The sequence below is a fragment of the Streptomyces sp. NPDC094032 genome (genome assembly GCF_040303965.1).
Taxonomy (GTDB): Bacteria; Actinomycetota; Actinomycetes; order Streptomycetales; family Streptomycetaceae; genus Streptomyces.
On record NZ_JBEOUE010000023.1, the window covers coordinates 1 to 57,671 of the forward strand.

The following is a 57,671-nucleotide window of genomic DNA, read 5'->3' on the forward strand; positions in this document are numbered from 1 at the left end:
CCCTCCACGATCCCGCGCAGCGACGGCTTGTCCGCGTCCCGCTTGGGAGGAGCGGGCGACAGGCGTCGGCACAGCGCCACCGACAGTTCACCGGCTCGAACTCGCCGGGCCGCCAGCTCCCGTCGAACCACGGCTCCAGCGGCCCGTACAGCCGCAGGATCGCGAACCAGGCCTTGCCCGGCACGGTCCGGATCCAGTTGCCCTCCCGCCCGGCGGGCGGTGTCGGGCCGAAGAAGAGCTCCGTACCGCCGTCGTCCTCGGCCCGCACCGTGCCCGGCAGGCTGGAGAGGGCCGGGTACGGGTTGTCCGTCCGGAGGAGGGAGCGGGTCTGGGTGTCGTAGAGGTCGACGGCCCAGAAGTTCTTCGCCGGGACGTCGGCGGGCAGCCGCAGCCGGTAGGTGCGCGACCCGTCGAGCCAGGCGCCCTGGGCGTCCTCTGCGGTGTACGCGTACTGGGACCCGGTCCCGACCGTCTTCGCGGCCATCGCCGGGGTGATGACGGTGGCGAAGTAGTGGAAGAGGGTACGGGCGTCCAGCAGCCGGGTGCCGTCGCGCAGGAACGCGTGGCTGCCGCCGACGAACGGCGTCTTCCAGGAGGACTCGCCCGGGTAGAGGTACACGGCCGGGTCGCGCGGCCGGTAGACCAGCGAGCGGGCGATGGCCGCCGCGATCGGCGCGGCCTTGGCGAGCAGGGACCGCAGCCGGTCGTCGGGGGAGAAGGGGCGGCCCTTGACGATGCCGAGGGCGGCGAGCTGCCCGGCCCGCTCGGCGTCGAGCGCCTCGACCGGCTCCTCCTGGACGAGGGTGTCGATCTCCTCGTAGTAGGTGTAGTCGTTGGCGTGGACGGTGTTGTGGGGGGTGTCGGCGATGTTCAGGAAGCGCATCGGCGGCGGGTCCTCGGCCCGCGCCAGCGGATAGACACGGGTCTTCTTCAGCGCCGGGACGCCGCCGAGGGCGCGGACGACGAGCCAGTTGGTGTACGTGGGGGAGCGGTACGTGAAGTACCCGTCGGGCACCTCGCCGTCATACCCCGGCGGCAGGAAGAGGTACTTCCCGCCGGCGCCCTTGTCCGGTCCGGCGAGCCCGAGGTCGGCGACGTACCGGAACCAGAAGTCGTCCACGACGCAGAGCGATTCGGGCGGGTTCTCCACCACGGTCGGCCCGTCGGCGCGCAGGTCGAGGAAGGTCGTGCCGTAGGTCGTCTCGGTGTTGGGGGTGAGGTAGAAGCTGCCGGAGTTCGCCCGGGGATCGGTGTAGGCGAGGGTCCGCGCGCTGTCGACGCCGACCGAGCGCAGTCCGGCGCGCAGGGCGACGAGCGAGGCGCCGGGGATGGTGTTGAGGTAGACGTCGACGCCGCGGATCAGGTCGAGCAGGTCGTAGGAGGAGGCGACCGTCGAGGCGTCGGGCAGGCCGTCGAAGAAGCGCAGGTCGCCGAGTGGGGTGGCGACGTGGTCGGGCATCGAGATCGAGCGCAGGGCGTCCTCGGGTACGGGTACGTCGGTCATGGGTCACGGCCTCTCTGTACGGGGTTCGATCTCGCCGGGCCGCCAGCTCTTGTCGAAGAAGGAGGGCAGCGGGCTGTAGAAGCGGAGGATGGCGAACCAGTTGCGGTCCGGCAGGGTCTGCACCCAGTTCCCCTCCGCCGCCTCGGCCGGGCGTTCGGGCGCGAACCAGAGCACGGTCGAGCCGTCGGCCCCGGTCGTGGCGGCGGGGGTCGGGTACCTCTGCGAACCGGCGCGCGGGAAGCGCTGCGCGGTGGCGACCATGGAGCGGCTCTGGTTGTCGTACAGGGTGATCGACCAGAACTTCTCGGCGGGGATCCCCGGCGGCAGCACCAGCCGGTACGTCCGCCCGCCCTTCAGCGCGTCGCCGTTCGCGTCCATGGTGGCGCCCACGTACTGGGAGCCGATGCGCGGCAGGTTCATGCACATCGCCGGTGTGATGCCGGTGGCGAGGTAGAAGAAGGACGCGCGGGCGTCGAGCAGCTTCGCGCCGTGGTCGGGGAACGGCCGCACGCCCTCGCGGGTGACGAGCGCCGGCGGGGTCTGGAAGGTGAATCCCCCGGTGAACAGGGGCGAGGTCCAGTTCGACCCGGTCCCGGGGTAGTAGTGGAAGCCCTCCTCGGGGCGCGGGCGCAGGGCGACCGCGCGGGCGTACGCGTTGGCGGTGGCCACGGCGTCCGCGAGGAGCTCGCTCCGGCGCGCGTCCGGCGCGAAGGGCCGGTCCTTGACGATGCCGATCGCCGCGATCGGGGCGGCGACCTCCGGATCGAGCGCGGCGGCGGCCTCGGCCTGCACGGCCTCGTCGAGGAGCGTGAAGTACGAGGCGTCCACCGGCGGGACCGTGTTGATCACGAGCCCGCTGCCCTCGACGAACCGTGGCGTCCGCGGCTCGGCGAGCGGCGCGAGGGGGGCCTCGCCGAGCAGGAAGGAGCCGATCGACGTGCCGTACCCGCCGGGCACGTACGGCGTGATCCTCAGCTGCTCCCGGATCCGCCGGACGGCGGGCGCGGGGTCGTCGTCCTCCAGGAAGCAGCGCCCCAGCAGCCACACCCGGCTCGTCCGCACCCGGTGCGTGAACATCCCGCCCTCGGGCAGCGGCCCGTCGTACCCGGGCCCGGCGAACAGATACCGCCCGCCGGCCCCCCGGTCCGGCCCCGGCACACCGAGGTCGGTGACCCACCGGAACCACATGTCGTCGGCGACCACGAGGCACTCCTCGGGGATGTCGACGACGACGGGCCCGTCCGACAGGTCGAGGAAGGTGAAGAAGTAGACGGTGTCGGCGTTGGCGGTGAGGAACAGCGAGTTCGCGTCCATCAGCTCGGAGAACAGCAGCACGTCCCCGTCGGCGACCCCGGCGGCCAGCATCGCCCGCCGCATCGCCCACAAGGACACGGCGGGCAGCCCCGCCAGATGCGCCTCGATCCCGCGCATCCGGTCCAGCTGCCCGTACACGGTCTCGACCGTCTCCACCGTCGGCATCCCGTCCTCGAAGAGGAAGGTCCCGGCCGAGGTCTTCACCGTGTCGGGTGTGAGGAGGGAGGCGGGAACGGCACGTTCGTCGGGCATGGGTGACCCCTCTCGCTACGGGCGCGGTTCGTCCGAGGCTATGCGGAACGGATAAATGGCGCATATCGGCCGGATGGTGAGTGGTCGTCTTGCCTCTGACGCGCACGGCAGGGTTTACGGTCACGCCGATCCGCCCGCCACGACTCTCTCCCTCCCCCCTTTTTTCTCTCTGGAGCGCCCATGTCCACCCATCGCGAGATCCGGCTGCGCACCCGCCCCGAGCACGGCCTCCCGGCACCCGAACACTTCGAACTCGTCACCACGGCCCGGCCCGTCCCCGGCCCCGGGGACGTCCTCGTCAGGAACCGCTGGTTCGCGGTCCCCGCCGCGCTGCGGACCCTCATCGGGGGCGGAGTGAAGGGGGCTCCCTTCCCGCCCGTCGAACCAGGCGACCCCCTGATCGGCCCGGCCGTCGGCGAGGTCGTGTCCGCCCCGGACGGCGCGGGCCCGCGCCCCGGGGAGCTCGTCGCCCACTGGCAGGGCTGGCGCGACTACGCCGCGGTGCCCGTGGCGGCCTGCACCCCGCTGGGCGACGAGCTGCCCGACCCGGTCGCCCACCTGTCCCAGGGCTGGACCGCGTACGCGGCCCTCACCCGGGGCGCGGAGATACGCGCGGGGGACACGGTCCTGGTCACCGGCGGGGCCGGCGCCGTGGGGACGATGGCCGGACAGATCGCCCGGCTCCTGGGCGCGGGCCGGGTGATCGGCAGCACGGGGTCACCGGCCAAGGCCGAGCGGCTCGTCACCGAACTCGGCTACGACGCGGCCCTCGTCCGAGGCGGCCCCACCCCCTTCGCCGCCCAGCTCGCCGAGGCCGCGCCCGAGGGCATCGACGTGCTCGTGGACCTGGTCGGCGGCGACCAGCTGAGCGCCGCGCTCGCCGCCGCCCGCCCGGGAGCGCGAGCCGTCCTCGTCGGCGCGCTCTCCGGCCAGCTCGACCCGGAGGGCGCGGGGAACGAGGCGCGCGTGGAGCTCGACTCGCTCGCCCTGATCCTCGACCGCGTCACCCTGCGCGGCTTCAGCCCGCTGGACCACCCGGAGACGGAGCCGGAGTGGCGGACCCGCTTCGGCGACTGGCTGCGCGCGGGGACCATCACGTTCCCGCACGTACGGCTGGCGGGCATGGACCGGGCCGCCGAGGCGTTGCGGGAGGTGATGGAAGGACGTCATCTCGGCGCGGTGGTGGTCGAGTTGGGGTGACGGTTTCGCATGACGGTTGCGGTCGCGGCGAGGGTCGCGACGAGGCCGCGGCGAGGGTCGCGACGAGGGGCGGTAGGGATGCGGATCGGCGACGCGGCGGCAGCGGCGGGGACGACGCCCCGGGCCCTGCGCTTCTACGAGGAACGCGGCCTCCTCCCGCCACCGGACCGCACCCCGTCCGGTCAACGCCGCTACACCCCGGACGACATCGCCCGAGTCCGGGTCGTACGGGCCCTCCTCGCCCTCGGCCTGACGATCGAGGACGTCCACGCCTGCGTGGCCGGCCTCCCCTTCCTGGACGCCGACGCGATCACCTCCCGCCGAATGCCCGAGGCCGTCTGCATGCGCGCGTCCCCGGTGGTGAGCCGCCGCATCGCAGCCCTAGACGCGGAGATCACCCGCCTCACCCGCCACCGCGACGAACTGATCGCCCGCTCGACGCCGGGGGCGGAGGGCGGCGCCGCGTCGGACCGGGGAACGGTGCCCGCGAGCGGCACACCCCGGGCGAGGGACCGGATCAGGGTGGACGGTGGCCGTGGGGACTTTCGCTGTTCCGTCCCACTGGCCCGGCGAGTTGACTAGCGTGATGCGGCGTGTACGACAACCAAGAGGCCGTACCCGTCAATCTTCCCGATGACGGTCTGGCGCGTCGAGCCAAGGCGCTGGCCTGCACTGCTCCCCTACGGGCGCTGGATGACAACAAGGCGAGTCTCCGATGGGGGGACGCGAGTGTCTACCAACTGGCCGAGATTGCGCTGCACACCATCGACCAGGTCACCATCTCGATGGACTTCGACTCCGGAGCCTGCCGGGATCGGGTGCTCGATCAGGTGAGGCAGTTCGTCGCGCTCCAGGCACCGAGCCGTGCGCCCGAGGAACACCGGAGGGTGGCCCGGCACGTACTCGAGCGTCTGATCAACGTCGGCACCGTGGACCGTGGCTTCAATGAGACCTATGGGTCGGTTGACGGGGACGGCGTCTACCGGCGCTTTACGTTCGAGTTCAATCTGCTGGTCGAGCGGGCCGGCCCGGACGGAGAGGTGTACCTCCGAGCCACCGACGAGGCGATCAACGTTCTGGTCGGTGCGCTCGACACGGATGTGGAGTCGGCGCAGATCGCCGCAGAGGTGAAGCTCGACAGTCTGATCAAGCGAGGCAGGCTGGCCGAAGCCAAACTCGCTGCCGAGCAGGCCCGCTACCGCACGGTTCAGTACGGGGAGATGCTCCGCCAACTGCTGGACGCCACCGCGAGGGACGTCCGTGCGGTGGACTGGGAGCAGGAGGTGCCGGACCTGCTCGCGAACGCGCTGGAGCACATCGAGGAGCGCTACGAGTTCGAGCATCGCATCCTGCGCAACATCAGCGAGGCGCGCGACAAGGCGGACAATCCCCTTCGGAAGCAGAGGGCCGCGGAACTGGTCAGCATCGTCCGCGACTGCATCCGCCGCCACATGAAGCTGCAGAGCAGACTGCTCACGGCTCGCTCCCTGTTCCGCGAGGAGCAGGACCGGCAGCAGTTCGCCGAGCTCCCCAAGCGCGCTGTACTGGATCTCCATGGCCAGGTCCTGACTCCGGTCCTGGGACTCACCCTCGCCGACGCGCTCACGGTTGGCGAAGGGTTCTTCCGGGGTGCAGTCGGTCCAGAAGCTCCGGCTCTCCTCGGCTTGCCGTCCCTGGTCACCAGGCTTCTCAAACCCGCCCCGGAGCGTGAGCGGTTCGGCGAGGAGATCCCGGATCCTGTGCTGGAGGAGACTCCGGAGCGGCCTGCATTCACCCTGGAGGACTGGTCCGTCACCGATGCGCTCCTGGATCTGCGCGACGCACCCCGGACTCTGAGCGACCTGCTCACCGAGGCCGAGTCGAGGGCCTCCAGTGCAGCCGAGTTGCTGTTGCACCGGGCCGTCAACGCGTTCCAGCCGGCGGTCGGCGAACACATCGCGCGCAATGCGGCTCACGTTCTCGTCGGCGTGGGCACCGGAGAACGGTTTGACCTTCCCCGTTTCGGCGGTGACGACCTGCTGCTCCGCTCCGTCCCGATCACCCTGCACGCCGCAGGCGTCGAGCCGGAGCGAGACACCGATTCTCCCGAGGACGCGTTCTGATGAGTGACACTTTCCCGATCTCCGACGCGGAGGATGCCGCTCAGCTGGTGGCCTTCGGCATGCGCCCACGCCTGCGTCCCTCCCAGGACCGGGAGTACGACGGCCTCATCCGCCGCTTCCGCGAGGAAGACATGTTCCGCTTCCTGACCGAGAGGATCGCGTTCAGCCTGGGCCTTCACGTGATCAAGGTCGGCCCCACCACGGGCGTCGTCCTGGCGGCTGTCGCGGGGTCCGTCTTCGAGACGAAGATCGAGGACTACGCCCGCGTGTCACGCCACCGCGGAGAGGGCGAGAAGGCACTGCACGGAATCATCCACCTTGCGGTGGCCGCCCTCGCATTTCCCCGCCCGGCGGATCTGGATGACGATGGCTACATCGGCAGGGTCAGAGCGAGCCTGGTCGACGAAACAGTCCGGGAGATCTGCCGGAAGCTGCGCCGGCAGGCGGCAGAGTCGGAGAGCATGGAGGACGCTCCCAGCGGTACCTCGGAGCTGGAGCGGGCCTGGCGGGCCTATGCACGCAGGCCGGAGACATCCCAGACCAAGGACGGGCGTGCCGCCCTGAACTCGACCAGGGCGATGACGTCTCGCGCACTGCGGTTCCTCACGGAGCAGGGGCTCCTGACGATGGTCGAGGACGATGACGCGGAGGAGAGCGTGTTCCGCACGACCCCCCGCTACCAGGTGCAGGTGCGCGAGCTTGCCTCGACGACCGCCTTCACGGAACTCCTCTCCCTCGGTGTCGTCCCTGAGATCACCGACCCGGCAGGGACCCTGCGGGTCGATCTTCCAGGCGCGCGCACCTCCCAGTCGAACGCCGATCCGAAGGCTGCCACAGATGTATGAGCTGTCCCGAGTGGCGCTCCAGTCCGTCGGTCCAGGTGGAGCCCGCTACCAGAACGTCCTCCTCGACTTCAGCGCAGTCGGCACACCGGTATCCGACCGCCAGATGTCACTGTTCGGCGCTGGTGCACCGGTACGCCGCCCCTCACCGGCCACCGTGCTGTTCCTGGAGAACGGCGGCGGCAAGTCCGTCCTGATCAAGCTGATCTTCTCGGTGGTTCTCCCTGGACTGCGCCAGGTCGTCGGTACGACCGGCGGTGGAGTTCTCGAGCGATTCGTCCTGCCCAAGGACACGGCCCATGTGGCCCTGGAGTGGACGCATGCCGGCAGCGGGAGACGGCTGATCACCGGCAAGGTGATGGAGTGGAAGGACCGACGGGAGTCCTCCGATCCTCGGAACCTGATCCAGCGTTGGTACCACTTCCGCCCCACAGCGACCCTGGGTCTGGACACCCTTCCCTTCTCGTCGAGCAATCGCTACCGAACGCAAGGCGACTACCTGACCGAGCTGCAGAAGGCCAACGCCGCCCATCCCGTCATGGAGTACGGAGAGTTCGATCGACAGAGGGAGTGGACGGAACGGCTGGCCGATCTGAATCTGGATCCAGAGCTGTTCAAGTACCAGCGGAGCATGAACGCCGACGAGGGGGAGGCAGCGGAGGCGTTCTCCTTCAACAGCGACGTGGCCTTCGTGAACTTCCTCCTCGGCGCGGTCCTGCCCGCCGACCCGGCCAGGGAGCTCGCGGACCTGCTGGACACATATGCGGGCCGCCTGCACCGACGGGGTGAACTCCTGCTGGAGAGGGACTTCGCGCAGGGATCGCTGGACATTCTGCAATCTCTCGCCGTGGCACGGGAGAACGCTGACGTGGCGCGTGACCAGCGCGCGAGCGCGGCACGAAGAATGGCTGGACTACTGAGCCGGCTACGGGTCCGAGCCGAAGCCGAGGCCTCCGCGGTCAAGCGGATTCAGGAGGAGGCCGCGCAACTCTCGGCCGAGCAAGAGAAGCAGAACGCCGAGCACGTCCGGCTCACGGCCGTAACCGTGGAGCTGGAGCGCCAGGTCGCTCGACTCAAATGGGAGGACGCGGCGTCGCAGTCCGAAGACGCGGATGCGGACGCGCAGCGTGCCGAAAGCATCGCAGCGGCGTGGAAGGTCACCCCCACCATTCTTCGACAGCTCACCGCACAGCGGCGACTGGGCAGCCTCCGAGCCGTGGTGGAAGCCACCGAGGAGGCCGCGCGACCCGCATTGGTCGCCCGGGACCGGGCGGCCGGGCTGCTGGTCGGTGCCCTCCGCAGCGGGATCGAGGAGCTGCGCGCCGCCGCCGAGCAGGACGACACCGCAGCCCGAGCCGCCGTCGAGCAGGCCGAGGATGATCAGAAGGCCCACAACGAGGCACTCGCGCGAGCGATCAGTCACGTGAAGGAGAGCGAATCCGCCGAGCAGCGCGTGCGAGAAGTGCGGGAGCTGGTCGAGAAGGCCGTACGTGAGGGCCTGCTCCGGCCCGACCATCCCGCGTCGACTCAGCTGGAAGAGGCCAGGCGTGCCGCGGCGGACAACGCGAGTCGGGTCGAGCTACTGGAGGACGAGGCCAAACGGCTCGAAGCCGAGCAGCAGTCGGCCAGCAAGGCGGTCCGGGCATCGGAGCAACACCTGGCGGTCCTGCACCAGGCTCTGGAGAGCGTCCGGAGGGAGTGCAAGGCAGTGGCGGACCGCGAGGCCGCTCTCTCTATGGATCCCGCGTTCGTGGCCCTGCTCGGCCACCGGCCCGAGCACTTGGAGACCTCCGCCGAGCCGCTGCGGAGCCAGTTGGTCGAGATCCAGGAGAAGGCGGCCACCGAGATCACGAACCTACGTGTCGCGGAGGCACGGGACGAGCGATCCCGTATGGCCCTGGAGAGCACCGAGTTGCTCCCCGCCTCTCCCGAGGCCGCACAGGTCAAGGAGATCCTCGCGGCAGGCGGCATCACCGCCTGGACCGGCTGGGAGTACCTTGCGGCGTTCCCCGATGTGGAGCGTCGCCGTGCCCTCGTCCAACGGATGCCACAGCTGGCGAGTGGTGTCCTGCTGAACGACCCCGGCCAGATCCACGCGGCGCGAGAGCTCGTCCGTGAACAGGTGCCGAACCCGAGCGTGTTCCTCGCGGTGAGCACAACGGAAGCCGCAGAAGGCACGGAGTCCGTGGAATCCGCGGACCAGGAACTCCTGCCGATCGCCGGTGTGGACTTCGTCGTACCGCCGCACCCGGCGCTGTACGACGAGCGGGCCGCCGACGCGGAACGCCGCTTGCTGAGGCAGCGCCACGAACGACGAGTGGAGCGCCTTGCCGAGCTCGACGAACGGCGGGCTGCCGCGGCCGCTCTGACCGCCCGGCTCCAGGAATGGCGCAGGGAATGCCCGCCCGGCCGGCTCGACCAGCTGAAGAGCGAGTCGGAAGAGCGGAGCGGGCTCGTGGACGAGGGGGAACGCAAGGTCGAGGAAGTGCGCACTGTCCACGACACGCTGGCGGAGCACCGTGCCGCGGCTCTGGAGGAGGCGCATCCGGTCCGGTCCTCGCAGCGTGGACTGGATGAGCGCGTTCATCGACTGGAGAGCCTCGCGGACCAGGAGATGCGCGTCCCGGGATGGGAGAGTACGGCAGCGCTGCACAGAGCAGCGGGCGCGCGTGAGAAGAAGGCCGCCGACAACGCCATGGACGAGGCCCGTCGGAGCCGTGAACAAGCCGCCATGCAGCAGCGCAGGGCGGACGGCCTGCGTGCCTCCGCGAGCAGACTCTCGGAAGAACTGGTGGCCCTGCCCACGGATACGGACACGGAGGCCGTGGGGCCGGCGGAACGGACGAGCGCGCCCCTGGAGGTACTCCGACGCGACTACGCACATGCCGTCGATACGCATGTGCGGGCATCGGTCGGAGATCAACTGATGGCCGATCTGCGCCGTGCGGAGAGTGACGTCTCCTTGATCGCGAAGGAACTCGAAGAGCACGCGCCCGCCGTGGTCGAGCTGGCCCGAACCTTCTTGGAGGGTCCCCACGGCGCTGACACCGCTTCCCGTGAACTCGCCCGCAGATTCGCCGACCAGGAGGCCCCGGAAGCGCGCCGCCGAGCGGCCGAACTGAGTGCGCGGGCGGCGATCCGTAAGGACGAATACAGCGCGTTCGAAACCCCTCTCACCGAAGTGGACCTGACACCGTTCGAGAGGCCGCGCCACGTCGGACATGGCCTGGGTCTCGTGGAAGAGGCGAGGAGGGCACGGAACGAGGCACAGTGGGTGGTAGAGGATCTGGAGCGACATCGCCGGCAGTTGAAGGCCTCGTGGGAACAAGCAGAGTCTTCCCGTTCGGGCTTCGAACAACTACTTTTCGAGTGGTCTGAGTTCGAGGAGTTCGCGCCTGTCGATCCAGATCCGGCACCGTTCGAGGGAGATCTCACGGTCGCCAGAGCGGAACATCAGGCGACGCGTAGAGCCCATGAGGAGGCTCGCAGGCAGAAGGCGGATGCGGAGGGCGAAGAGCGCCACCACTCCGACAGATTGGTCCGCCACGCGAGCCAGGAGAAATTCCTGTCCCTGGAGACGAGCAGCCGCCAGATCGTTGTCAAGGCGGAGCGAGTCGCCCTCCCCGCGCGGGCCGCCGAGTGGGCCGGCGCCATGCGTGGACGCCTCCGGTCGCTCACCGACGATCTGGAGACCATCGAGCGGCATCGAAAAGCGATCGTTCAGCAATTGTCCCAGCAGGTCGCCGACGCTCTGGAGACGCTGCGGCGCGCCGAGCGGTTCTCCAGGTTGCCGAAGGGGCTCGGCGACTGGTCCGGACAGAAGTTCTTGCGGATCCGGTTCAAGGCCATTTCCGAAGAGGCCTTGCTCGATCGCATGGGCCTCCTGGTGGACGACGTGTCCAAGAACACGATGACGGCTCTGTCCGCGGGTCGGGAGCCCAGGCGTGACGGAATCTCTCTCATTCTCAAGGGCGTCGCCGCTGGAGTGCCGGGCGGGTTCAAGGTGAAGATCCTCAAACCCGATTCCGTACTGCGCACTCAGCAAGTGCCTGTGTCCGACATTCGCGCCGTCTTCTCCGGCGGTCAGCTCCTCACTACGGCGATCATTCTGTACTGCACCATGGCCGCGCTGCGCGCCAACGACCGTGGGCGGGTGGGCAAGCAGCACTCAGGGGTGTTGTTCCTCGACAACCCGATCGGCCGGGCCTCATCGACCTATCTTCTCAGACTCCAGCAGTCCGTCGCCCGAACGCTTGGCGTGCAACTCGTCTACACGACTGGCGTGTTCGAGACCGAGGCGCTGAACACTTTCCCCCTGGTGATCAGGCTGCGAAACGACGCGGATCTCCGGGCCCGGCGCAAGTATCTCTCCGTGGAGGGAGTGTTCGGGCATTATCTGGACGAATCCCTGTCTGCGGCGGGGGGACCTCAGATCTCGGCGTCCCGCTACTTCAGCAAGGAAGAAGGAGCCGATGGCGACGAGTGAAGGCGGTCTCTCCAGCAAACCTCCGAGCGAGGCGGCGCTCGAACTCCTCTCCAGGGTCCATCAGAAGGAATTCGACTGCGGGTGGAAGGGCACGACGAATCGGGATGTGGGGATCGCCGATGTGCAGGAGATCTACCTCCGTATGCCACCGCCCGCCGGGCGGGGGAAGGAACTCCCCAACCGGATCCTCTCGGACTACCTCAGGCAATTGGCAGATGCGGGACATCTGAAGCTCTCGGAAAAGACGGACGGCGAACGGCGCTGGGCGTTGTCGCTGAGCATCAAACTGATGCCCGTTCGATCCGTGGCCAGGACCATTCCGCCGATGCCTCTGTGGCAGAGCAGACTGGCGAGGGCTGAGAAGCACTGGGGCTTGCCTGGGACGAGCGGCAGGATCCGGGCCGTCTATGAGGCGCTGAACACCTGGCTGCATCGCGGACGCCCGGGGATGCGTCTTCCTCTGCGTGAGCGGGCACTGCAGATCTTCGGGCAGCATCCGTTCTTCCAGCAGCCGGGGCACCCGGCGGAGAAGATCTTCGATACTCTGAAGGCGGGGCCGATCTTCTCCGACAGGGAGGAGGTGTTGAAGCTGCTCAATGCCTTCGACGTCGATCCGCCCCTGCTCAGCAAGGACTTCAGTTCGTCACGACTGGATGAGGAGAGCGGCGGCCACCACAGACTGGGCAAGGGCCGTGGACTGCTCGTCGTCGAGAATTCCACGACCTACTGGTCGATCTCCCACATGCTGGGGCACATCGACCATCGCATCGGTCACGTCGCGTGGGGCGTAGGCGCGATCTTCCAGAAGTCCATCGGGAGCATCGTCGCGGAGGACCGCATCTCCGACGTCGTCTACTTCGGTGATCTCGATGCCAGTGGCCTGCGTATTCCCGTCAGAGCCGACGGCTATGTCTCCGGCTTGAAGGTCCGCCCAGCAGTCGAGTTGTACGACGCGCTGCTGCGGCTCGGCACCCCGGGCCGCTGCCCGCCCAAGGAGGCGAGGATGACGCCGGCAAGGGCCCAGGAGCTGGCCGCCTGGCTGGACCCTAGGCACCGCGACCGGGTTCGCGACCTCATGCTGCGGGGCGAGAGGCTGGCACAGGAGTGGGTCGGCTTCGATCATTTGAGCACCAACGAGGACTGGTACACGGATGTGCGGTGACGTAACTCCCTCGCCGTACGCTTCGTTGAGCGAGGCAGTCGGCAGCGGTCGGCGTGATGGCCAGGCTGACGACTCGACGCGCGGCTGAGCCTCTGAGAGGCGAGTGAATGACTCCTCTGGAAGACGTGGCCGGCGGTGTGGTGGCACGGGATTCTCGCCAACCCGTCCCCGTCCGCCGGCAGTCGCTGGCGGCCTCGGTCGTCGAGGCATTGAGCCGCTACGGCATCGTCGTGGTGACCGGCCGGGACGGAGTCGGGAAGTCGTTCCTGCTCGAGCAGGAGGTGTATCCAGCGTGCTCCCGACAGTTCTCTTCACGTGTCCTGTTGTCCGATGAGCTGCTGAGGAACTTGGAATCCTTCGAGGACGAGTTCGTTCCGAAACTGCGGCCACCAGTACTGCTCGTCGTCGACGACGGCCTGACGCCCGAATCGTTCCCGGACGCGTTGCTGAGCCATCGTTTCCACGTCATCGTCGTCTCACGTGACCCGGCGGCCAGATGGCAACACCTTGCGAAGGTAGTGGAGGTCGGACCCTTCAGCCGTGCGGAATCGATCCAGTTCCTCACGACCAATGTTGTAGGACTGGGGGAGGAGGAAGCCGATCGTCTGGCTGCTCACCTGGGGGACCTGCCACGTGCGCTTGAAGGAGCCCTTCGATGGTTCACGCCGGACGACACCGGCGACAGCTTCCTCGAGAAGGTCAGGACTCACCCCCATCTGATGTACGGAGAGGGGTCGGGGTACCTCACGGCGCGTCCCGCCTCGCTGATGGAGGAGGTTCGTCTGAAGGTGAACGATGTGCCGGATGGCGGCAGACTTGCTCCTCGTGACGTTCTGGGCGCACTTGCCTTGATGGACGGCGCGCCGTTTCCCGTGTCGTCTCTCGCATGCCGGTCAGAGCGGCCGGGATGGCGGTCGGCGCTCAACGAGCTGCCTGCTGACCGGCGCACACCCCTGTACGGCCTTGCTGCCGTGTTCAGGGACCTGGAGCGGCGGGGGCTCGTCACACTGGTCGACGGTGAAGTACGTATGGTCTGGCTCACGTGCCAGTTGGTGCGTTCCGCTCTCTCACCGAATGAGCTCGAGCGGGCCGGCCGCCTGGCCGAGGTGATGCTGCTCGGCAACGTGCCCGATGGCCACGGCGAGGCGCTGTGGGGGGACTGGCCATGCTGGGAGGCGAGCGCGGCCGCTTTGAACGCCATCGACCCTGCGTTCCTGACGACGTCCGCCGGCCGTTACGCCCTTCTTGCCGGCTGTGAATTTCTCTTGGAGCGGGGATGCCTGTCCCAGGTGCGCGATCGTCTGCTCGTACTCCGTGCGACTTGGAGACGCGCCGAGGGCGTACCGTTGGACATCCGCCTCAGGGTTCTCGACTTGCTGACACGAACCACCTATCAGCTCGGAGACGCTCGTGCGTCCTGCCGATACGGCGAGACCGCCTACCGGGCTCGACTGGCGGCGTACGGCCCACGGCGCCTTGACTCCACCACCCTGGCCGGTGCCGCACAATGGGCGCTGGCCGCCGGATGGGTCGACTGGCTGGAGGAGCTGTGGCAGCTCGCGGAAAGCATCCCGGATCAGCGGCTGGCGCGCCGTATCGAGTGCTTCGCGATGCAGCTGCGTGTGCGGTCTCCGTACGGGCCTTGTCTCGTCGAGCAGATCGAGAGGATCGTCCGGGCGCAGAGCGACACGATCGGCCCTGAGCACCCCTACACCCTCGTCACGATGGATCTCCTGGCCCGCGCACACCGCAGGTCCGGGCAGCCAGAGGACGCGCTGACCTGGTTCGAGCGGACGTTGGAACTGCGTGGCAGCACTCTCGGGCCTTGGCACCCGGACACACGAGCCTCGGCACTGGCTCTGTACGAGCAGCGTCGAGAGCTGGGACGCAAGGCTTGAGGTAGGCGTTCGAGATCGCCCGGCCGAAGGCACCGCGTAGATCGCGGCGAAGGTGAGGAAGGCGGTGGCGCGACCTTCGTCGTTCCACTGCTCGGCGGTGTGACGTGGACGCCTAGCGTTGTCGACGTCCGTCCGGCGTGCTCCAGCCCGGCTTCCACACTGAGCTGGTCGTCGTGTCGTACAGGTTGGTGACTGTTAACGGGTGGTGGGGTCCAGACGGGGAAGACGGTGCTACGCGCCGGTGAGGAGATGGCCGAAGGTCTGGCGGCCGATGTCCTCCGCCTGGGCCTGGTCGACGATCTGCCCGGTGACGTCCGTGCGGTGCCGCGCGGCCCATGTCTCGGCGGAGGCGGGGGTGGTGAAGAAGTTCAGGGTGTCGCAGCAGACCTCGGCGGCGGGGCCGGCCCCGCCCCGGCGCCCGACGAAGACGACCGCGGTCGACGGCTCCCACGTCGTCCGCCCGTCCTCGCTGGTGACCGTCACGGGGTCGCCGGTGATCGGGTCGGACGAGGTGATCACGGCGTCGCGGCCGAGCATCGAGGGGATGCCGAGGGCGTCGATCGCGCACATCGACCACACCTGGGCCCCGCCGGCGATCGTCACGCTGTGCCGGGTGGGCACGGCGGAGAAGGGGTAGGCGGCCTGGATCCGCCCTTCGCCACCCAGGGTCAGGAAGTCCTCGCGGTCCAGCTCGGCGAGCACCTCGGCTGCCGTCCGACCCGCCTCGGCGGCGGTCTGCTCAAGCGCGGCGGGCTCGGGCGCGCGACCGGTGGCGGCGAAGTGCCGCAGTACGGCCCGGTGGACGGCCCGCAGGCCGCCCTCGACGGGAGCGAGCCGACCCCGGCCGGCCCGGCCCACCAGGTCCAGGACGTCCACCGCGGGGGCCAGGGCCAGGCGCAGGTCGTCGACACTGGGCGCGCCGTCCACCCCGCCGTCGGCGTCCCGGTAGATCCGGCAGGACACGCTCGGCTCCGCCCCGGCCCGCGCGAAGGGGTCGGCGCCGTCGATGAGCACCGTCGGCGAGCCGGTCATGCCCGTCCGCTCGGCGTCGGCCTGCTCGGTGACCTCCACGAGGACGACCTCGGCCGCCCGGCCGCCCAGGGCGACGGTGATCCGTTCGCGTACGACCGGACCGTTGGGGCAGTCCGGCACCGTCAGCACGGTGATCCGCATCGTGGCGTCCTCACAGCTCGTCGTCGCAGCTCGTGGCTTCTCGGGGACGACGCTAGACCTTCCAGTGCACTGGAAGGTCAAGGGCTAGGGTGAAGACATGCGCGTCGGAGACCTCGCCGCGGCCGGCGGTGTGACGGCCAAGACGGTCCGCTACTACGAACAGGCGGGCCTGCTGCCCGCGCCACCGCGCACCCCCGGCGGCTACCGCGACTACCCGCCCACCGCCGTGACCCGCCTGGCGTTCATCCGCGACGCCCAGCACGCGGGCCTCACCCTCGCCGAGATCCGTGGCGTCCTCACCCTCCGGGACAGCGGCGAAGCCCCCTGCGGCCAGGTCGTCCACCTGATCGACCAGCACCTGGAAGAGATCGACCGGCGCATGGCCGAGCTGCGCACGACCCGGACCGCACTGCGCGAGCTCGCCCGACGGGCCGCCGAGACCGACCCCGCCACCTGCGCGGAGGACGGCATCTGCAGCATCTTCAGCACTCTTCCGTAACTCACCCTCTCAGCCACGCGACTTGGATAGCGTCTGCTCCGGCATGGCTGAGAGGTACGAGAGGGTGGGGATACGGACGTGGGCAAGCGTATGGACGGCGACCGGCGGCTTCTGGTCAGCGTGTTCGGGCCGCAGGAGGCCCGGGAGGCGGTGCTGGGCGGGGCGAGGATCATCGACAGCGAGGACCCGCGCAGCGCGCTCGGCACGATCAAGCCGCGCCGCATCATGGACATCGCGGACGCCGTCCTCGCCGCCCGCCGGGACCTGCCCGTCCAGCTGAGCACCAACATCGGGGAGGACCAGCTCCTCTACCGCCGGGCCGCGGACGGCACGGCGATCGGCAAGTCCGCGTACGAGATGGTCGGCAAGGCGGCCCAGGCGGCGCTCGGCGTCGCCGTGTCGATGGGTACGCGGGTCCACCCGTGCCCGATCGTCAAGGTCGGCCTCGACGGCATGGACGTCGGCCGGCTCACCGACGTGCTCGGCGAGATCACCGCGACCCTGCGCCGGGCCGACGGCCTGGGCCGCACCCGCGTGATGTCGGTGCTGTTCGCCCAGGACCTGGACCTGTGGGACGCCCGCAAGACCCTGCCGCAGGTCCGCCGCGCCCTGGTGGGGCTGCGCGAGTACGACCCGGCCACGCCGGACACCGCGGACGCCTTCGACCTGGCGGACCTCGCGGACGCGCTGCTGGGTGACGACGGTCGCCTGCTCTTCCCCGACCACCGGCCCGACGAGGCGGAACTGAAGGCCCACGGGGCTCTGCCGCCCACCGCACGCGGCACGTTCGTCACGGTCAACGAGCCGTTCGCGCACGCCGACCACGGCCTGACCCGCAGCCGCCGTACCGACCGTGAGGCGATCCGGGCCATGGTCGAGGCCAGCGCGGCGGCGGGCGCCGACGCCATCATGATCGACACCAGCATCCTGCTGAAGGTCGCCCGCATCGGGCTCATCTCCACGGCCGGCAGTGACGAGGTGGTGGACCTGGACGCCCACGACACGGACGCGCACGGTCTGCCCCGCGCCGGGATCCTCACCCTGAAGGAGATCCGCTTCTTCGTGGACCTGTGCCACGCCCGGGGCCTTGAGGCCAACCTCGCCGGCTCCGTCCAGAGCCACCAGGCCCAGCAGATGTGGCGGCTGGTGCCCGACCTCGACCAGCTCTCCGCCCGGGGCGGCGTCGTCGCCCTCGCCCACGACCCCCTCCACGGCACGGGCGCCGCGACCCGGCACGACCGCGTCGTCCGCCGCGACCTGGTCGCCGGACTCGTCCCGCCGGAGCAGGGCGGCTACCTCGTGGTGCCCGAGCACATGACACGGTCGCCGAAGTTCCACACGGACCTGGACGACCTGCTCGCCCGCCACCCGGACCTCGACGTCCATGTGGCGGACCGCCATGGCGCGCTGTCCCCGCTGGAGCCCCGATAGAGGAAGGGCCCGAACCGCGACTCACGGTTCGGGCCCTGCCCCCTACGGATGGGGTACGTCAGCCCTGCTCGCCGCTCGCCTGCTGGGAGGCGGCCTCGGCCGCGCGGGCCTTCTCCTGCATCTTGCGCACCAGCTCCGCCTTACGGTCGGCGGCCCCCTGACGGTCGAGGTTGCGGTGCGGCCCGTTGTTCTGCCGCTCGGCCCGGGACTGCCTCTTGCGCTGGCCGCCGCCCTGGCCCACGGGGTTGTTGATGTTCTTGCTGTCGGTCACGGGTTCTCCCGGTGGTGGTGTGAGGTGATCTGCGGATTCGCCGGTGGGGGACGGGCGGGGGCCCGTCACGCTCTCACTCGTGGATCGGCGTCTGGAAGAACATGACAACGACGTTACCCGATTCGAACGCCCCCGCCGAAGACAGGCCCTTTTCCCGAAATATCCCGCATTCGAAGGCGACTACTCGGCTACGACCACCCGGCTGCGACTACTCGGCTGCCGGGTCGGCGCAGGCGGTGGCCCAGGGCCACTGACGGTTGTCGTACGGAGCGGTCGTCGGCAGGAGGGCTTCGCGGCCCCTGCGCGCCATCTCCCGGCGGACGGCCTCACGCGCCGCGTCGCCCAGGATCTCGACGTCCATGACCCGGCCCTGCCCGAAGAACGCGCGGCCGAGCTCGCGGTCGGCGACGACACGGGTGAGGAGGTCCAGCATCCGGTCCTCCGTGGTGGTGAACTCCGAGGTCTCGAAGAGGAACAGACGCTCGCCGATGGCCTGCTCGCCCACGTACTGGGCGAGGACCGTGAACAGGATGTTCTTGGTCCGTGTGACGTACACGGTGTTCACGGCCGCGTACACGTGCTCCAGAGAGCCGCCGAGCTCCGCCTGCCAGGAGTCCAGCACCTTCGTCCAGTGCCCGACCTGCGCGTCGGCGGCGCGTTCGGTCAGGCACAGGACGAGCGGGGCGCACTCCCGGGCGAACCGCCCGACGTGCTCCTCGGGGACGCGGCCGTCGTCGTCGAGGCGGGTGAGGAGCCGGTCGCACAGGCCGAGGGCGGCACGGGCGGCGCGTGCCTCCTCCGGCCCGAGGCCGTATCCGCCCAGGTCCTTCAGCGCGTGTGCCAGTGCCGTTCTGAGCTGGTCGTGGGCTTCCCTGGGGACCCGGGTGGGCGAGGTGGCCAGCTCGAAAGCGGCGACGGGAGCGTGTGCCAGATCCTTGAGCCGTTGGTAGACGGCGGGCACGGGCGGTGCGGACACGGGCGGCCTGCCGGGCGTGTGGAGGAGCAGCCGCCCGCCGGCTCCGTCGAACAGGGCCAGGATGACGGGCGTGGTGTCGAGCAGCCGCTCACGCCAGGCGGACGCCGCGTGCCGGTAGACGCTGCGCATGGCGTCACCAAGGTCAAGGTCCAACGTCGTGTCCTCGCTCCCCATGCGTCCCGGTGTGGCGCTGTTCCCCATCCTGTCCCTCCTGGATCCGCCCGTACCGTGGGTGAGGAATTTCGGCTGAGCTCATTCTCCGAACGCTCGATCGCAGAGTCCGGCTCGTCGCGCCCGCCGGGTGGTGCGGGTGCCGACGATGAGCTGGGCGGCCCGGTAGTACACCTCCTCCAGGTGGTCGCCCAGGTGGATGCGCGCGAGGAGCAGCCGGGCGCGGATGCGGTGGGGAGAGGACGCGGCCTGTTTCGGGGTGAAGAGGCAGGGGCCTCGGTTGTGCAGGGGGCGGGTGTGGCGGGCGGCGGTGTGCAGCGTGTAGCGCTGGAGGATCTCGCGGGTGGCGGCGTCGATGAGGCCGGGCGCGAGACCGCGCGCCGGGCAGGGCCGGTTGCCCGTGACGCCGAAGGGGGCGTGGTGGGTGGGGGCGGCGGACGGGTGCTGCCAGCGTTCGGGGAGGAACTCGTCGGGCCGGTCCTGGCCCTCGCGATGGTAGGCGGTGTAGTCGAAGCAGAGCACGGAGCCCGCGGGGATGCGGAGTCGGGCGGTCTCGATGTCCGCGGTGGTGACGCGGTGCGCGATGCCGAACAGGGGGAACAGCCGCAGCGACTCCTGGATCGCCGCGTGCAGCAGCCCGCTGTCGGCGTCGCGGGCGATGGCGTGCTGGAGCGGCGGGCGGGTCGCCAGGTTCATGCACAGGTGGGCCACCGCTTCGGACATCTGGGCGACGCCGGTGCCGAAGACGACCCCTTGGAGGTAGAGCGCCTGCTGGCGGAGCGTGAGGCTCTCCGGGAGGGCGGGCACCGCCGGGCCGGTGGCCAGGCGATGGGTGAGCGCGGAGATCAGTCGGTCGCGCACGCGCAGGTCGAGGGGCGTGATGTGCTTGATCGTCCCCAGCAGGTTGTCGGAGTTGGCGACGATGAGCGCGCGGGTGGCCGTCGGGCACGGCTCGTGGAAGACGAGCTCGTAGAAGAAGTCGGCCCACACCGGTGTCATCAGGTCGCGGACGCGCAGCACGGTCGGCCGGTCCGCCACCGGCCGCTCCAGGGCTTCGGCGGCCAGCCGTCCGGCGAGGTGGCGCGCCTCGGCCGGGGGGACCGCGAGGATACGCCGGGTCGTGGCCGCGACGCGTTCGTACGCGGGACCGTCCTCAAGGTTCTCCTGGTGGATCGCGGCACTCGGCGACAGCCAGTAGAAGTGCAGGTTGGACAGACTCGCGCCCTTGCGCCGGCGGCGGGTCGCGGGGTGACGGTAGAGGGCGGTGAAGTCGTCCGCGGTGGTGCCCTCGCCGGGGATCACGACCAGGGGTTCCTCGCTCATCCGCTCGAAGCCGCGCCCCCGGACGGTCGCGGACCGTTTCCACAGGCGGCGCCCGGCGGTCGCGATACCGAGGAGCGCGGCGGCGCGCAGGGCGAGGAGGGGCATGGCGTCTTCCTTGGGGACGGGAAGCGGCCCACGCGTCGGCGCGGCGGAGACACAGCGGCACGTGGGACGTGAGGGCGGGATGACGGGGGCAGGTTAGAAGGCGGGGGCGGTGCCGGGGAACGCTCGCCCCGATGCGGGCCGCCCGGTGGTGGGCGGGCTCCGTTGGGCCGCTTGGGACGCCGGTGTCCGCAACGGCCCGCCACCCGTTGAGCCGTATGGCTGACTCGGTGGGCGGTCCCTCACTCGTACGGGGGATGGACGCCGTAGACCCCGAAGAGTGGGAGCGACACTGTGCGCACCGCGCCGCCCGCGGCACCGTCGGTGACCCGGCGAGCGCGCCATCTGCGGCGTGGTACAGGTGCTGCCGGTCGGTACGGCGGGGGAGCGGAGGTCCGGTGGCAGGCAGTGTCGCGGCGCGTATCGCCGAACGGCTGGTCGAGGAGGGCGTGGCGGTCGTCTTCACCGTGCCGGGGGAACAGATCGACGCCCTGCTCGGCGAACTCGCGCGCGCCGGCGTACGCCTGGTGCACACCAGGCACGAGCAGGCAGCCGCCATGATGGCCTACGGCTACGCCCGTTCGACCGGCCGCGTCGGCGTCTTCGCGTGTGTATCCGGCCCCGGGGTCCTGTACTCCTCGGCCGGCCTCGCCCTCGGGTACGCGGGGGACGCCCGCATGCTGTGTCTCGCCGGACAGATCCCCACGGCGGCGATCGGACGAGGCCACGGCCTGCCGCACGAGCTCCCGGACCAGCTGGGCATCCTGCGACGCCTGACCGGCTGGTCCGAGCGCCTCGACCGACCCGAGCGGACCGACACCGTGCTCACGGAGGCGTTCCACCGGCTGCGCCACGGCCGGCCCCGGCCGGTCGCGGTCGAGATCCCCATGGACGTCCTTACGGCGCAGGCGATTCCGCAGGCCGCCGAGACCACGGATCGGGCGACTCCACAGGCGACCGCCGAGACCACCAACCAGACCGCCGCCCAGGCGACCACCGAAGCCATGGCCCGGGCGACCGCCCAGGCCACCACGCGGACCACGGCCCAGGTCGCCCCCCAGGCCAGCACCCAGGCCACCACCCAAGCCCCCGCCCTCGATCCCCGGCCCGCCTCCCCCGTCGGCCCTGATCCCGCCCCCGATCCGGACGCCCTACGGCGCGCACGCGCGATGCTCGGGCAGGCCGAGAGCCCGCTCATCTTCGTCGGCAGCGGTGCCCGTGAGGCCGGTGCGGAGGTGCTGCGGCTCGCGCGACTGCTCCAGGCGCCGGTCACCGCCGACACCGGCGGACGCGGCATCGTGCCGGACGACCACGAACTCGCCCTCCCGCTCCTGGCCGCCCAGCGGCTCTGGCCGCGGACCGACGTCGTCCTCGCCGTGGGCACCCGTCTGATGCGGCCCCAGGCCCGGTGGGGCACGCACGACCGGCTCAAGGTGATCAGGGTCGACCTCGACGCGGCCGAGCTCGACCGCGTCGCCGCGCCCGCCGTCGGGATCGTCGCCGACGCGGCGGAGACCGTACGGGCCCTCGCCGACGGCATTCCGGCCCAGCCGCCGCGTACACGATGGCAGGCGGCGGTACGGGACGCCCGCGACCGCACCGCGGCCGACGTGAGCCGGCTCGTCCCCCAGCTCGACCACCTCGCGGCCATCCGCGCGGCCCTGCCCGCCGACGGGTTCTTCGTCGAGGAACTCACCCAGGTCGGCATCGCGGCACGCCTCGCCTTCCCCGTCCTGCGGCCCTACACGTACGTGATCTCGACCTACCAGGAGTGCCTCGGCTTCGGCTTCGCCACCGCCCTCGGCGTCCAAGTGGCCAACCCCGGCAAGGCGGTCCTGTCGGTCTCCGGGGACGGCGGATTCCTGTACACCAGCAATGAACTCGCCACCGCGGTCCTCCACCGGATCCCCGTCGTGGCCGTCGTGTTCAACGACAACGCCTACGGCAACGTCGCCCGCTCCCAGCGCAACCGCTTCGGCCACTCGGTCGCCACCGAGCTGCTCAACCCCGACCTCGTACGGCTCGCGGAGGCGTTCGGGGCCTACGGCGTACGCGTGAAGACCCCCGACGACCTGCGCGGCGAGATCGAGGCGGCGTTCGCGCGCGGCGGCCCGCCCACGGTGATCGAGGTGCCCGTCGGGGAGATGCCCAGCCCCTGGCCCCTGATCCACCGGCGGCAGGAGCCCTGACCCATGCCCAGAAACCGCCCCCGCCACCCGACGACCGGCATCCGCCCACCCGCGCCCGCACCCGTGTCCACCCTTGCCGCCGCCACCCCAGCCCCCTCCCACCGACTCGGCCCGTTCGATCGCCTCTTCCTCGCCGGCGGGCGGCCCGGCCGCGTCCCGACCGCGATGCTGGTGCTCGACTTCGACGGCGAGGCCCCGCACCCCGCGCGATTCGCCGAGCGGATCCTCGAACGGGCCCGGCACCTGCCCGCGTTGAACGTCCTGCGGCCCGAACCGGGCGCCCGGACGTTCCCCGCCCGCCGCACCCCGCTGAGCGCGGACGCGCACGTACACCACGTGGACGCCGCGACAGCGGACGGGACGCCGTCGCTGCTCGCCGCCCTCCTCGTCCGCCCCTTCCCGTGCCCGCCGCATCCCCCCTGGGACCTGACGGTGATCCGCACCGGCGGACAGGACGCCCGGTTCAGCCTGTGCTACCGCATCCACCACGCCGTCCAGGACGGTGTCGGCGCCGCCCACACTCTGCTCGCCCTGACCGCCGACAGCCCAGTCCGGGGACCGTTCCCGCACGAGCGCGGACGCCCGACCGTACGAGGTGCCCTCCAGGCCGCCCGGGAACTGGCGAGGTCCCCACGGAGCCCACACCCGTACGGCGCCGCCTCGGGCCGGTTCACCGTCGACGTGCGGGACGCGCGGGAAGACCGGGTACGCGAACTGGCCCGCCACCACGGATCGACCGTCAACGACGTCTGCCTCGCCGCCCTGGCCCTCGCCCTGGGACCCCGCCTCCACGACGGCCCGCGGGTCCGGACCGATGGCGGCACCCTCCCCATCGCCGTCCCCATGTCGTACCGCACGTACGCGGACCGCGACGCCCCCGGCAACCGGATGCTCGCGGTCCGCCTCGACCTACCCGTCACCGCCCACGACTTGGACCAGGCCGTACGCCTGGTGCGCGGCACGACCGAACCTCTGCGCCGCCACCGGGCGAAGGACTCACGCCGTACCGCGCTGGCACTGCTGCCGGACGGTCTGCACGCGGCGGCGCTCAGGACCAACACGCGCGCCACGGGATTCATCGCGAGCTCGCTGACCTTCCCCGAACCCGCCCACGTCAACGGCGCCCGCATGACCGGCGCGACCGCCCTCTTCCCACCCGACGAGACCCTGACCGCTTACGTCTCCTTCACCCGCGCGAGCGGCCGCATCCGCTGCGCACTCGTCCACGACGAACTCGTATGGCTGCCCGGCGATCTGACGGAGCGCTGGCTGACGGCGCTGGGGTAAGGGCTGTCCCGTAAATGATCTCCGGGGCGCCTCGGGCGTGGTGGATCGCGGTGAAGCCTGTCGGCCTATCCGGCGAGGGCGAGGTTGTGCATCCGGGCGATACCGAGCATGGAGTGGTGGACGCCGTCGCCCTTCAGACGGCAGTCGCGGAGGATCTTCCAGGTCTTCATGCGGGCGAAGACGTGCTCGACCCGGGCCCGGACCTGCTTGTGGGACTTGTTGTGCTCCTCCTTCCAGTCCGGCAGTTCGGTCTGACCGCGCTGCCGGCGGTGCGGGATGACGAGTCCGGTGCCCAGGTATCCGCCGTCGGCGATCGTGACGGTGCTGCCGACGGCGGCCTTGGCGCCGGACTCCTCCCACGCCTTGCAGTCGTTGCGGTTGTCGGCGAGCGGTCGGCCGACCACGACGACCAGACGGGTGTCGGCGTCGATGACGACTTGGTGGTTGGTGGAGTATCGATAGTTCTTCGACCGCTCGGCGATGGTGTGGTCGCGGGTGGGGACCAGGGTGCCGTCCACGATGAGCACGGTGTCCTTGGCGAACCGCTTCCGGGGTCGGAGCGCGAGCATCGGCCCGAGGTGGTCGATGATCCGGTCCGCCGCAGACTTCGACACCCCGAACAGCGGGGCGAGCTGCCGCATCGTCAGGTTCGTTCGCCAGTACGCCGCGACTAGTAGGGCCCGCTCCTCCAGCGGAAAACTCCATGGCCGGCCCCTGCGGACCGCGTCCGCCCCCTCGCGCCGCAGCACCGTCACCAGCTTGCCGAACTGCCGCGGGCTCAGTCCGGTGAACGGGGCTATCCAGGACGGTTCCGATGCCGTGATCACACCAGCCACGGCAAGATCGTCTCATCTTGATCACGCTGTGGGGCCGCCTGCCTCGGGCTGGAAACATCTCAGTCGCCCGGAGGGATTCGGCATGAGAACCTCACACCCGTGGCTACGGAAACCGAGGTCGGAGAGCTGTTGCACCAGCGCGGCTGGCGGACGGCGTTCACCGTCGCTGAAAGGGTGAACGCGTGGGCCACCCTGGTGAGCGCCATCGAGCGCGGCTACGGCGATCACATCCATGAGTACGCCAACGACCTCTACTGCCGAAACTGGCTGCACGAGGCTTGGCTCCTGCTGGACGACCACATCGTCCAGCTCTGGACTCCGCAGATCAAAGCTCTGGACGACCGGTACAAGGCCGCGACCGTCGACGACGACGGCATAGCACTCGACCAGTTCCACAGGATCCCCGGCCCCGACCTGTGGTGGTGGCGCCGACACCCCCGCATCCTCACCGGAGACCTCGGGCGTTCGCTTCGCTCAGCCGGCGCTATCGGCGCCGACCTGGACACAGCCTGACCCTCAGTCTCACGGGATAACGGGACAACTCTTAGGCAGGCGCCGCACATCCCGGGGGCAGGGCCTTACAGCCGCGGCTTTCGGGCCGGCTGGGCGAGAACAGGTGTCCGGGCGGCAACCGGACAGTGTCCGACGGGGTTCCCGCCAACGTTCACCGACCGCCTGCGCCGCGCGGGCGCGGGCGGGTGCACTGGTCAGGGGCGCCGGGGAGCGCGCGAGGCGTGAGGGCCGGTGGGAGTGGATGGCACATGATGACGATCAACGTGGCGGTGCTGCTCGCGGTCATCGTGGTGATGAGGCTGCGCCGCAGGACGCAGGCCAGGAGCCGTCTTGAGGAGCGCAATACCGCGTTCCTCATCCTGGCCCTGGGAATTCTGATCGCGCCGACTCCGGTGGGCCAGAGCATCTTCAACGGGATCGGCCGGCTGGTCCAGGGCATCTCGCAGGCCGGATCGTGAGCCCCGCGCCCCGTCAGGGCGGCCGCCGCCCCCGTTCACCGTCCCCGTCCCGCCGTAGGCCGGCGTCCAGGCGTGGTGCGGCGAGGCGCCGCTCGCCGCGGACCCTGGGCTGGGAGCGGGCCGCGCTGCTCCTGCTGCTGTTCGCGGTGGTGTGGAGTCTGGTCGCCGGTGTCCTGCGGTGGCTGGCCGCGCACCCCTGGACGGTGTTCGCGCTCCTGCTGGCCGCTGCGGCGGCCGGCGCGGTCTGGTTGCGTCGGGTCCGGGAGACAGCCCGGCGGAACCGGGTGCGGGACCAGGGGCTGCGTTACGCGCTGCCGCAGATCGACGCCCTGCATCACCAGCAGTTCGAGGAAGCCGTACGGGACTTGATGCGCCGCGACGGCTGCCCCAAGACGATCCGGGTCGGCGGGGCCGGGGACAACGGCGCCGATGTGAAGGCCACTGATCCCTTCGGCCGTCTGTGGGTCATCCAGTGCAAGCACCGCAAGGCCGGTGTGGCCGGCGCCGCGGTCGGGACTCCGGACCTCCACGTGCTCAACGGAACCGGCCGCCCCGTCCACCACGGCGATGTCGTCGTACTGGTCACCAACGGCCGCTTCACGAGCAAGGCAGTCGAATTCGCCCGTTCCCAGCGCCTTCACCTGGTGGACCGCGAGCTCCTCGCCCAGTGGGCCGCGGGCTCCGTACCGCTGTGGGAACTGCTTGGCACGGTTCCGCCTCCGCGCGGTCCGGCTTTCGGCTCCTGACTGCGGGCGGACAGCGCATGGCCGGCAGGGCCTGCACGGCCAGGACGGCCGCATGGCCAGGAAGGTTCGTACGGCCCGCACGGCCAGGACGGCCCGCATGGCCAGGACAGCTTGCACGGCCCCGCATGGCCAGGACGACCCGTACGGCCCCGCACGGCCAGGACGGCCCGCACGGCCCGCACGGCTCAGGCAGCCCCCCGGGCCGGTTCACCCATGCTCGCCGCCCCCGCCCGTCCCCGCCGCATGGGCCTCCCCGGCAGACGGGCTCCCTCCCCGCAGTTCCCTCCGCAGCGCGCGCAGCGCCGCACGTTCCTCCGCGCGACGCCGCAGCCAGGCACGCCGCCGCTCGCGCGTGATGAGGAGGGAGAGGGCCAGGGCGAGAAGCCCGGCGACGGCGAGGGTGGCGATGAGCCAGGGGAAGGAGGACAGCCGGACCGTGTTGCTGTCCACGGTCTTCGCCGCGCCGCCGGGAACCGTGGCGGTCACGGAGGCGGTGACCGCGATCCGGCCGAGAGCGGGAAGGTTGGCCAGCCGACCGGTGAGGGTGGCGCTGCCGCCCGGGATCACGTAGATCCCGGTGGGAGTGAGCGGGACGGTACGCGCGGAGCCGCCGGTGATGTTCAGCGTGCCGGCGAAGGTGTAGAGGACGTTGCCCGTGTTGCGTACGGTCACGGTGAACTCCTCGCCGCCGCCCACGGGCCGGTGCTCCAGTTCCGTGAGGGACACCTGGAGATCGGCGGTGCCGGGGACGGTGAGCTCGACGAGCCGGGCGATACGGGTCTCGGTGTTCACCCCACCGCTGACCGCGGGGGTGCGGAGCGCGGTGACCAGACTGCCGAGGTAACTGCCGGGCGGGGTGCCGTCGGGGACGGCGAGGGAGAACCGGACCGTGGCGCTGCCCTTCGGCGGCACGGTGACGGTGGCCTCGGAGTCCAGCTTCAGCCACGCCCCGACCGTACGCATCCTCTGGCCCTCCTGCGCGGGGGCAAGCCCGCCGCCGGCCGCGTTGGCGACGTCGGCGGCATAGACGTGGAAGGTGCGGGCCTCGTCGCTCTCGTTGTGGACGACCGCGGAATCCTCGATCCGGGCGCCGGCCTTGAGCGCGTAACCGAAGTGCCCGCCGGTCAGCGTCGTCAGACCGTAGAGCCCGGCCCGTACGCCGAACGGCGCGCGCGCGGCGGATTCCGGTGGAGTGGGCGAGGGGACGGGGGCCGGCGCTGCCCGCGCGCCCGGCGCCAGACCGAGCATGAGGCCCGTGAGGAGGAGGCTCCACAGGGCGGGGAATCGTGCCCGGTGGGTGGCGAGGGCGCCGCCCTGGGCGCGCGGACAGCCGTTCATGGGCTCAGCCGGTGATCGTGTACTGGAGGGTGCCGCTGTACGAGCCGGGGACCGTCTCCGTGGGGATGTTCCACTGGGCCGTCGACCCGTCGTGGGTGAACGCGCCGCGGGTGCCGCCGTCTCCGGTCGCCATCGTCACGGCGGGGGAGAGGCTGGTGCCCGGCTGCGGGTCGGCCCCCTCGGGGAAGTACCCGCCCGGGCCGGGCTTGGCGATGCCCGTCCACTGGCCGCCGGTCCCGTTGAGGTGTCCGCCGGTCGCGATCCTCAGATTCCGCCACCCGATGATGTCCGTACCGCTACCGCTACCGCTACCGCTACCGCTATCGCTGACCAGGTCGGTGGTGGCGACGGTCACCGACCAGGGCGCGGTGGTGGAGAGGGTGTCGGTGTACGTGAACGTGCCGAGTCCGGCCGGGGAGCTGACGGTGCCGGGAGTCAGCGTGCCGAAGTTCACGGCCGGCAGGTTCACGTCCATCGACAGGACACCGGGCGCCTTGGCGACCCGCACCGCCATCGCCTGGGCCGTCCGCTTCGGCTTCGAGGTGTTCAGCAGCACCTGCGCCGCGACGCCCGTGGCGGTGGAGGCGGCCGCCAGGTCGGGCCGGCCGTCGGCGTTCAGGTCTCCGACGGCGTACGCGCCGTTCGCGCCGGCCTTCGTGTCGTACGGCGGCCCGGCGTTGCGGAAGGTGCCCGTGCCGTCGCCGAGGAGGACGGTGGGCTGGTTGTCGGGGCCGTTGTCGGTGACCAGGTCAGGCTTGCCGTCCGTGTCGACGTCGGCGATGACCACGCCTTCGAGAGCGCTGCCGCCGACCGGATGGGTGACGGGCGCGCCGAAGGATCCGTCGCCGTCGCCGAGGAAGACAGTGATCGTCCGGTCGGTATGAGCGACGACGACGTCCGGCTTCCCGTCCCCGCTCACGTCGCCGAGGGCGATGGCCCGCCCGAGGAAGACGCCGTCGGCGAAGCGGGTGGCCGGGCCGAGACGGCCCTTGCCGTCACCGAGGAGGACGGAGATGTCGGACGTACCCGAGTTCACGGTGACCACATCGGGCTTGCCGTCGCCGTTCACATCCCCGGCCCTCAAGCCGGAAGGGCGCAGCTGTCCGGCGGAGTAGCCGCTGGGCCGGCCGCCGCCGACGTAGTAGTTGCTCGCGGTGCCCAGCGCGCCCGTGCCGTCGTTGGTCCACACCGAGACGTTGTCGCCGTTGCTGTTGGACGTGAGCACGTCGGGCCTGGCGTCACCGTTCATGTCGGCGACCGTGATGTCGACGGGGAACAGGGCGTCCGTCGACTGGTTGACCTGCGTCGGCGCGAAGTAGGAGGTGGCCGGGGCGAATCCGCCCCTGCCGTCACCGAGCAGCTCGACGACGCTGCCCATGCCTTCCGTGCCGTGCTGCGTGGGCCGCTTGGTCAGGGCCGCGGCGACGACCGCGTCCAGCCGCCCGTCACCGTTGAGGTCCGCGAGGGCGACCGCCGTAGGGAAGAGGCCGCCGTCGAGCCCGAAGGAGACACCGGCCCCGAAGCCGCCCTTGCCGTCGCCGAGCGCGGCCACGAGGGTGTTCGACCCCTTGACCGGGGTGACGAGGTCGGCCTTGCCGTCCCCGTTCAGGTCGCCCAGCGCCGGGGCGGTCCCCTTCCCGGAGCCCGAGGGCAGCGGGACGGCGGTCGCCCCACCGAAGGACACGGCGGGCCCCGGCACGGCCTGAGCGCCGGGCGCCAGACCCAGCCCCACCACGAGCGCGCCTACGGAGCCGAGCACGAACACGGCTCCGCGAGGTATGGATTTCTTCAACGTACCTGCCCCTTGAGGATGTCACGGCACACCGACGCAAGCGTCGCCCCACGACGGCGTGTTGGGAGAGTCACCTCCACCCAACACGGCGGCGCGAAGAAGATGCAGTGGATGTCCCACCAGTCCCGAAGCCCTACCCACGGACGTGAACTGGTGGTTCATACGACCAACCACCGCCCCACCCCACACCCCGAACACCCGCCCCCCTAGGCCCAGTCACTCCACCCCCACCATCACCTCCCCTCGACTGCGACGCCGACTTCACGCCCCCGAGGCCGCCGACAAGAGCGGGATCGCGAAGGTGTAGCCGGCCGCCCAGCGGCCGGTGCCTTTCGGCCTGCTGGCGGCGGCCCTGACGGGCCTGCCCTTGGTGGGGGGGCTCCCTGTCCCCGCGCGATGGTGCCCGACCTCGACGACCTGGCCTCCATCGCCCCACTGGTCGAGGGACCTCGGGTCTCCACCTCGTACGAGATGCGCACCCTGGTCCGCCTGGTCGCCGACCGCCTCGGCTGCCCGGTCCACGCCGGTCTGGGCGGACAGTGCGCCACGGCGCCGAACTGGTCGTCCACGAACAGCAGGGTCTACGTCAACTGTGGCCCGCCACAATCGATTTCGCCGGGGTGCGGGAGCTGCACGCGCAGTTGAGCAGCTCCCGCACCGCCCGTGCCGCGGGCGGCGACCATGTGCTGATGGCGCTGGCCGCCTGGTGCCACGGGGTCACGCCCGTAGTGACCTGAGGTATTCCTCGCCTTGTTCCGTGATCCGCATGGAATTGTCGCCCATAGAGCGGTTCGCGTATCCGGCGCGGCGGAGGCCGGTGAAGTTGCCATTCATGTCACGTGTGGGTATGGCATCGCCCAGCTTGTCCGTGAGCCATGCTGCTTCTGCCCCTTGCAAGCCCTCGATGCCGAGGCCCTTGGCCAGCATGAGCACCCAGAGGAGTTTGTCGCGCTTCAGCTTGACCCGGTGGTACGGCAGGACACCATCGATCGTTGAGGGTATGTCCAAACCGGCGAATGCCTCGGGAGGAGGCGCGGTGCGCGGTTTCTTCCTCCCTCCTCGCGAGACAGGGTCTGATCCGCCCCGTTTGCCCCGGCGCTTGCTCCGGAGCTCGGTGAACCCGTTCTCCATGACGTCCTTGGCGGCATCGGATATGAAGTGTTCGCCCTTGACCTCTCCCTCATGGATCCAGCCGGCTCGCACCGCCTGATCGAAATCGCGAGAGAAGTGTGAGGGAATGCGCTCGCGCGATCGCTGGAACATCCGCCGAATGTCACTCTGTGTGAATGTCTGATGCCCCTCCTCCTGGAGCAGGTAGGCGGCGAAGGCTGTCATCTTCTCCGCATGGGTCTTCGCTCCCGAGAGTTCCAGCGCTTGGCGCGGACTCTCTGCGAGCCGGGGGCGACGCGCCCCTTCAAGTGCTGGAGGCTCTTCGGCTTCCTCTTCCGTCGTCAGGGCGACTGCCGGAGGAAGAGCGGGTAGCTCGTGGCTGAGGGTGGAGCTTTCCAATCCCGATGGCGCTTGAAGCATGCCGATTACTTGGGCGGCCTGGGCAACGTTTATGTCCTGCTCGAACGTAATGCGACCGCTAAGCGCCAAGTGGACTTCTTGGGTCATAACGTCCATACAAGAACGGTAGCTCTCTGAGTCGCCATGGCAAGACCTAGCCGAGATCGAATCTCTCGCGGATTGCGGTGGCTCCGTCCTTGCCGTCGGTCATGGCGAGGTCGGGAGTGCCGGGCTTCCTGGCCACCACGCACTTCAGCGGGCAGCGAACGGGGATCGGCCCTCAGTCCTGGCTCTGTTACAGCCAGTCGCGCTTCTTGAAGATTACGTACAGGCTTGTGCAGACCACTGCCATGAGCAGGATTGCGAAGGGGTAGCCGGCTGCCCAGTGCAGTTCCGGCATGGTGTCGAAGTTCATGCCGTAGATGGTTCCCACGAGTGTGGGGGCGAAGAGGATGGCCGCCCATGAGGAGATTTTTTTGATCTCCTCGTTCTGTTCGAAGCCCGCCTCCGCCAGGGCGCGCATCTCCGCGTTCTGTTGTTGGGTGACCAGGGTTCCGTTGACCGTGAGGATTTCCGTCAGGGCCTGGCGGAAGCCGTCTACGCGTTCGCTGGTGTGGGTCACGTGGTCGGCCACGTCGCGGAGGTAGCGCTGGAGTTCCTCGTCCGTGCCGTACTTGGCGAAGCCCGCCATCAGGCCGTGCAGCATGCCCACCAGGGGGCGCGTGGCGCGCTGGAACTCGACCATCTCCCGGGAGAGTTCGTAGATGCGGCGCGACACCGCCGGGTCGCCGCCGAAGACCTCGGTCTCGATCTCGTCGATGTCGTTCTGGACGCCGGCCACCACCGGGGCGTAACCGTCGACCACCGCGTCCAGGATCGCGTACAGCACCGCCTCCGGGCCCAGGGCCAGCAGGTCCGGGTCCTCCTCCATGCGGCGGCGGACCGCGGACAGGTCCGGGGCCGCGCCGTGGCGGACCGTGATCACGAAGTCGGGGCCCACGAAGACGTGGAGCTCGCCGAAGTCCACCTCCTCCTGCGCGTCCAGGTAGCGGGCCGCCCGCAGCACCACGAACAGCGTGTCGCCGTACCGCTCCAGCTTCGGGCGCTGGTGGGCCTCCATCGCGTCCTCGACGGCCAGCTCGTGCAGATCGAACTCCGCTGCCAGCGAGTGGAGTTCCTTCTCCGTCGGGCGGTGCAGGCCGATCCAGGCCATGCCGTCGGGGTGCTCGCGCAGCTGCCGGAAGGTTTCCGCGAGGGTCGTGGGGGAGGAGACGTGCCGGCCGTCGCGGTAGAGGGTGGCCTGGACCACGCTCGGCTTCTGCTCCTCGGGCGGGGATGCGGGAGTGGTCGGCGCGGACGACTGGTGCGCGTGGGCCGGCTGCTCCGGCTGGCGGCGCCAGGTCGCACGGGGGCGGCGGTCGGACATCTGCGTTCACCTCCTGGAGGGGGGCGGGGGTAGGGGTGGGGGTGGGGTGGGGTGGGGCTGGGCGTTCCCGTGCAGGATATATGGGGGATTGTCCCGGGGGGTGGGGGCAGGGGGGCCTGGGGGCTGGGGGAGTAGGACGGTGGCTGTCCTAGATCGACGTTAGCGTGATCGCATGGCCTCCACGACGACGTCCCCGGTCCTCAGCACCCGCGCCCTCAACCGGGCCACCCTCGACCGTCAGCTCCTCCTCCGGCCCTCCCCGCTCACCGCCGAGCAGGCCGTCCATCACCTCGTCGGTCTTCAGGCCCAGAACACCAAGCCCCCGTACTACGCCCTCGCCGCCCGCCTCGACGGGTTCCGGCCCGAGGAGCTCTCCGGGCTCATGGAGTCCCGCGCCGTCGCCCGGATCGTCTCCCTCCGGTCCACCGTCCACACCCACACCGCCCGCGACTCCGTCGCCCTGCGCCGGCTCGTCCAGGCCGGGGCCATCGACCGCGAGCTGCGGATGTTCCGCAAGGGGCTCGACGGGGTCGACCTCGACCGGCTCGCCGCGCTCGCCACCGCGTACGTGGAGGAGCGGCCCCGGACGCCCAAGGACCTGCGCACCCACCTCCTGGAGGTGTGGCCGCAGGCCGACCCCCAGTCGCTCACCATCGCCGCCCGCTGCCTCCTGCTCATGGTCCAGGTCACCCCCCGCGGGCTGTGGCGGCGCAGCGGGCAGGTCGCCCTCACGACCGTCCGCTCCTGGTTCGGCGACGGCGGTGTCGTCGACCTCGCCGTCGACGACCATCTCGTCGACGAGACCGTGCTCCGCTACCTCGGCGCCTTCGGGCCCGCCTCCGTCCGGGACGTGCAGACCTGGTGCGGGCTCACCCGGCTGCGGCCCGTCCTCGAACGGCTGCGCCCGGGGCTGCTCGTCTTCCGCGACGAGCACGGCACCGAGCTGTTCGACCTTCCCGACGCGCCCCGGCCCGACGAGGACACCCCGGCACCGGCGCGCTTCCTGCCCGAGTTCGACAACCTCCTCCTCTCCCACGCCGACCGCACCCGCGTCGTCCCCGCCGAGCTCCGGGGCCGCACCTGGACCGGCAACCAGTCCCACCCCGTCTTCCTCCTCGACGGGTTCCTCGCCGGGCTCTGGAAGCTGGAGGAGGGGAAGGAGCGGACCACCCTGACCATCGAGCCCTTCGGGGCGGTCAGCCGTGCCCAGCGCGCCGAGCTCACCGCCGAGGCCGAGCGGACGCTGCGGATGATGGGTGGGGAGGGTGTTCCGTACGAGATCGTTCTGGAGAAGTGAGGGCCCTCACGGCAGCGCCCCCGCCCGTCTCGCCGCCACCACCGCCTCCAGGCGTGTGTGCGCGCCCAGCTTCCGCATCGCCGAGCGCAGGTAGCCCTTCACCGTCTCCGGGCGCAGGCCCAGGCGCTGGGCCGCCGTCGCGTTCGTCGCGCCCGAGGCCACCGCCGCCAGGACGTCCGTCTCCCGGGGGGTCAGCAGCACCGCCGCCGTGCGCTCCCGGGTGCCGTCGGGCGTGCCCGAGGCCGCCTCCAGGCGGCCGCAGACCGCCAGCAGGCGGGCGCGCAGCTCCGGGTCCGCCACCTTCGGCGCCAGCTCGCGCAGCTCCCCGTACGCCTGCCTGACCTCCTCCCAGGACGGGCCGGGGCTCGCGGTGCGCGCGTACAGTTCCCGCACCTCGTCCCGTACGGCGAAGGCCTGTTCGACGTCCCGGGCGGCCGCGACCGCCGCGTCGAAGACCCGCTCGCCGATCGGCAGGGACTCGCGCAGCGCCCCGTACAGCACCCCACGCACCTGACGGCGTACGACGAGGGGCACCGCGATCACCGAGCGCAGCCCCTCCGCCGAGACCGGGCCGTCGTACTCGTGGGTGATGTGCCGGGCGGAGGCGTAGTCCGTCACCGCGCACGGCCGCGACAGGGCCAGGCACTTGCCGCCCAGACCGGAGCCGGTCGAGATCGTCAGCCCGTGCAGGGCCGGCGTCACCGCCCCGTTCAGCTCCGCGATCCGCATCGCGCGGCCGTCGTGCAGCAGGCCCCCGAACACCACCTGGAGACCGGTGGTGCGGCGCAGCCGCAGCAGGGCGCCGCGCAGCTCCACCGATTCGACGTGCTCGGGCACCGTTCGTTCTCCTTCCGGCGGCGCGCACTACCCCCGAACGGGGGTAGTGAGACCTGGGTCACCGATTACACGATGTCCGGGACGGGTCCCGCAACGAGGAGGGCACATGACGGCAGCCAGCGAGACGGACGCGACCACGGGGTTCCGGGAGGCGCGGGACTTCCTGCTCCGGCACCGCGAGGACTACGCCACGGCGTACGAGGGCTTCACCTGGCCCCGGCCCGAGCGCTTCAACTGGGCGCTCGAATGGTTCGACGTCATCGCCGCCGGCAACGACCGGACCGCCCTCCACATCGTCGAGGAGGACGGCACCGAGACCCGGCTGAGCTTCGCGGAGATGTCCGCCCGTTCCAACCAGGTCGCCAACTGGCTGCGCGCCCAGGGTGTCCGGCCCGGCGACCGGATCATCGTGATGCTCGGCAACCAGGCCGAACTGTGGGAGACCATGCTCGCCGCGATGAAGCTGCGCGCCGTCGTCATCCCCGCCACCCCGCTCCTCGGCCCCGCCGATCTGCGCGACCGGGTCGAGCGGGGCCGCGCCCGCCATGTCCTGGTCCGCGCCGAGGACACCGCCAAGTTCGACGACGTGCCCGGCGACTACACCCGGATCTCCGTCGGCGGCGACGGCGTGAGCTGGCTCGGCTACGAGCACGCCTACCGCGAGTCCGCCGACTTCACCCCGGACGGCGTCACCCTCGCCGACGACACCCTGATGCTCTACTTCACCTCCGGCACCACCGCCCGCCCCAAACTGGTGGAGCAGACCCACGCCTCGTACCCCGTCGGGCACCTGGCGACCATGTACTGGATCGGTCTCCAGCCCGGCGACGTGCACCTCAACATCTCCTCGCCCGGCTGGGCCAAGCACGCCTGGTCCAACCTCTTCGCCCCCTGGAACGCCGAGGCGACCGTCTTCATCCACAACTACAGCCGCTTCGACCCGGCCCGTCTGATGGCCGAGATGGACCGGCACGGCGTCACCAGCTTCTGCGCCCCGCCCACCGTGTGGCGCATGCTCATCCAGGCCGACCTCGGCCAGCTGGCCACCCCGCCCCGCGAGGTCGTCGCCGCCGGCGAACCGCTCAACCCCGAGGTCATCGAGGCCGTGCGGCGCGCCTGGGGCGTCACCGTCCGGGACGGCTTCGGCCAGACCGAGACGGCCGTGCAGGTCTCCAACAGCCCAGGTCAGCGGCTCAAGGAGGGCTCGATGGGGCGGCCCAGCCCCGGCTTCGTCGTCACCCTCGTCGATCCCGCCAGCGGGCGGGCCGGCGTCGACGAGGGCGAGATCTGTCTCGATCTCGCCGCCCACCCCGTCGGCCTGATGACCGGCTACCACGGCGACGCGGAGCGTACGGCCGAGGCCATGGCCGGCGGCTACTACCGCACCGGCGACATCGGCTCCCGCGACGCCGACGGCTACATCACGTACGTGGGACGCGCCGACGACGTCTTCAAGGCGAGCGACTACAAGATCTCGCCGTTCGAGCTGGAGAGCGCGCTCCTGGAGCACGAGGCCGTCGCCGAGGCCGCCGTCGTCCCCGCCCCCGACCCGCTGCGGCTCGCCGTCCCCAAGGCGTACGTCGTCCTCGCGGCGGGCTGGCAGCCGGACGCCGACACGGCGAAGGCGCTCTTCGCGCACTCCCGGGAGGTCCTCGCGCCCTACAAGCGGATCCGGCGGATCGAGTTCGCCGACCTGCCCAAGACCGTCTCCGGCAAGATCCGCCGGGTGGAGCTGCGCCGGCTGACCGCCGAGGGGCAGGGCGGGACCGAGTACGCCGAGGGGGACCTCGCGTGAGCTACGACGACACCTCCGCCGGTCCCGCCGTGCCCGCCGGTCCCGCCGTGCCCGCCGGTTCCGCCGCCGAGCCCTCCTATGCCCACGGCGCCGACCCCACGCCCCTCCTCGGTGACACCATCGGTGCCAACCTCGACCGGGCCGTCGCCGCCTGGCCCGGGCGGGAGGCGCTCGTCGACGTGCCCACCGGGCGCCGCTGGACGTACGCCGAGTTCGGCGCCGACGTCGACCGGCTGGCGGGCGCGCTCCTCGGCAGCGGGGTCCGCAAGGGCGACCGCGTCGGCATCTGGGCGGTCAACTGCGCCGAGTGGGTGCTCGTGCAGTACGCCACCGCCCGCATCGGCGCGATCATGGTCAACATCAACCCGGCCTACCGCTCCCACGAGTTGCGGTACGTCCTCGACCAGGCCGGGATCACCCTGCTGTTCGCCTCCCTCGCGCACAAGACCAGCGACTACCGCGCCATGGTCGAGGAAGTGCGCCCGGCCTGCCCGCAGGTGCGCGAGGTGGTCTACTTCGGCGACGCGAGCTGGGACGAACTCCTCGCGCGCACCGCGCCGGAGGGCGTCGCACCGGCCGCGCTCTCCTGCGACGAACCGGTCAACATCCAGTACACCTCGGGCACGACCGGCTTCCCGAAGGGCGCCACCCTCTCCCACCACAACATCCTCAACAACGGTTACTTCGTCGGCGAGATGATCGCCTACACCGAGCAGGACCGGATCTGCATCCCGGTGCCCTTCTACCACTGCTTCGGCATGGTCATGGGCAATCTCGCCGCCACCTCGCACGGCGCCTGCATGGTGATCCCGGCCCCGTCCTTCGACCCGGCCGCCACCCTCCGCGCGGTGCAGGAGGAACGCTGCACCTCCCTGTACGGCGTGCCGACGATGTTCATCGCCGAACTCGGCCTGCCCGACTTCGCCTCGTACGACCTCTCCACCCTCCGTACCGGGATCATGGCGGGCTCGCCGTGCCCGGTGGAGGTCATGAAGCGGGTGGTCGCCGAGATGAACATGGCCGAGGTGTCCATCTGCTACGGCATGACCGAGACCTCGCCCGTCTCCACCCAGACCCGCCGCGACGACGACCTGGAGCGGCGTACGGGCACGGTCGGCCGGGTGCTGCCGCACGTCGAGGTGAAGGTCGTCGACCCGGCCACCGGCCTCACCGTCCCGCGCGGCACCGCCGGCGAGCTGTGCACCCGCGGCTACAGCGTCATGCTCGGCTACTGGGACGAGCCCGGGAAGACCGCCGAGGCGATCGACCCGGGCCGCTGGATGCACACCGGCGACCTCGCCGTGCTGCGCGAGGACGGGTACGTCCAGATCGTCGGCCGGATCAAGGACATGATCATCCGGGGCGGCGAGAACGTGTACCCGCGCGAGATCGAGGAGTTCCTCTACGCGCACCCGAAGATCGCGGACGTCCAGGTCGTCGGCGTCCCCGACGCGCGGTACGGCGAGGAGATCCTGGCCTGCGTGATCCCGCGCGACCCGGCCGACCCGCCCACCCTGGACGACCTCACCGCCTTCTGCCGCGACCGCCTCGCGAACTACAAGATCCCCCGCCGGGTGGAGATCCTGGACGCGTTCCCGATGACGGTGAGCGGGAAGGTACGGAAGGTGGAGCTCCGGGAGCGTTACGGGGCGGGCTGACCGGCCTGGTCCGCGCTCGGCGCCGGGACCCGGGGCGCCGCCGCCACCTCGCGGCGCATGCAGACCCGGGGCCAGGCGGCCAGTCCGTGCGCCGCCTCGGCGCGGCTGATCTCCCGCAGGCCCTCGCTGAGCGCCGGATCGCCCTCCTCCAGGCGGCGGAAGCCCAGCCGGGCGTAGTACGGGGCGTTCCACGGGACCTCGGCGAAGGTCGTCAGGGTCAGGGCCGCCAGGCCCTGCTCCCGGGCGGCCCCCGCGAGATGCTCGATCAGCGCCCGGCCGACGCCCCGGCGGGCGGCGTCCGGGTGGACCGAGACCTGCTCGATGTGGGCGGCGCCGTCGACGGTGTCGCTCAGCAGATACCCGACGGGGCGATCGGCCGCGTCCACCGCGACCCAGGCCCTGCCCGCGCTGCGGTAACCCTCCAGGACGTCCAGCGGGAGGGGTTCGTCGTCGGCGATGTCATCCATGCCCAGGGGGCGGAAGGCCTCGCCCGCGGCGCGTTCGATGTCCTGGAGCAGGGGGAGTTCGGCCGGTGCGGCCGCTCGGATGCGCATACGTCAGTATGGACCGGACGGTGTGAAGCCGGCGTCAGGCGGGTGGGGTCCGGTGGTCCTGGCGGCCTGGCGGCCTGGCGGCCTGGCGGGTCTGGTGGCCTGGCGGGTCCGGCCGGTTCGCGCCCCGGTCAGTCCGGGGCGCCGCTCGTGCAGGTCGGGCCGTTCTCCGGGTTCCAGCCGCGGCCGGTCGCGTAGCCGTCGTCGCGGTTGCCGCGTCGGCGGCGGAGCAGGCCGCCGTCGCGGGAGAAGTGCGGCAGGAGCAGGGCCAGGGCCGGGTCGCCGTACAGCGCCACGTAGAGCAGGACGTCCTTGCCGTCCGTGACCTCGCGGCGATGCGCGGGCAGCGGGTGCCGCTCGCGCAGGCCCGCGAGGAGACGGCGCGCGGCGCGGGTCGTCGGCGGCACGCAGAGCAGGAGCGCGGCGGCGAGCACCGGGACCGTGCCGAGCAGCAGGGCCGGAGCGGTTATCCCCGTGGCAAGCAGGCCCACCCCCACCGTGACCGGCACGCAGGCCAGCAGAAAGCGGGCCGCCCGCAGTCGCCCGGGCGGGCGCAGCAGACCCGTTCCGCCGAGCTCCGCGCGCAGCGCGTCGAGAGCCTGGCGGGCCTTCGGGCGGGTCGCCAAGACCCTTAGCGCCAGGGCCCGTTGCAGCGAGCGGTGGACGCCCAGCTGGAGCGGGTCGCGGGTGCGGCCGGCCCCGCCGTTGGCGCGAATCGTGCCCCGGCGTCCGGCGGCGACCGCGCCGCGCTGGTGCAGGGCGACCAGCGCCACCGTGACGGCCGCCCGCGGGCCGCCGCGCAGCAGCGCCAGGGCCTGCGGGGGCAGTTCGGGCCGCCCCCCGCTGCGGGTACGCAACAGCACGACCGCCAGCGCCAGTTGACCGAGCGACACTCCGAAGATCCACCACGTCCCCGTCGTCATGGTGTTCACCCCCCGATGGTGTTGTGCCCGGGGGAGGGCCGGTCGTCACCCGTGAATGGCCGGAAATGCTAGGCGGCTCCGGCGTCGATGAGGGCGTCGGCGGGAGCGTTGACGGGCTGCGGGGTGCCCGTGAGGTCGAGCACGAAGAGCGGGATGCCCAGGCCCTCGGCGCGCTCGTGGGCCTCCGGGGTGTAGCCCGCGAGGGAGAAGCAGACGCTGGTCGACCCGTTGCTCAGCCCGTTGAGCCACAGGCATTCCACGGCCCGCAGCCCCGTCGGCCGGGTGCTCGGATCCACCTGCGCGACGAGCCCGGGCCCCCGTAGATCCACGGCCACCGTGGACCGCTCCTCCGGCTGCACGACGTCCCGGAACCCCAGCCACCGCAGATACCCGGCCGAGGCCGCCACCGCGTCCCGCGCGGTCCTGATGGTCACGGGCCGGAACGCGGGCCGGGCGGGGAGGGGGGCGGGGTGTGGGGGAGTGAGGGGGGAGGGGTGACGCTGGGTGAAGGTGGGGAACTCGTCGGGGCCGGATACGGGGGAGGCGGCGGGGGTCGGGGCCGGGGCCGGGGTGGCGCTCCGGTGCACGGCCTCGGGCAGGTCGGCCGGCCCGGGCCCCGCCGTGGACGCGTGCGGCGGTCCGGCGGAGCCGGGTGCGGCGGGCGGGGCGGGCGGAGCGGTGTCGGCGGAGCCGGATGTCGCAGGTGGGGCGGCACTGACGGCTCCCGACGCGGCGCGTGTACCGGCCTCGGGGGGCCCGTCCTCCGGGGGCTCGCCCCCCACCGGCCCCTCCAACCCCACCCCCTCCTCATACCCCACCCCCCTCACCGGCACCCGCAGCACCGCCCCGCACGCGCACCCCAGTTCCGGGTGTGGCCAGTCGGTGGCGCGGGTGCAGGTGGGGCAGAGGACGGTGACCCATTCCTCCGACCAGTTGCGGTGGGTGACCGGGCGGGCGGGCGCGCCCTCGATCAGCGGGGGCGCGATCGGGGTGCCGCACGGGCAGGGGAAGGCGGGGGGCGCGTATCTCTGCGTACGGAGGCATTCCGGGCAGCGCACCTGTACCGATTCACCCACACCGAACCCCCTCTGCTCGCGCACCCATCGTCCACCAATCCGGCCGCCCGGGGGAGCCACTTCGGCCACCTCGGGCCGGGCGCCGGCAGATCGTCCCTTGACGCCTCTCCTCCGGCCCACCTACATTGCTTCCGTATAGCAGAACAGTACTTCCGCATTATGGAAACAAGGCGCCGAAGACCCCCGCCGGAGCCCCGGCGCGCTTGTCTCCCCCTGGCCGAAGCAGGAGCACTCCCATGCCTCGTATGACCGCCGCCGCAGCGGCCGTTGAGATCCTCAAGCGCGAAGGCGTCACCAACGCGTTCGGTGTGCCCGGCGCGGCCATCAACCCCTTCTACCGGGAGCTCAAGAACGTGGGCGGGGTCGCCCACACCCTCGCCCGGCACGTCGAGGGCGCGTCCCACATGGCCGAGGGCTACACCCGTGCCAAGGCGGGCAACATCGGTGTCTGCATCGGCACCTCCGGCCCCGCCGGCACCGACATGATCACCGGCCTGTACTCGGCCATCGCCGACTCGATCCCGATCCTCTGCATCACGGGCCAGGCCCCGGTCTCGAAGCTGCACAAGGAGGACTTCCAGGCCGTCGACATCGCCTCGATCGCCAAGCCGGTCACCAAGGCGGCGACGACCGTCCTGGAGGCCGCGCAGGTCCCCGGCGTCTTCCAGCAGGCCTTCCACCTGATGCGCTCCGGCCGCCCCGGCCCGGTCCTCATCGACCTGCCGATCGACGTCCAGCTCACCGAGATCGAGTTCGACCCGGAGACGTACGAGCCGCTGCCGGTCTACAAGCCGTCCGCGACCCGCGCCCAGGCCGAGAAGGCGCTGCGCTTCCTCCTGGAGTCCGAGCGCCCGCTGATCGTCGCCGGTGGCGGCATCATCAACGCCGACGCCTCCGACCTGCTCGTCGAGTTCGCCGAGCTGACGAACATCCCCGTCATCTCCACCCTCATGGGCTGGGGCACCATCCCGGACGACCACGAGCTGGCCGCCGGCATGGTCGGCGTCCAGACCGCGCACCGCTACGGCAACGCGACCTTCCTGGAGTCGGACTTCGTCCTCGGCATCGGCAACCGCTGGGCCAACCGCCACACCGGCTACAACATGGACGCCTACACCAAGGGCCGGAAGTTCGTCCACGTCGACGTCGAGCCCACCCAGATCGGCAAGATCTTCGCCCCGGACTACGGCATCGCCTCCGACGCCAAGGCCGCCCTGGAGCTCTTCGTCGAGATCGCCAAGGAGTGGAAGGCCGCCGGCACCCTGCCGGACTTCTCCGCCTGGGCCGCCTCCGCGCAGGAGCGCAAGGCAACCCTCCAGCGCCGTACGCACTTCGACGACATCCCGATCAAGCCGCAGCGCGTCTACGAGGAGATGAACAAGGCCTTCGGCCCGGAGACGCGTTACGTCACCACCATCGGCCTCTCGCAGATCGCCGCCGCGCAGTTCCTGCACGTCTACAAGCCGCGCCACTGGATCAACTGCGGCCAGGCCGGCCCGCTCGGCTGGACCATCCCGGCCGCCATCGGCGCCGCCACCGCGGACCCGGAGACCCCGGTCGTCGCCCTCTCCGGCGACTACGACTTCCAGTTCATGATCGAGGAGCTGGCGGTCGCCGCCCAGCACAAGGTCCCCTACGTCCACGTCCTCGTGAACAACGCGTACCTGGGCCTGATCCGTCAGGCGCAGGGCAACCTGGGCATCAACTTCGAGGTCAACCTCGAATTCGAGAACATCAACACCCCCGAGATCGGCGTCTACGGCGTCGACCACGTCAAGGTCGCCGAGGGCCTCGGCGTCAAGGCGATCCGCGTCACCGACCCGGACAAGCTGGGCGAGGCGCTGGAAGAGGCCAAGAAGCTGGCCGTCGAGTTCCAGGTCCCGGTCGTCGTCGAGGCGATCCTGGAGCGCATCACCAACATCGCGATGAGCAAGACGGTCGACATGAGCGACGTCACCGAGTTCGAGGAGCTGGCCACCGAGCCCGGCCACGCGCCCACCGCGATCAAGGCCCTCCAGGTCTGATCCGGCAGCCGTACGAGCGACGGCCCCCGCCCCGACGAGCACCGGGGCGGGGGCCGTCGCCTTTCACATGCCCTGCGCCCGTACGAGGACGGCGCCCGCCTCCGTCCAGTCGTACAGCACCGAACGCCCCGCCCTCCTGCGCCGTACGAGCCCGGCGTCGAGGAGCACCTTCAGATGCCGCCCGACCGACCCGAGGCCCTGACCCGTCAGCGCCACCAACTGACTGGTCGACTTGGGGTCTTCGAGTCGTACGAGGACCCCGGCCCGCGCCGCGCCGAGCAGGGCGCCCAGGGCCTCGGGCACGGCAGGACCCGCCGTGTCGGCCAGGGTGCCGGAGCACGCGTACACGATCGCGGACCGCTCCGAGCCCTCCCAGGACACCCAGCCCTTCGCCGGGGTCACCGGCACGAAGAGCAGCCGGCCGCCGTCGACCCATCTCGGCGGATACGCGCGGGGGTTGACCTGGAGGCGGCCGTCGCCCAGCCAGCGCATCCTGCCGGGGCACAGCTCGTCGAGCGCCGCCGCCCAGCCGCCCTGGCCCAACCGCGCGGTCCTGGCCACCACATCGGCCTCCAGGATCCGGCGGCGGCGCGCCCAGTCGGGCAGCACCGTCTCCCGCCACACCCACTCCAGGACACCCGCCATCCGGAGCGGCAGATCGCGGGCCGAGCGCAGCGGCTCCGGTACGGGGCCGCCCACGGAGACCTCCAACTGTGGTACGGCGGCGCCGGGTTCGGTCTCCCGGACGGCCACGACCTCCTCCTCGAAGCTCCGCTCACCCTCGCCGAGCGGCGTCGGCGTCAGGAAGTCCGCGTTCCAGGTCGGCCCGATGGCGGCCCGTACGAGAAGGGCGTCGACCGGGTCGGCCGCGAGGCGGGCCCGGTACGCGGGGAGGTGCCCGGCCAGCCAGGCGCGCTCGCCCGGGTGGGCGCCGGCCGCGGCGTGCAGGGTCTTCAGCGCGGCGATCGTCTCGGCCAGCGGGGAGATGACGAACCGGCTCCCGGCCAGGGAGTCCGCCCCGATCTGCCACCAGCCCACGCGCCCCCGCCTCCCGTCCTTTCGCCCGCACGCGAAACAGTACCGGGCGCACACGGACCTCCCCGAGACTCCGGGCATGCGCCCGTACCCTCCGGTCCTCGGATCCCCCCGCTACCGCGACCTCTTCCGCACCCCCGAGTTCACCCCCCTCTTCCTCAGCGGCGCCGCCCAGATCGCCGCCCAGACCGTGTCGGGTCTGGGCCTCGCCACGCTCGTCTACCGGGCGACGGGCTCCCCGCTGCTCTCCGCGCTCGCCATGTTCGGGCCTGCGCTCGCGCAGCTGGTCGGCGCGACCACGCTCCTGTCGGCCGCAGACCGGGTGCCGCCCCGTGCGGCCCTCGTCGGCGTCTCGTTCGCGTTCGCGGCCGGCACCGCGGCGCAGACGGTCCCGGGGCTGCCCGTCGGGGCCGTGTTCGCGCTCCTCTTCCTCCAGGGGCTCGTCGGCTCCCTGGGCGGCGGCGTGCGGTACGGGCTGCTGCGCGAGGTCCTGCACCCGGACGCCTTCCTGCTGGGGCGGTCCGTCTTCAACATGTCGACCGGGGTCTGCCAGATCGTCGGGTTCGCCACGGGCGGCCTGCTCCTTGCGCTGCTCGCGCCGCGCGGCACGCTGGCGACCGGGGCGGTCCTCTATCTCCTGGCGGCCCTGGTCGCCGGGCGCGGTCTGTCCCGGCGTGCCCCGCGCGCGAGCGGGCGGGTCTCGGTCGCCGAGACCTGGCGGACCAACGCCCGGCTGTGGTCCTCGGGGCCCCGGCGGCGCGTCTACCTGGCCCTGTGGGTGCCCAACGGGCTGATCGTGGGCTGCGAGTCGCTCTTCGTGCCGTACGCCCCCGAGCGCGCGGGCCTGCTGTTCGCCTGCGCCGCGCTCGGGATGCTGGCCGGGGACATCGCGGTGGGACGGTTCCTGCCGCCGGGGCTGCGGGCCCGGGCGGCCGCGCCGCTCCAGGCGCTGCTGGCCGCCCCGTACCTCCTCTTCGCGCTCGACCCGGGGCCGCCGCTCGCGGTCGTCGCCATCACGGTGTCGGCCGTCGGCTACGGCGCGAGCCTGCTCTACCAGGAGCGGCTGATGGCGCTGGTCCCCGAGGAGCTGAGCGGGCACGCGCTGGGGCTGCACACCTCCGGGATGCTCGCCCTCCAGGGGCTGAGCGCGGCGCTGGCCGGCGGCCTCGCCCAACTCACCTCGCCCGCCGCGGCGATGAGCCTGCTGGCCGTCGCCTCGCTCGCGGTCACCCTCGCCCTGGGCCTCGCCGGGGCACGGCAAAGGGCCGAGGCCTGACCCCTGTGCGTGGGTCAGGCCTCGGCCTTGGTGCGCGCGGTGCGGGACCGTAAACCGCACAGCGCACGTGATGCCCGCCCGACGGTGCGAGGCTGGCGCGACAGGACGTTCGCGCCGCCGGGCGGAGTCTGTGATGTCCTCCCCGGACGTGCTGCCGGGGGAGGGGCGTTGGGACCGCGGCGGTGCCGACGGGCGCTTCGGCTGGTCCCCTCCCCTCAGGTCGGGAAGGGGGCCGGGCGTCCTTACCACCGCACTGGCTCGGCGCCGCCGCGGTCCTCACGCTGTCCGGTTCGCCGACCACCCCTCATCCGGGCCGGTGATCCGGACCGCGTACAGTGCTGACCTCCCGTCAGGCACCGTACGCTGTCTGGGTGTTCGGAGGATCAGTCCTCGCGCAGGGCGCGGACGGCCTCCTCGACGCGCTTGCCGTAGTCGGCGTCGGCGGCGGCGAAGTGGGCGATGTTCTTCTCGATGATGTCCTCGCGGGAGACCTGGGAGAGGCCACCGGCGATGTTGGCGATCAGGCGGCCCTTCTCGTCCTCGGACATCAGGCGGTAGAGCTCACCGGCCTGGAAGAAGTCGTCGTCCTTGGCGTGCTGCGGCGCCGCGTGGGTGCCGGTCCAGCCGTGGATGGCGAGCGGCGCGGAGAGCGCGGCGTCGGTCTGCGCGGGACCGGAGTACGAGTTGGGCTCGTAGTTCTTGTCGTGGCGCGAGCCGTTGCGGGTGGCCATGTAGCCGTCGCGGCCGTAGTTGTCCGCGACGGTCGCCTTGGGGGCGTTGACCGGCAGCTGGGTGTGGTTGACGCCGAGGCGGTAGCGGTGGGCGTCCGCGTAGGCGAAGAGACGGCCCTGGAGCATCTTGTCGGGGGAGGGGCCGATGCCCGGAACGAAGTTGTTCGGGGAGAAGGCGGCCTGCTCGACCTCGGCGAAGACGTTGTCCGGGTTGCGGTCGAGGACCAGGCGGCCCACGCGCCGCAGCGGGTAGTCGCTGTGCGGCCACACCTTGGTGAGGTCGAAGGGGTTGAAGCGGTAGTCGGCGGCCTCGGCGGCCGGCATCACCTGGACGTAGAGGGTCCAGGAGGGGCTCACGCCGCGCTCGATCGACTGGAGCAGGTCGGTCTGGTGCGAGTTCGCGTCCTTGCCGACGAGCTCGGCGGCCTGCTCGCCGGAGAGGGAGCGGATGCCCTGGTTCGTCTTGAAGTGGTACTTGACGAAGAAGGCCTCGCCCGCCTCGTTGGTCCACTGGTAGGTGTGCGAGCCGTAGCCGTTCATGTGACGGTACGAGGCGGGGATGCCGCGGTCGCCCATGAGCCAGGTCACCTGGTGGGTGGCCTCGGGGGCGTGCGCCCAGAAGTCCCAGACGTTGTCCGGCTCCTGCTTGCCCGTGAACGGGTCGCGCTTCTGCGAGTGGATGAAGTCGGGGAACTTGATCGGGTCCTTGATGAAGAACACCGGGGTGTTGTTGCCGACGAGGTCGTAGTTGCCCTCCTCGGTGTAGAACTTCAGCGCGAAGCCGCGCGGGTCGCGGACCGCGTCCGCGCCGCCGAGCGAGTCGGCCACGGTCGAGAAGCGCAGGAAGGTCTCGGTCTTCTTGCCCGGCTCGGAGAGGAAGTCCGCCTTGGTGTACGCGGTGACGTCGTCGGTCACCTCGAAGTAGCCGTACGCGCCGGAGCCGCGGGCGTGCACCACGCGCTCCGGGATGCGCTCACGGTTGAAGCGCGCGAGCTTCTCCAGCAGGTGCTGGTCCTGGAGCAGGATCGGGCCACCGACGCCGGCGGTGGCGGAGTTCTGGTTGTCGGCGACAGGGGCGCCGGACTCGGTCGTAAGCACGCGCTTCGACATCGTGACCTTCCGTACGGGAGCTGCACTGCTGGGAGTGCTCCGGAGCGTATGTACGCCCGCCGAGCAGCGTCAACAGTTTGTTGAAATTGAAGTGTGGTGTTCCGGACGGCGGCGGCGCCTGGGCGCGACAGGACAGGTGTCAGCGCCACCGCCGCCCGGAAATCAGGGCCCCGTCAGGACGGGGGGCGGGTCAGACCTGCTGGCCGGAGAGGCGCTCGACGGCACGCAGCAGGGCCGAGTGGTCCAGGCCGCCGTCGCCCTGGGCGCGCAGGGACGCGACCAGCTGGGCGACCACGGCGCCGACCGGGAGGGCCGCACCGACGTTGCGGGCGGCGTCGGTGACGATGCCCATGTCCTTGTGGTGCAGGTCGATCCGGAAGCCGGGCTTGAAGTCCCGGTTCAGGAAGTTGTCCTTCTTGCGGGTCAGGACCGTGGAGCCGGCCAGACCGCCGTTGAGGACGTCCAGGGCGGCCTGGAGGTTCACGCCGGACTTCTCCAGGAAGACCACGGCCTCGGCGCACGCCTGGATGTTCACGGCGACGATCAGCTGGTTGGCGGCCTTCACCGTCTGGCCCGAGCCGTGCGGACCGCACAGCACGATGACCTTGCCGAGGGTCTCCAGGATCGGGAGGGCCTCGTCGAAGTCGGCCTGCTCGCCGCCCACCATGATCGACAGGACGGCCTCGATGGCGCCGGCCTCGCCGCCGGAGACGGGGGCGTCGATGACGCGGATGCCCTTCTCCTTGGCGTTCTTCGCCAGGTCGACCGAGGTCTGCGGGGTGATCGACGACATGTCGACGACCAGCGCGCCCGCCCTGGCGTTCTCCAGGATGCCCTCGGGGCCGTAGGAGATGGCCTCGACCTGCGGGGAGGCGGGCACCATCGTGATGATCACGTCGGCGTCCTTGACGGCCTCGGCGATCGAGCCGGCGACGGTGCCGCCGGCCGCGGCGAGGCGGTCCAGCTTGTCCTGCTCCAGGGTGAAGCCGGTGACCGAGTAGCCGGCCTTGATCAGGTTCTCGGACATGGGGGAGCCCATGATGCCGAGACCGATCCACGCGACCTTGGGAAGATTGCTCATGAGGGTGCCTCTCAAAACAAGGTGGTACGGGGAGGGGGCCTGCGTCAGCGGGCGGGGCGGGCCTCGGGGGCGAGCCATTCGAAGGACGAGGCGGCGTCGGCCGCCTTGTACTCCAGGCCCACCCAGCCGTCGTAACCGGCCTTCCGCAGCTCGCCGAGGAGCTGCTCCAGGGGCAGTTCGCCGGTGAACGGGGCGCCGCGGCCCGGCTTGTCGGCGATCTGGACGTGACCGGTCTTGTCCGCGTACGCCGCGATGACCTGGCTGACGTCCTCGCCGTTCATGGCCAGGTGGTAGATGTCGAGGAGGAACTTGGCGTTGCCGAGGCCGGTGGCCGCGTTCACCTTGTCGACGATCTCGACACCGGCGGGGGCGCTCACCAGCGGGTAGAGCGGCGACTCCGGCTTGTTGAGGGTCTCGATCAGCAGGATCGCGCCGACCCGGTCGGCCGCGCGGGCCGCGAGCACCAGGTTCTCCAGGGCGAGCTCGTCCTGGACGGCCGGGTCCACGCCCTCGACGCGGTTGCCGTAGAGCGCGTTGAGCGCCTTGCAGCCCACCGAGGCCGCGAAGTCCGCGGCGACGTCGATGTTGGCCCGGAAGCGGTCCGACTCCTCGCCGGGCACCGAGACCGCGCCGCGGTCCGGGCCGGGGAGCTGTCCGGCGTAGAAGTTCAGGCCCACCAGCTGGGTGCCCGCGTCCTCAAGAGCCTTCTTGAGGGCGTCGAGCTCGCTCGGCTCGGGGGTGGCGGTGTCGATCCAGGGCCACCACAGCTCGACCGCGGTGAAGCCCGCCGCGGCGGCGGCCGCGGGGCGCTCCAGGAGCGGGAGTTCCGTGAAGAGGATCGACAGGTTCACATCGAAGCGCTGGTCCGTGACTGCGCCGTCTGAGAAGCGGGCCATGAGGGGCGGCGCTCCTTCCGTATTGCGGAAGTAACTTTCTGTCTGACGGAATGTTGCAAGCGGACCGGTCGACTTGTCAAGGGGTCCCCGCAGGTCCGGGGCTCCCGTGGGCCGCGAGCGGGCCGTAGCGTGGGGGCATGGTGCGTTTGAGAGTGGAGTTCACGACCGAGCCGTTCGACCTGGACGAGGCGCCGGCGCACGCGGTCGTGGCCCGTGAGGTCATCCAGTCGGCCGAACTGGACGCGGTGGATGTGGGGCCCTTCGGCAATACGGCGGAAGGCGGGGCCGACGCGGTGCTCACCGCGGTGGACGCGCTGCTGCGCGAGTCCCTCGCGGCGGGGGCCACCCGGGTCTCGCTCCAGGTCAACGTGATCGGGGAGACCGGGGAGGGCGCGAAGTGAGCGAGCACCCCCTGGTGGCGGCGGTGAAGCCGCTCGTCGACGCGATGGGCGCCGAGCTGCTGGTGCCGGAGCAGGCGGGAGCGGACGACGTGGTCCTCGCCTGGGAGGGCGAGGACGTGCTCGCCGTGCGGCTGCCGCAGCTGTCCGAATCCCTGGATCACATTCTGGCCGCGATGGAACGGCGGCACGGGATGCCGCTCGCCGAGCTCGACCGCAAGAGCAAGCAGGAGGCGGTGCGCGTCCTGGAGGCGCGTGGTGCCTTCTCGGTCCGCCATGGGGTGGAGACGGTGGCGGGGGCGCTGGGCGTCAGCCGCTTCACCGTGTACAACTACCTCAACAGGGAGACCGCCCTGAACAGGGAAAAGGACCCCAAGAGCGGGTAGTTGATCATGAGTGGCCATGAGCCGTCGTCCAGATGTCGGGACGACGGCTTTTGTGTGGCCGAGTTTTCAACAAAGTGTTGACGTCGTGTTGCGGAGGGCGTTAGCTATCCGCAGCCCGTCCGACGCACAGCGAAAAACAGCCACGGAGGCTTCCCGTGACTTCAGGTACGACGCCGGGTCTCACCCGGTTCAACACCTCGGCGGACGGCGACGCCGTCGCCGCACTCCACGAGGTGTGCTCCAGTTCGGCGTGGGGGAGCAAGCTGCTCGCCCAGCGCCCGTACGCCACCGCCGAAGCCCTCTTCCTCGCCAGTGACGCCGCCACGGCGGAACTGACGGCGGAGGATCTGGCCGACGCGATGGCGGGCCACCCGCCGATCGGTCGTCCGAAGGCAGGGGACCCGACCTCCTCCCGCGAGCAGAGCGGGATGGCCGGCGCCTCCGCGGAGCTCAAGGCCGAGATGCTCGAACTCAACCTGGCCTACCAGGACAGGTTCGGCCATGTCTTCCTCATCTGCGCCACCGGCAGGACCGGCGAGCAGATGCGCGACGCGATCCGCGAACGGATCGAGAACTCGCCCGAGCGGGAGCGGGAGATCGTCCGCACCGAACTGGGCAAGATCAACCGCATCCGTCTGACCCGTCTCGTCGAGACCGAGGAAGAGAACGCATGAGCACCGACACCACCGCATCGGTGTCCACCCACATCCTGGACACCAGCGTCGGCCGCCCGGCCGAGGGCGTGGCCATCACGCTCGCGGCCCGCGCCGGCTCCGACGCCGAGTGGACCGCCCTGGGCGGCTCCGCCACCGACGCGGACGGGCGCTGCAAGGACCTCCCGGCCCTGCCGGAGGGCACCACCCACGTACGGCTCGACTTCCAGACCGAGGCGTACTTCCTGAGCAAGCAGAACAAGCAAGCCGAGGCGCAGCAGGACGCCCCCGCGAATCGGGACAGCGGCACGACCGGAGCGTTCTTCCCGGAGGTGGCGATCACGTTCGCCGTCGTCCCGGGCGAGCACTACCACGTACCGCTGCTGCTCAACCCGTTCGGCTACTCCGTTTACCGAGGGAGCTAGCAGACATGAACCCCCTTTCCCGCCCTGCCCACCCTGTGATCCTCGGCCAGAACCAGTACGGCAAAGCAGAGAACCGCGTCGTCAAGATCACGCGGGACGGCGCGACCCACCACATCAAGGACCTGAACGTCTCCGTCGCCCTCTCCGGCGACCTCGACGACGTCCACCTCACCGGCTCGAACGCCCACTGCCTCCCCACCGACACGACGAAGAACACCGTCTTCGCGTTCGCCAAGGAGTACGGCATCGAGTCCGCCGAGCAGTTCGGCATCCACCTGGCCCGGCACTTCGTGACCAGCCAGGAGCCGATCCACCGCGCCCGCATCCAGATCGAGGAGTACTCCTGGGAGCGGATCGCCGGATCCGACGCCAACTCCAAGTTCATCGGCTCGGACGAGGTCAACCACTCCTTCGTCCGCAAGGGCCAGGAGACCCGGGTCACCCAGATCACCTACGACGGCACGAACTGGGAGGTCATCTCCGGCCTCAAGGACCTCGTCGTCATGAACTCCACCAACTCGGAGTTCTGGGGCTACATCAAGGACAAGTACACGACCCTCCAGGAGGCGTACGACCGCATCCTGGCCACGCAGGTGTCCGGCCGCTGGCGGTTCAACTGGACCGACGACGAGCAGCGGATGCCCAACTGGGAGCGGTCCTACGAGCAGACCAAGAAGCACATGCTCGAAGCCTTCGCGGAGACGTACTCGTACTCCCTCCAGCAGACGCTCTACCAGATGGCCACGCGGATCATCAACCACCGCGCGGAGATCGACGAGGTCCGCTTCTCGCTCCCGAACAAGCACCACTTCCTGGTCGACCTCGAACCCTTCGGTCTGAAGAACGACAACGAGGTCTACTACGCGGCCGACCGCATGTACGGCCTCATCGAGGCCACGGTCCTGCGTGACGGCGCCACGGCGCAGATCCCGGTCGACATGACCAACCTCTAAGCGGCACCGAGTGCGCGCCCCCGCCCGCCCCGCAGTCGGGCGGGGGCGCGCACACCGGAGGGAACTTCCATGGCTCAGCCTGCAAAGGGGCCGGCAACCGCCGAAGGCCCGTGTTCCACCCCGTCCACCCCGGCCGCCTGCCACCCGGTGGACGAGAAACTCCCCGCCTCGCGGCTCGTCCCCGCGGCACTCCAGCACATCGCCGCCATGTACGCGGGCGTCGTCACCCCTCCGCTCATCATCGGCCAGGCGGTCGGCCTGGACGCCGCCGGAATGACCCGGCTGATCGCCGCCAGCCTGCTGATCGCCGGCTGCGCGACCATCCTGCAGACCCTCGGCCTCGGCCGCTTCGCCGGCAACCGGCTCCCGTTCGTGAACGCCGCCTCCTCGGCCGGCATCGCCCCGATGCTCGCCATCGCCGAGACCAGCGCCCCGGGACACCAACTCCCCGCCATCTACGGCGCGGTGATGGTCGCCGGAGTCTTCTGCCTCGCCGTCGGCCCCTTCTTCGGCCGGCTGCTGCGCTTCTTCCCGCCGCTCGTCACCGGCGTCGTCATCACCCTCATCGGGGTCACCCTGATGCCCGTGCCCGTCGGCTGGGCCCAGGGCGGGGACAAGAACGCCGCCGACTTCGGCGCCATGAAGTACCTGGCGCTCGCCGGCTTCACCCTCGTCGTCATCCTGCTCTTCCAGCGCTTCGGCAAGGGCTTCGTCAAGCAGATCGCGCTGCTGCTCGGCCTGTTCATCGGCACCCTCGCCGCGATCCCCTTCGGCATGGCGGACTTCAGCGCCCTGCGGGAAGCGCCGGTCGCCGCGCTGCCCACCCCCTTCGCCTTCGGCGCCCCCGAGTTCCAGCCCGCCGCGATCCTCTCCCTGTGCATCGTGATGCTGGTCCTGATGACCGAGTCCAGCGCCGGAATGCTCGCCCTCGGCGAGATCTGCGAGCGGCGCAGCGACGGCCGGACCATCACCCGCGGACTGCGCACCGACGGCATCGCCACCCTCCTCGGCCCCGTCTTCGGCGGCTTCCCCACCTCGGCCTTCGCCCAGAACGTCGGCGTCGTCTCGCTGACCCGGGTGCGCAGCCGGTACGTGGTCGCCGTCGCCGGCGGCGCCCTGCTGGTCCTCGGCGCCTTCCCGGTGCTCGGCGCGGTCGTCTCCATGGTGCCGATGCCGGTCCTCGGCGGCGCGGGCATCGTCCTCTTCGGCTCGATCGCCGTGAGCGGCATCCGGACCCTGTCCGAGGCCGGGCTCGACGACAGCTCCAACATCATCCTGGTGGCGGTCGCGCTCGGAGCGGGCATCATCCCGCTCGCCGCACCCACCTTCTACGCCGGATTCCCCGCCTGGGCGCAGACCGTGCTCGGCTCCGGCATCAGCGCGGGCGCGCTCGTCGCCGTCCTGCTGAACCTCTTCTTCCACCATCTCGGCACCCGGAGCCGTCACGCGGCTCCGGCACTCAAATCCTCCTAGGGTCCTGCCGTGCCCGTCCATCCCCCCAGGAATGAAGGAAGCACCGTCATGGCAGCACCTTCGGCAGCCCAGCGCATCGTCATCGAGAACGCGGCGATCGCGACCGTCGACGCGAACGACACCGAGTACGCCACCGGCTACCTCGTCGTCGCCGACAACAAGATCGAGTCCATCGGTGCCGGGAAGGCCCCCGAGGGCCTGGAGAACGTGGTCCGGCGGATCGACGCCACCGGCCATCTGATCACGCCGGGTCTCGTCAACACCCACCACCACTTCTACCAGTGGATCACCCGGGGTCTCGCGACCGACCACAACCTCTTCAACTGGCTGGTCGCGCTCTACCCGACCTGGGCCCGCATCGACGAGCAGATGGTGCGCGTCGCCGCCCAGGGATCGCTGGCGATGATGGCCCGCGGCGGTGTCACCACCGCCATGGACCACCACTACGTCTACCCGCAGGGCTCCGGCGACCTGTCCGGCGCCATCATCGGCGCCGCGAGCGACATGGGCGTCCGCTTCACCCTCGCCCGCGGCTCCATGGACCGCAGCCAGAAGGACGGCGGCCTGCCGCCGGACTTCGCCGTCGAGACCACCGAGGGCGCGCTCGCCGCGACCGAGGAGACCGTCAAGAAGTTCCACGACGCCTCCTTCGACGCGATGACCCAGGTCGCCGTCGCCCCCTGTTCCCCCTTCTCCATCTCCACCGAGCTGCTCCGCGAGGGCGCGGCCCTCGGCCGCCGGCTCGGCGTGCGGATGCACACCCACGGCTCGGAGACCGTGGAGGAGGAGAAGTTCTGCCACGAGCTCTTCGGCATGGGCCCGACGGACTACTTCGAGTCCACCGGCTTCCTCGGCGAGGACGTGTGGATGGCGCACTGCGTCCACATGAACGACTCCGACATCGCGGCCTTCGCCCGCACCAAGACCGGTGTGGCGCACTGCCCCTCGTCGAACGCGCGCCTCGCCGCCGGCATCGCCCGCGTACCCGACATGCTCAAGGCGGGCGTGCCGGTCGGCCTCGGCGTCGACGGCACCGCCTCCAACGAGTCGGGCGAGCTCCACACCGAGCTCCGCAACGCCCTGCTCATCAACCGCCTCGGCGCCCACCGCGAGTCCGCGCTCAACGCCCGCCAGGCCCTGCGCCTCGGCACCTACGGCGGCGCTCAGGTCCTCGGCCGCGCCGACAGCATCGGCTCCCTCGAAGCCGGCAAGCTGGCCGACTTCGTGCTCTGGAAGATCGACGGCCTCGGCCACTCGTCGATCGCCGACCCGGTCACCGCCATCGTCTTCGGTGCGGCCGCACCGGTCACCGCGTCCTTCGTCAACGGTCGGCAGATCGTGGAGAACAACCGTCTGCTGACCGCCGACGAGGACCAGATCGCGCGCGACGCGCGCACGGAGGCGCAGCGCCTGGCCCGTATCGCGGCCCAGGCCTGACCCTCCCCAAGGAGTCCGGTCGAGGGGGACGGCCCTCGACCGGTCGCCGCGGACCCGAGCGGGGCCCGCGGCAGCCCGACCGGGGGGTGACGTGCGCCCAGTCGTACGCACCCCCCGGGACGGTGAACGGTCTCCGTGCCCCACCAGGGCATTCCCCATCGGACACCCCGTCAGCGCCGCACCCCCTCCGCCGGCGCCGCACCGAGCCGCACCTCCCGCACCTCGCACCGCATCGCACCACCTCCCTGACACCCACGTCTCCGCCGACGTGTACCCGACCGGAGGAACCGCCGTGGCCGCCAAGCCCCAGGTTCGCAATGCACCAGACGCAGGGTCCGCCCCCGAGGCCCGGGAGACACACCCGGTAGACGAGGTCCTGCCCCCACTCAAGATGGCCACCAGCGGTCTGCAGCACGTGGCCGCCATGTACGCGGGAGTCGTCGCCCCGCCCCTGATCGTCGGAGCGGCCGTGGGCCTCTCCGGAACCGAACTCACCTTCCTCACCGGAGCGAGTCTCTTCACCGCCGGACTCGCCACCTTCCTCCAGACCCTCGGCGTCTGGAAGATCGGCGCCCGGCTGCCGTTCGTCAACGGCGTGACCTTCGCCGGCGTCGCCCCGATGCTCGCCATCGTCGACACCACGAAGGACAAGGCCGACGCCCTTCCGGTGATCTTCGGCGCGATCATCGTCGCCGGACTCCTCGGCTTCCTCGCCGCCCCCTTCTTCTCCCGGCTCGTCCGCTTCTTCCCGCCGGTCGTCACCGGCTCCGTGATCACCCTCATCGGAGTCTCCCTCCTCCCGGTCGCCTTCGGCTGGGCCCAGGGCCCCAACCCCAGGGCGGACGACTATGGTTCGACCACCTATCTGTCCCTCGCGGGCATCACCCTCGTCGTGGTGCTGCTGCTGCGCCGCTTCACCCGCGGCTTCCTCAAGCAGGTCGCCGTGCTCGTCGGCCTCGTCGTCGGCACGCTCATCGCGATACCGTTCGGCGTCACCGACTTCACCCCGGTGACCGAGGCCGACATCGTCGGCTTCCCGTCCCCCTTCCACTTCGGCGCCCCGCAGTTCGCCCTCGCCGCGATCATCTCCATGTGCGTGGTCATGCTGGTCTCCATGACCGAGTCGACCGCCGACATGCTGGCGCTCGGCGAGATCGTCGAGCGGCCGGCCGACGAGAAGACCATCGCCGCCGGACTGCGCGCCGACACCCTCGGCTCCGCGCTCAGCCCGCTCTTCAACGGCTTCATGTGCAGCGCCTTCGCGCAGAACATCGGCCTGGTCGCCATGACCCGGATCCGCAGCCGCTTCGTGGTCGCCTGCGGCGGCGGCTTCCTGGTCCTCATGGGCCTGTCGCCGGTGGCCGCCTCGCTGATCTCGGTCGTGCCCCGGCCGGTGCTCGGCGGCGCGGGCGTCGTCCTCTTCGGCTCGGTCGCCGCGAGCGGCATCCAGACCCTGGCCAAGGCCGGCCTGGAGAAGGACAACAACGTGCTGATCGTCGCCGTCTCGCTGGCGGTCGGCATCATCCCGATCACGAAGCCGGAGTTCTACCACGCCTTCCCGGAGACCGCGAAGATCATCCTGGACTCCGGCATCTCCACCGGCTGTGTCGCGGCCGTCCTGCTCAACCTGGTCTTCAACCACCTGGGCAAGCGCCGGGACGACGACACCGTGACCGCGCCCATGGAGCCGGGCGAGGAGATCTCCGGGACCAGATCGGCCAAGGCGGCGCACGTCCACTGAACCACCGCCTCCCGCCCCCGCCCGCCCCGGTCCCCGCGCACGCCGCGGGGCCCGGGGCGGTGGTGCTGGTCAACCCCAACACCTCCACGGCGACCACCCGGATGATGGTCTCCCTCGCCCGCCGCGCCCTCGCGGGCACGGGCCTGCGCGTCCGGGGCGTGACAGCCGCCGACGGCCCCGCGATGCTGACCGGCCCGGACGCCCTGCGCGCCGCCGTCCCGCACGTCCTCGCCGCCGCGCGCGCCGCCCGTGCCGGGGGCGACTGCGCGGCGCTGATCGTCGGCGCGTTCGGCGACCCGGGCGTGGCGGAGCTGCGGGCGCCCCTCGGGGACGCCCCGCGTGGCGTCGGCGTCGGCGACATCCCGCGCGCCGTCGGCCTCGGCGGCGCCCCGCCCGTCGTCGGCATCGGCGAGGCCGCGCTCGCCGAAGCCGCGGCCGGCGGACGCCGCTTCGGGATCGCCACGACCACCCCGTGCCTCGCCGACACGATCGCCGCCCACGTCCACCGCCTCGGTCTGGCCCCCGCGTTCACCGGCACCCGCTTCACCCCCGGCGACCCCGAACGCCTCGCCGCCCGCCCCGAGGCGCTGCTCGCCGCCCTGGAGGACGCCGCCCGCGCCTGCGCCCTGCGGGACGGCGCCGAGGCCGTCGTCATCGGCGGCGGCCCCTTGAGCGACGCGGCCGCCGCCCTGAGCACCCGTCTGAGGATCCCCGTGATCGCCCCGATCCCGGCCGCGTGCCGCCGGGTGGCGGGCCTCCTGGCCGCGGCCTCCGGATGACCTCGCGTCCTCACCGTTCCAACTCCATCCGTCGCGCGCACTCGTGGGCCAGGTTCGGATACGCCGCCGCGATGGCCTCGTACAGGCGGCGGCGCAGCAGGCGTTCGGCCTCGGTGCGGCCCGTGTCGCCGTACAGGCCGTCGAGGAGCGTCTCGTACCGGGCGAGGGCCTGGCGCAGGTAGCCGACCTGCCAGCGCACCATCGCGCCCGCGGTGATGCCGCCGGGTCCGCGCGCCCCGAGCAGATGCCGGTGGCGCACCGCGCGGCGCTCCAGCTCGGTGGCGGGTAGTCGGGGCACCTCGATGGGCTCCGCCCGGATCGCCGCGAGCACCGCCC

The 57,671-nt window shown here is 71.1% G+C and carries 48 protein-coding genes (1 of these 48 running past the window's edge); 28 read left to right on the forward strand and 20 right to left on the reverse strand.

Annotated elements, in window-relative coordinates:
- A partial coding sequence (locus ABTZ54_RS27170) for a DUF1254 domain-containing protein (protein WP_351667958.1) occupies window positions 1-1,504 on the reverse strand: 1,504 nt, incomplete at its 3' end.
- A gap of 3 nt (window positions 1,505-1,507) precedes the next feature.
- Entirely contained in the window at window positions 1,508-3,070 is a 1,563-nt protein-coding gene (locus ABTZ54_RS27175) for a DUF1254 domain-containing protein (protein ID WP_351667960.1), read from the reverse strand.
- A gap of 180 nt (window positions 3,071-3,250) precedes the next feature.
- Between ABTZ54_RS27175 and ABTZ54_RS27180 the strand changes: the two genes are divergently transcribed.
- The 7 genes from ABTZ54_RS27180 (at window position 3,251) to ABTZ54_RS27210 (ending at window position 14,760) form a co-directional block, all read left to right on the forward strand.
- Window positions 3,251-4,270: an MDR family NADP-dependent oxidoreductase gene (locus ABTZ54_RS27180; protein WP_351667962.1), complete on the forward strand. Its 1,020-nt coding sequence runs from the start codon at window positions 3,251-3,253 to the stop codon at window positions 4,268-4,270.
- Window positions 4,271-4,348: 78 nt separating this feature from the next.
- On the forward strand, window positions 4,349-4,852 hold the full coding sequence (locus tag ABTZ54_RS27185) for a MerR family transcriptional regulator (RefSeq protein WP_351667964.1): 504 nt from the start codon (window positions 4,349-4,351) through the stop codon (window positions 4,850-4,852).
- Between the two features lie 11 nt (window positions 4,853-4,863).
- A complete protein-coding gene (locus ABTZ54_RS27190; RefSeq protein WP_351667966.1) occupies window positions 4,864-6,372 on the forward strand; it encodes a hypothetical protein in 1,509 nt (502 codons plus the stop codon).
- Complete coding sequence (locus tag ABTZ54_RS27195) at window positions 6,372-7,217, forward strand: hypothetical protein (RefSeq protein WP_351667968.1); 846 nt, start codon at window positions 6,372-6,374, stop codon at window positions 7,215-7,217. Before ABTZ54_RS27190 ends, ABTZ54_RS27195 begins: the two co-directional genes overlap by 1 nt.
- Complete coding sequence (locus ABTZ54_RS27200; protein ID WP_351667970.1) at window positions 7,210-11,700, forward strand: hypothetical protein; 4,491 nt, start codon at window positions 7,210-7,212, stop codon at window positions 11,698-11,700. The genes ABTZ54_RS27195 and ABTZ54_RS27200 overlap by 8 nt, the downstream gene beginning before the upstream one ends.
- The gene (locus ABTZ54_RS27205) at window positions 11,687-12,862 is read left to right on the forward strand and encodes a Wadjet anti-phage system protein JetD domain-containing protein (RefSeq protein WP_351667972.1); all 1,176 of its coding nucleotides are present in this window, start codon (window positions 11,687-11,689) and stop codon (window positions 12,860-12,862) included. The genes ABTZ54_RS27200 and ABTZ54_RS27205 overlap by 14 nt, the downstream gene beginning before the upstream one ends.
- A gap of 107 nt (window positions 12,863-12,969) precedes the next feature.
- A complete protein-coding gene (locus ABTZ54_RS27210) occupies window positions 12,970-14,760 on the forward strand; it encodes a tetratricopeptide repeat protein (RefSeq protein WP_351667974.1) in 1,791 nt (596 codons plus the stop codon).
- 231 nt (window positions 14,761-14,991) lie between these two features.
- Here the strand turns inward: ABTZ54_RS27210 and ABTZ54_RS27215 are convergent, their stop codons facing one another.
- The gene (locus tag ABTZ54_RS27215; protein ID WP_351667976.1) at window positions 14,992-15,933 is read right to left on the reverse strand and encodes an alkylmercury lyase family protein; all 942 of its coding nucleotides are present in this window, start codon (window positions 15,931-15,933) and stop codon (window positions 14,992-14,994) included.
- Between the two features lie 97 nt (window positions 15,934-16,030).
- On the opposite strand from ABTZ54_RS27215, the gene ABTZ54_RS27220 reads away from it, so the two are divergent.
- On the forward strand, window positions 16,031-16,432 hold the full coding sequence (locus ABTZ54_RS27220) for a heavy metal-responsive transcriptional regulator (protein ID WP_351667978.1): 402 nt from the start codon (window positions 16,031-16,033) through the stop codon (window positions 16,430-16,432).
- Window positions 16,433-16,510: 78 nt separating this feature from the next.
- Window positions 16,511-17,863 carry a (5-formylfuran-3-yl)methyl phosphate synthase gene (locus ABTZ54_RS27225; protein ID WP_351667980.1) on the forward strand — a complete coding sequence of 451 codons (1,353 nt, stop codon included), beginning with the start codon at window positions 16,511-16,513 and terminating at the stop codon, window positions 17,861-17,863.
- A gap of 58 nt (window positions 17,864-17,921) precedes the next feature.
- Here the strand turns inward: ABTZ54_RS27225 and ABTZ54_RS27230 are convergent, their stop codons facing one another.
- The 3 genes from ABTZ54_RS27230 to ABTZ54_RS27240 all read right to left on the reverse strand — a co-directional run bounded on the left by ABTZ54_RS27230 (window position 17,922) and on the right by ABTZ54_RS27240 (window position 20,709).
- Window positions 17,922-18,134 carry a DUF6243 family protein gene (locus ABTZ54_RS27230; RefSeq protein WP_351667982.1) on the reverse strand — a complete coding sequence of 71 codons (213 nt, stop codon included), beginning with the start codon at window positions 18,132-18,134 and terminating at the stop codon, window positions 17,922-17,924.
- 208 nt (window positions 18,135-18,342) lie between these two features.
- Window positions 18,343-19,263: a hypothetical protein gene (locus ABTZ54_RS27235; RefSeq protein WP_351667984.1), complete on the reverse strand. Its 921-nt coding sequence runs from the start codon at window positions 19,261-19,263 to the stop codon at window positions 18,343-18,345.
- A gap of 99 nt (window positions 19,264-19,362) precedes the next feature.
- Window positions 19,363-20,709 carry a cytochrome P450 gene (locus ABTZ54_RS27240; RefSeq protein WP_351667986.1) on the reverse strand — a complete coding sequence of 449 codons (1,347 nt, stop codon included), beginning with the start codon at window positions 20,707-20,709 and terminating at the stop codon, window positions 19,363-19,365.
- Window positions 20,710-21,104: 395 nt separating this feature from the next.
- Here ABTZ54_RS27240 and ABTZ54_RS27245 point away from each other — a divergent pair, with 395 nt between their 5' ends.
- Both ABTZ54_RS27245 and ABTZ54_RS27250 read left to right on the forward strand, forming a co-directional pair.
- Window positions 21,105-22,895: a thiamine pyrophosphate-dependent enzyme gene (locus tag ABTZ54_RS27245; RefSeq protein WP_351667988.1), complete on the forward strand. Its 1,791-nt coding sequence runs from the start codon at window positions 21,105-21,107 to the stop codon at window positions 22,893-22,895.
- A 3-nt stretch (window positions 22,896-22,898) separates the two neighbouring features.
- Entirely contained in the window at window positions 22,899-24,182 is a 1,284-nt protein-coding gene (locus tag ABTZ54_RS27250) for a wax ester/triacylglycerol synthase domain-containing protein (RefSeq protein ID WP_351667990.1), read from the forward strand.
- Window positions 24,183-24,247: 65 nt separating this feature from the next.
- On the opposite strand, the gene ABTZ54_RS27255 is transcribed toward ABTZ54_RS27250, so the two are convergent.
- The gene (locus ABTZ54_RS27255; protein WP_351667992.1) at window positions 24,248-25,018 is read right to left on the reverse strand and encodes a transposase; all 771 of its coding nucleotides are present in this window, start codon (window positions 25,016-25,018) and stop codon (window positions 24,248-24,250) included.
- Between the two features lie 99 nt (window positions 25,019-25,117).
- Here ABTZ54_RS27255 and ABTZ54_RS27260 point away from each other — a divergent pair, with 99 nt between their 5' ends.
- The 3 genes from ABTZ54_RS27260 (at window position 25,118) to ABTZ54_RS27270 (ending at window position 26,735) form a co-directional block, all read left to right on the forward strand.
- A complete protein-coding gene (locus ABTZ54_RS27260; RefSeq protein WP_351667994.1) occupies window positions 25,118-25,531 on the forward strand; it encodes a hypothetical protein in 414 nt (137 codons plus the stop codon).
- Between the two features lie 248 nt (window positions 25,532-25,779).
- On the forward strand, window positions 25,780-25,989 hold the full coding sequence (locus ABTZ54_RS27265; RefSeq protein ID WP_351667996.1) for a hypothetical protein: 210 nt from the start codon (window positions 25,780-25,782) through the stop codon (window positions 25,987-25,989).
- The gene (locus tag ABTZ54_RS27270) at window positions 25,986-26,735 is read left to right on the forward strand and encodes a restriction endonuclease (protein ID WP_351667998.1); all 750 of its coding nucleotides are present in this window, start codon (window positions 25,986-25,988) and stop codon (window positions 26,733-26,735) included. The genes ABTZ54_RS27265 and ABTZ54_RS27270 overlap by 4 nt, the downstream gene beginning before the upstream one ends.
- Before the next feature lie 207 nt (window positions 26,736-26,942).
- Here ABTZ54_RS27270 and ABTZ54_RS27275 read toward each other — a convergent pair whose 3' ends face one another.
- The 4 genes from ABTZ54_RS27275 to ABTZ54_RS27290 form a co-directional block, all read right to left on the reverse strand.
- The gene (locus ABTZ54_RS27275) at window positions 26,943-28,073 is read right to left on the reverse strand and encodes a COG1470 family protein (protein ID WP_351668000.1); all 1,131 of its coding nucleotides are present in this window, start codon (window positions 28,071-28,073) and stop codon (window positions 26,943-26,945) included.
- A gap of 4 nt (window positions 28,074-28,077) precedes the next feature.
- On the reverse strand, window positions 28,078-29,832 hold the full coding sequence (locus tag ABTZ54_RS27280) for an FG-GAP repeat domain-containing protein (protein ID WP_351668002.1): 1,755 nt from the start codon (window positions 29,830-29,832) through the stop codon (window positions 28,078-28,080).
- A gap of 750 nt (window positions 29,833-30,582) precedes the next feature.
- A complete protein-coding gene (locus ABTZ54_RS27285) occupies window positions 30,583-31,491 on the reverse strand; it encodes a hypothetical protein (RefSeq protein ID WP_351668004.1) in 909 nt (302 codons plus the stop codon).
- Between the two features lie 178 nt (window positions 31,492-31,669).
- Window positions 31,670-32,800 (reverse strand): magnesium and cobalt transport protein CorA, encoded by a 1,131-nt coding sequence (locus ABTZ54_RS27290; RefSeq protein ID WP_351668006.1) that lies wholly within the window; start codon window positions 32,798-32,800, stop codon window positions 31,670-31,672.
- 172 nt (window positions 32,801-32,972) lie between these two features.
- Between ABTZ54_RS27290 and ABTZ54_RS27295 the strand changes: the two genes are divergently transcribed.
- The gene (locus tag ABTZ54_RS27295; protein ID WP_351668008.1) at window positions 32,973-34,097 is read left to right on the forward strand and encodes a winged helix DNA-binding domain-containing protein; all 1,125 of its coding nucleotides are present in this window, start codon (window positions 32,973-32,975) and stop codon (window positions 34,095-34,097) included.
- Between the two features lie 6 nt (window positions 34,098-34,103).
- Here the strand turns inward: ABTZ54_RS27295 and ABTZ54_RS27300 are convergent, their stop codons facing one another.
- Window positions 34,104-34,934, reverse strand: coding sequence for a helix-turn-helix transcriptional regulator (locus tag ABTZ54_RS27300; RefSeq protein ID WP_351668010.1), 831 nt, complete (start codon window positions 34,932-34,934; stop codon window positions 34,104-34,106).
- A 106-nt stretch (window positions 34,935-35,040) separates the two neighbouring features.
- Here ABTZ54_RS27300 and ABTZ54_RS27305 point away from each other — a divergent pair, with 106 nt between their 5' ends.
- Window positions 35,041-36,729 (forward strand): AMP-binding protein, encoded by a 1,689-nt coding sequence (locus ABTZ54_RS27305; protein ID WP_351668012.1) that lies wholly within the window; start codon window positions 35,041-35,043, stop codon window positions 36,727-36,729.
- Between the two features lie 47 nt (window positions 36,730-36,776).
- A complete protein-coding gene (locus tag ABTZ54_RS27310; protein WP_351668160.1) occupies window positions 36,777-38,387 on the forward strand; it encodes an AMP-binding protein in 1,611 nt (536 codons plus the stop codon).
- On the opposite strand, the gene ABTZ54_RS27315 is transcribed toward ABTZ54_RS27310, so the two are convergent.
- The 3 genes from ABTZ54_RS27315 to ABTZ54_RS27325 form a co-directional block, all read right to left on the reverse strand.
- Entirely contained in the window at window positions 38,372-38,941 is a 570-nt protein-coding gene (locus tag ABTZ54_RS27315; RefSeq protein ID WP_351668014.1) for a GNAT family N-acetyltransferase, read from the reverse strand. The two genes, ABTZ54_RS27310 and ABTZ54_RS27315, sit on opposite strands and share 16 nt — an antisense overlap.
- A 128-nt stretch (window positions 38,942-39,069) precedes the next feature.
- Window positions 39,070-39,861: a TIGR04222 domain-containing membrane protein gene (locus tag ABTZ54_RS27320; RefSeq protein WP_351668016.1), complete on the reverse strand. Its 792-nt coding sequence runs from the start codon at window positions 39,859-39,861 to the stop codon at window positions 39,070-39,072.
- A 68-nt stretch (window positions 39,862-39,929) separates the two neighbouring features.
- Entirely contained in the window at window positions 39,930-40,295 is a 366-nt protein-coding gene (locus tag ABTZ54_RS27325) for a hypothetical protein (RefSeq protein WP_351668018.1), read from the reverse strand.
- A gap of 878 nt (window positions 40,296-41,173) precedes the next feature.
- Here ABTZ54_RS27325 and gcl point away from each other — a divergent pair.
- Entirely contained in the window at window positions 41,174-42,961 is a 1,788-nt protein-coding gene (gcl, locus tag ABTZ54_RS27330; RefSeq protein WP_351668020.1) for a glyoxylate carboligase, read from the forward strand.
- A gap of 63 nt (window positions 42,962-43,024) precedes the next feature.
- Here the strand turns inward: gcl and ABTZ54_RS27335 are convergent, their stop codons facing one another.
- Entirely contained in the window at window positions 43,025-43,999 is a 975-nt protein-coding gene (locus ABTZ54_RS27335; RefSeq protein ID WP_351668022.1) for an ArsR/SmtB family transcription factor, read from the reverse strand.
- A gap of 76 nt (window positions 44,000-44,075) precedes the next feature.
- Between ABTZ54_RS27335 and ABTZ54_RS27340 the strand changes: the two genes are divergently transcribed.
- Complete coding sequence (locus tag ABTZ54_RS27340; RefSeq protein WP_351668024.1) at window positions 44,076-45,272, forward strand: MFS transporter; 1,197 nt, start codon at window positions 44,076-44,078, stop codon at window positions 45,270-45,272.
- 383 nt (window positions 45,273-45,655) lie between these two features.
- On the opposite strand, the gene ABTZ54_RS27345 is transcribed toward ABTZ54_RS27340, so the two are convergent.
- From ABTZ54_RS27345 to ABTZ54_RS27355, 3 genes are all read right to left on the reverse strand, one after another.
- Window positions 45,656-47,113 (reverse strand): catalase, encoded by a 1,458-nt coding sequence (locus ABTZ54_RS27345; protein ID WP_351668026.1) that lies wholly within the window; start codon window positions 47,111-47,113, stop codon window positions 45,656-45,658.
- Window positions 47,114-47,303: 190 nt separating this feature from the next.
- Window positions 47,304-48,194, reverse strand: coding sequence for a 2-hydroxy-3-oxopropionate reductase (locus ABTZ54_RS27350; RefSeq protein ID WP_351668028.1), 891 nt, complete (start codon window positions 48,192-48,194; stop codon window positions 47,304-47,306).
- Between the two features lie 44 nt (window positions 48,195-48,238).
- Complete coding sequence (locus ABTZ54_RS27355; RefSeq protein ID WP_351668030.1) at window positions 48,239-49,090, reverse strand: TIM barrel protein; 852 nt, start codon at window positions 49,088-49,090, stop codon at window positions 48,239-48,241.
- A gap of 140 nt (window positions 49,091-49,230) precedes the next feature.
- On the opposite strand from ABTZ54_RS27355, the gene ABTZ54_RS27360 reads away from it, so the two are divergent.
- The 9 genes from ABTZ54_RS27360 (at window position 49,231) to ABTZ54_RS27400 (ending at window position 57,335) form a co-directional block, all read left to right on the forward strand.
- Complete coding sequence (locus ABTZ54_RS27360) at window positions 49,231-49,491, forward strand: YkoF family thiamine-binding protein (protein WP_351668162.1); 261 nt, start codon at window positions 49,231-49,233, stop codon at window positions 49,489-49,491.
- 44 nt (window positions 49,492-49,535) lie between these two features.
- The gene (locus tag ABTZ54_RS27365; protein WP_351668164.1) at window positions 49,536-49,874 is read left to right on the forward strand and encodes a helix-turn-helix domain-containing protein; all 339 of its coding nucleotides are present in this window, start codon (window positions 49,536-49,538) and stop codon (window positions 49,872-49,874) included.
- 155 nt (window positions 49,875-50,029) lie between these two features.
- Window positions 50,030-50,548: a 2-oxo-4-hydroxy-4-carboxy-5-ureidoimidazoline decarboxylase gene (gene uraD, locus ABTZ54_RS27370; RefSeq protein WP_351668032.1), complete on the forward strand. Its 519-nt coding sequence runs from the start codon at window positions 50,030-50,032 to the stop codon at window positions 50,546-50,548.
- Entirely contained in the window at window positions 50,545-50,952 is a 408-nt protein-coding gene (uraH, locus tag ABTZ54_RS27375) for a hydroxyisourate hydrolase (RefSeq protein ID WP_351668034.1), read from the forward strand. Before uraD ends, uraH begins: the two co-directional genes overlap by 4 nt.
- Before the next feature lie 5 nt (window positions 50,953-50,957).
- A complete protein-coding gene (gene pucL, locus ABTZ54_RS27380) occupies window positions 50,958-51,905 on the forward strand; it encodes a factor-independent urate hydroxylase (protein WP_351668036.1) in 948 nt (315 codons plus the stop codon).
- 69 nt (window positions 51,906-51,974) lie between these two features.
- Window positions 51,975-53,378 carry a nucleobase:cation symporter-2 family protein gene (locus tag ABTZ54_RS27385; RefSeq protein WP_351668038.1) on the forward strand — a complete coding sequence of 468 codons (1,404 nt, stop codon included), beginning with the start codon at window positions 51,975-51,977 and terminating at the stop codon, window positions 53,376-53,378.
- Between the two features lie 48 nt (window positions 53,379-53,426).
- A complete protein-coding gene (locus tag ABTZ54_RS27390) occupies window positions 53,427-54,815 on the forward strand; it encodes an 8-oxoguanine deaminase (RefSeq protein ID WP_351668040.1) in 1,389 nt (462 codons plus the stop codon).
- 391 nt (window positions 54,816-55,206) lie between these two features.
- Window positions 55,207-56,556, forward strand: a complete 1,350-nt coding sequence (locus ABTZ54_RS27395; RefSeq protein WP_351668042.1) for a nucleobase:cation symporter-2 family protein — start codon at window positions 55,207-55,209, stop codon at window positions 56,554-56,556.
- Between the two features lie 62 nt (window positions 56,557-56,618).
- Window positions 56,619-57,335, forward strand: a complete 717-nt coding sequence (locus ABTZ54_RS27400) for an aspartate/glutamate racemase family protein (protein WP_351668044.1) — start codon at window positions 56,619-56,621, stop codon at window positions 57,333-57,335.
- 10 nt (window positions 57,336-57,345) lie between these two features.
- On the opposite strand, the gene ABTZ54_RS27405 is transcribed toward ABTZ54_RS27400, so the two are convergent.
- On the reverse strand, window positions 57,346-57,671 hold the 3' portion of the coding sequence (locus ABTZ54_RS27405; protein WP_351668046.1) for a hypothetical protein. 253 nt of this gene lie beyond the right edge of the window; 326 of the gene's 579 nt are visible here — the last part of the coding sequence; the start codon falls outside the window, past its right edge; its stop codon occupies window positions 57,346-57,348.

Excerpts from the sequence above, each read along its gene's own strand:
- ABTZ54_RS27175 (WP_351667960.1), bottom strand. The coding sequence starts at position 3,070 with ATGCCCGACGAACGTGCCGTTCCCGCCTCCCTCCTCACACCCGACACG.
- ABTZ54_RS27180 (WP_351667962.1), top strand. The coding sequence starts at position 3,251 with ATGTCCACCCATCGCGAGATCCGGCTGCGCACCCGCCCCGAGCACGGC.
- ABTZ54_RS27185 (WP_351667964.1), top strand. The coding sequence starts at position 4,349 with ATGCGGATCGGCGACGCGGCGGCAGCGGCGGGGACGACGCCCCGGGCC.
- ABTZ54_RS27195 (WP_351667968.1), top strand. The coding sequence starts at position 6,372 with ATGAGTGACACTTTCCCGATCTCCGACGCGGAGGATGCCGCTCAGCTG.
- ABTZ54_RS27200 (WP_351667970.1), top strand. The coding sequence starts at position 7,210 with ATGTATGAGCTGTCCCGAGTGGCGCTCCAGTCCGTCGGTCCAGGTGGA.
- ABTZ54_RS27205 (WP_351667972.1), top strand. The coding sequence starts at position 11,687 with ATGGCGACGAGTGAAGGCGGTCTCTCCAGCAAACCTCCGAGCGAGGCG.
- ABTZ54_RS27210 (WP_351667974.1), top strand. The coding sequence starts at position 12,970 with ATGACTCCTCTGGAAGACGTGGCCGGCGGTGTGGTGGCACGGGATTCT.
- ABTZ54_RS27215 (WP_351667976.1), bottom strand. The coding sequence starts at position 15,933 with ATGCGGATCACCGTGCTGACGGTGCCGGACTGCCCCAACGGTCCGGTC.
- ABTZ54_RS27220 (WP_351667978.1), top strand. The coding sequence starts at position 16,031 with ATGCGCGTCGGAGACCTCGCCGCGGCCGGCGGTGTGACGGCCAAGACG.
- ABTZ54_RS27240 (WP_351667986.1), bottom strand. The coding sequence starts at position 20,709 with ATGCCCCTCCTCGCCCTGCGCGCCGCCGCGCTCCTCGGTATCGCGACC.
- ABTZ54_RS27250 (WP_351667990.1), top strand. The coding sequence starts at position 22,899 with ATGCCCAGAAACCGCCCCCGCCACCCGACGACCGGCATCCGCCCACCC.
- ABTZ54_RS27265 (WP_351667996.1), top strand. The coding sequence starts at position 25,780 with ATGATGACGATCAACGTGGCGGTGCTGCTCGCGGTCATCGTGGTGATG.
- ABTZ54_RS27275 (WP_351668000.1), bottom strand. The coding sequence starts at position 28,073 with ATGAACGGCTGTCCGCGCGCCCAGGGCGGCGCCCTCGCCACCCACCGG.
- ABTZ54_RS27285 (WP_351668004.1), bottom strand. The coding sequence starts at position 31,491 with ATGGACGTTATGACCCAAGAAGTCCACTTGGCGCTTAGCGGTCGCATT.
- ABTZ54_RS27290 (WP_351668006.1), bottom strand. The coding sequence starts at position 32,800 with ATGTCCGACCGCCGCCCCCGTGCGACCTGGCGCCGCCAGCCGGAGCAG.
- ABTZ54_RS27295 (WP_351668008.1), top strand. The coding sequence starts at position 32,973 with ATGGCCTCCACGACGACGTCCCCGGTCCTCAGCACCCGCGCCCTCAAC.
- ABTZ54_RS27305 (WP_351668012.1), top strand. The coding sequence starts at position 35,041 with ATGACGGCAGCCAGCGAGACGGACGCGACCACGGGGTTCCGGGAGGCG.
- ABTZ54_RS27315 (WP_351668014.1), bottom strand. The coding sequence starts at position 38,941 with ATGCGCATCCGAGCGGCCGCACCGGCCGAACTCCCCCTGCTCCAGGAC.
- ABTZ54_RS27320 (WP_351668016.1), bottom strand. The coding sequence starts at position 39,861 with ATGACGACGGGGACGTGGTGGATCTTCGGAGTGTCGCTCGGTCAACTG.
- gcl (WP_351668020.1), top strand. The coding sequence starts at position 41,174 with ATGCCTCGTATGACCGCCGCCGCAGCGGCCGTTGAGATCCTCAAGCGC.
- ABTZ54_RS27340 (WP_351668024.1), top strand. The coding sequence starts at position 44,076 with ATGCGCCCGTACCCTCCGGTCCTCGGATCCCCCCGCTACCGCGACCTC.
- ABTZ54_RS27345 (WP_351668026.1), bottom strand. The coding sequence starts at position 47,113 with ATGTCGAAGCGCGTGCTTACGACCGAGTCCGGCGCCCCTGTCGCCGAC.
- ABTZ54_RS27350 (WP_351668028.1), bottom strand. The coding sequence starts at position 48,194 with ATGAGCAATCTTCCCAAGGTCGCGTGGATCGGTCTCGGCATCATGGGC.
- ABTZ54_RS27355 (WP_351668030.1), bottom strand. The coding sequence starts at position 49,090 with ATGGCCCGCTTCTCAGACGGCGCAGTCACGGACCAGCGCTTCGATGTG.
- ABTZ54_RS27365 (WP_351668164.1), top strand. The coding sequence starts at position 49,536 with ATGGGCGCCGAGCTGCTGGTGCCGGAGCAGGCGGGAGCGGACGACGTG.
- uraH (WP_351668034.1), top strand. The coding sequence starts at position 50,545 with ATGAGCACCGACACCACCGCATCGGTGTCCACCCACATCCTGGACACC.
- pucL (WP_351668036.1), top strand. The coding sequence starts at position 50,958 with ATGAACCCCCTTTCCCGCCCTGCCCACCCTGTGATCCTCGGCCAGAAC.
- ABTZ54_RS27385 (WP_351668038.1), top strand. The coding sequence starts at position 51,975 with ATGGCTCAGCCTGCAAAGGGGCCGGCAACCGCCGAAGGCCCGTGTTCC.
- ABTZ54_RS27390 (WP_351668040.1), top strand. The coding sequence starts at position 53,427 with ATGGCAGCACCTTCGGCAGCCCAGCGCATCGTCATCGAGAACGCGGCG.
- ABTZ54_RS27395 (WP_351668042.1), top strand. The coding sequence starts at position 55,207 with ATGGCCACCAGCGGTCTGCAGCACGTGGCCGCCATGTACGCGGGAGTC.